We start from the raw sequence: 55,199 nt of genomic DNA, 5'->3' as shown, positions 1-55,199 counted from the left end.
TGCACCAGGGCGGGCGAGACGGTGTTGATGACACCCAGCGCCAGGGAGCCCCACAGCACGGCCTCCCACGACTCGAAGCCGTTGGCCATCAGGATCACCGCGATCATCGCGGCCATGTACAGCGCCACATGGCCGGACATGTAGATGTACTTCAGCCGGGTGAAGCGCGCCAGCAGCACGTTCACCACCATGCCGAAGAAGAAGATCAGCGCGGCCTGGGTGCCGAAGTCGGTGAGGACCGTACCCACGATGGCCTCGTTGTTGGGCACCACGCCCTGCACGTCGAAGGCGTGCTGGAACATGTCGCCGAACGGGGTCAGCGCCCCGGAGACCACGCCGGCGCCGGCCGCCAGCACCAGGAACCCGACGAAAGCCTTGATCGTTCCCTTGAGGGTGTCGGAGACCGACTTGCGCTGGAGGACCAGACCGAGCAGAGCGATCAGGCCGATGATGACCGAGGGCTCGCGGAATATGTCCACGAGGGTGTTGAGGAAGCCGTTCACGGTTGGCGCCTTTCTACGGCACGACGATGGGCTCAGGTCGCGATGCAGGTGACGTCAGCAGTGGACAGACGTTCCTTGCTGTGGATGGGGAGTGAGCGGGGGGACAGCGAAGTGGGGGCAGGGGCAGGGGTTACAGCAGGCCCTTGCGCACGGCGGCCGACTTGACCGCCTCGCGCAGTTCCTCCTTGTCGATGATGCTTTCCAGCACCACCACGTCACCGAGGCCGGCGGCGGTGTCCGCCAGGTCCTTGGCCACGAAGAACACATCGGCGCTCTCCGGTCCGGCGGAGCCGATGTCGGTGTGGTCGACCTCGACGCCACTGATGCCGAGTTCGCCGAGCACCTCTTCGATGTTCAGGTGGACCATGAAGCTGGAGCCGAGGCCCGAGCTGCACATCGCCAGGAACTTCATTTCTTCTCCTCGAATTCGCTGATGAGCTGGGTGACATCGGCCGCCGAGCGGGCGGCGCGCAGCGCCTCCCGGGTGTCGGTGTCCGACAGGATGCGGGCCAGGGAGGACATCGCCTGGGTGTGCGCGGTGGCGTCGACGGCCGCGAAGCAGAAGTAGAGATCGACGGCGTGCTCGGGCTGGTCGAGCAGCGGGGCCGGCTGCTCCAGCCGCAGCATGGAGATCGAGGTGCGCACCGCGCCCTTCTCGGGACGGGTGTGGGCCAGCGCGATGCCGAAGCCGAGATCGATGTACGTGCCGCCCGCCTCGATGGAGGCGATCATGGCGTCCACGTAGGCCGGGGTGATGTCACCGGCGGTCAGCAGAGGTTCGGCGACCTGGGTCACCGCCTCCCGCCAGCTGAGGCGGTCGGCGGAGAAACGTATCTTCTCCTCGGTCAGCAGTTCGCTGAGCATGGCACTCACTCCGTGATCTCTCGTGCTCGTCGTGCTCGTCGTGCTCGTCGTGCTCGTCGTGCTAGTCGGCGTCGGCGATGATGTCGAAGGACAGCTCGGCGCTCTCGGGCAGGAATTTCGACGTCCCGTGGACCACCGGCCGCCGCTCCAGGTCGAAGACCGTGGAGGTGGCCAGCAGCAGCGGTGATCCGTCCAGCACATCCAGCAGATAGGCCTCGCGGCCGTCGCAGGTGTGCAGGCCGACGACGATCTCGTTGCGCGTGAGCACCACGTCGTGGTGCGCGCGCAGGTGGGCGTACAGGGAGGTGGCGGTGAAGTCCGCCCCCAGCACATCGGGGAACCGCTCCTCCGCCACGAATGACTCGGCGAGGTGGTGGGTGGCCCCGTTCACCCGGCGCAGCCGCTCCAGCCGTATGACCGTCGCGGCCGGCGAGATGTCGAGCGCGGCGGCCAGCCTGGTGCCCGCCCGCATCCGCTTCTGGGCCAGCACCTCGGAGGTGACGGTGTGGCCCTGCCTGGTCATCTGGGTGAAGAAGCCGGTGACCTCGCTGACGAACCTCTCGCGGTGCTTGAGGGCGTAGCGGGGCCGGCTGACGAAGGTGCCCCTGCCGTGCTGGCGGATCAGATATCCGTCGTTGACCAACTCGTCGACGGCCCGCCGCAGTGTGATGCGGCTCACTGCGTACTCCTCGCAGAGCGCCGCCTCGGGCGGCAGCTGTCCGCCGACCGGGAGATCGTTCACCCGGTTCAGCAGATGGTCGCGCACCTGGGCGTACTTGTGCTCGGCCACCGCCGCCTCCTCACTGAGAACGTGTCGTCGAGACGTCATGATGACTAGAAACCCAGAGGACGTCAATAGGTCAATTCGTTGTAACCGTACTGCTTCCCGGAAGCTTCCGGAATGGGACAGATCCCCTCAACCAACTCCGTACAAAAGGGACAAATCACTCCCTAGCGACGGCGAAGACCCATGAGTTACGTTGTCTCAAGTCATCATGACGACATGATCTCGTAGCTCACAGAGGAGCCCGCCGTGACCGGAACCGGATCCATACTCGGCCCAGCCGACCGCCAGGCGGTCGCGGTAGCCCGCGCCCTGGCCATGGACGCCGTCGAGGCAGCCGGCTCCGGTCACCCCGGTACGGCGATGGCCCTGGCCCCGGTCGCGCACCTGCTCTACCAGCGGCACCTGCGGCACGACCCGGCCAACCCCGCCTGGGAGGGCCGGGACCGGTTCATCCTGTCCTGCGGCCACGCCAGCATCCTCCAGTACACCCAGCTGTATCTGACCGGCTACGGACTGGAGCTGACCGACCTGCGGCGCTTCCGGCAGCTCGACTCCCTCACCCCGGGACACCCCGAACTCGGCCACACCGCCGGGGTGGAGATGACCACCGGACCGCTCGGCCAGGGCGTCGCCACGGCGGTCGGCATGGCCATGGCCCTCAAGCGCGACCAGCACCGGCTGGCCGGCGCCGCCGAGGCCGGCCTCCCGGACCGTACGGTGTGGGTGCTCGCCTCGGACGGCGACCTCCAGGAAGGCATCTCCTACGAGGCCGGCGCGCTCGCCGGCCGGCACAAGCTCGACAACCTCGTCGTCATCTGGGACGACAACAGCATCCAGATCGAGGGCGGCACCGACCTCGCCACCCACGAGGACACCGGCGCCCGGTTCGCCGCCCAGGGCTGGGCGGTCCGGCTGGTCGGCCTCGGCGCGGACGGCGACATCGACACCGGCGCCCTGGACGCCGCCCTGACCCAGGCCAGGGCCGAGCGGCACCGGCCCTCGCTGATCATCCTCAAGTCCCAGATCGCCTGGCCCGCCCCCAACGCCATCAACACCCCCGCCGCGCACGGCGCCCCGCTCGGCGCCGCCGAGGTCGCCGCCACCAAGCAGCGCCTGGGGGTCGCCGCCGAGCCGTTCACCGTACCGGCCGACGTCCTCGCCCACACCCGCACCGCCCTGGCGCGCGGCGCCGAACTGCGCCGGGCCTGGGACGAGTCGCTGGCCGGCTGGGCCACCGCCCACCCCGAGCGCGCCGCCGCCCGCACGCACGCCATCACGCTGCCCGGCACCGCCGACCTCGCCGCCGCCCTCCCCGACTTCACCCCCGGCACCTCCATCGCCCCGCGCGACGCCTCCGGCACCGTCATCCAGGCGCTGTCCGCCGCGCTCCCCCGGCTGTGGGGCGGCTCCGCCGACCTCGGCGACTCCAACCGCACCACCGTCAAGGGCGGCGGGTCCTTCCTCCCCGAGACCCCGGACGGCCGCAACATCCACTGGGGAGTCCGCGAGCACGCCATGGCCGCCGCCCTCAACGGCATCGCCATCGTCGGCTACGACAGCCCGTTCGCCGGCACCTTCCTGGTCTTCAGCGACTACCAGCGCCCCTCGCTGCGGCTGGCCGCCCTCATGCGGCTGCCGGTGATCCACGTCTGGTCCCACGACTCCGTCGCGCTGGGCGCGGACGGCCCCACCCACCAGCCGATCGAGCACCTGGCCGCGCTGCGCGCCATGCCGGGACTGGCCGTGGTACGCCCCGCCGACGCCACCGAGACCGCCGCCGCCTGGCTGGCCGCGCTCGGCCAGGACCGCCCGGTCGGCCTGGTCCTGGCCCGGCAGGGCCTGCCGGTGCTGCCCACCCCGGCGCAGGCCGTACGGGAGGGGGTGGCGCGCGGCGGGTACGTGGTCGCCGACGGCACCGACGGCACCGACGTCCTGCTGCTGGCCAGCGGCAGCGAGGTCGCCCTCGCCCTCACCGCCCGCGAACTGCTCGCCGCACAGGGCGTCTTCGCCCGCGTCGTCTCGGTGCCGAGCAAGGACTGGTTCCTCGCCCAGGACCGCGACTACCGTGAGACGGTGCTGCCGCCCGCCGTACGGGCCCGGGTCGTCGTCGAGGCCGCCTCGCCGTTCGGCTGGCACGACCTGCTGGGCGAGGCCGGCACCACCGTCACCATCGACGACTTCGGCCTGTCCGCCTCGGCCGGCGACGCGCTGGCGGCCAAGGGCATGACCGCCGAAGCCGTCGTCACCGCCGCCCTCGACTCGATCAAGGCGGCCCGGTCTTGATCAACGACACCGTGGATCTGGTGATCTTCGACTGCGACGGGGTCCTGGTGGACACCGAGACCATCGGCCCCGCCGTGGTCGCCGAGATGGCCACCGAGTCCGGCTGGCCACTCACCCCGCAGGAGGTGCGGACACGCTTCCTGGGACGGCCCGAGTCGTACCTCTACGACCAGCTGCGTACCCATGCCACCGCGCCCATCGGCCCCGACTGGCTGGCCACCTACCACGCCCGGGTCAGCGAGGCGTTCGCCGCCGCCCCGCACACCATGCCAGGCGTCGCAGAGCTGCTGGACGCCCTGGACGCGCGCGCCCTGCCGTACTGCGTCGCCTCCAGCGGCAACCACGCCAGGATCCGGCACTCCCTCACCCACTCCGGGCTGTGGCCGCGCTTCGCGGGCCGGATCTTCAGCGCGCAGGACGTGGCCCGTGGCAAACCCGACCCGGACCTGTTTCTGCACGCCGCCCGGGAGATGGGCGTCAAACCGGACCGCTGCCTGGTGATCGAGGACAGCCCGGCCGGCGTGGACGCGGCACTGGCGGCCGGCATGCCGGTCATCGGCTACACCGGCGGCCCCACCACCGCGCCCGAAGTCGCCCACGCGACCCACGGCGTGGTGGCCGACCTGCGGCGGATCGCTACCCTCTGACGGACAGCGCGGTGGCGCGGCCGGGCGGACCCCGGGCCGCGCCACCCGCCCCCCCGCAGCGGAGGAGCCGGCCATGGCATGGGACCCGACGACTTACGCCGAACGCGCCCGGCGCGGACCCTGCTTCATCTGCGCCTTTCTCGCCGGCGACCCCGGCTACCGGCACGAGACCGTGTACGAGGACGACGACCACATCGCCTTCCTCGACCGCTACCCCACCCTGCCCGGCAAGCTGCTCGTCGCCCCCAAGGCCCATCTCGAACACGCGGTACGGGACTTCGACGAGGCCGGCTATCTGCGGATGATGGCGGTGGTGCGGCGGGCGGCGCTCGCCGTCGAGGAGGTGCTGGCCCCGGAGCGCACCTATCTGCTGTCGCTGGGCAGCCAGCAGGGCAACTCCCACCTCCACTGGCACGTCGCCGGCCTGCCGCCCGATGTCCCCTACCAGCGGCAGCAGTTCCACGCCCTCATGGCGGAGAACGGCGTCCTCGCCCCGCCCGCCGCCGAGACCGCCGCCCTCGCCGACCGGCTGCGGGCCGTACTCGGGCACTCCTGACCGCGCGGCGAGGACGGCCGGGCGCAGGACCCCGCCCTCCCGTGGATCACCGCCGGACGGTCACCAGGTCCTCAGCTCCCAGACGCCCGGGATGCCCTCCGTACAGCTGAAGCCGATGATCTTCCCCTGCTGTGCCAGCCGGTTGCCCTGGGTCTGGCACAAGAGGTACGAGGAGTAGAAATCGCCGGCGGCGGCCTCCACGCCGGTGGGGTGCGCCGAGGCGGCACCGGCCGTGGCGACGGTGGCCCCCGAGAGCAGGACCAGGCCGACCGTGACAGCGGCTGCCCGGGACGTGAGCGTGCGCATCTGCGTCCTTTCCATCAACTGGCGGAGCGTGACGGGGCGTTCCCCCACTCCACGCACCGGCCCGGGGAAAGGTTCAGTACGCGGCCGGCGGAGACGGCCGGGCGGGCGGCCCCGCTGGGCCACTGCGTCGCCCGTGGTCTGACCTCCCGACCGCCGAGTTGTACTTCTGAGTGGCGTCGGCCGGGGCGGACCCGGCCAGGGCCGCGACCCGTGATCCGAGCGTGCGGGTCCTCGTCCTTTCGGTCATTCGGCGGGAGCCGCCCCCCGCCGTCCGAGCGCATCATGGTCCAGGTGGTGCGCTGTCCGCCGGCCCCGCCCCGCGACGACATGGGAGAACATCATGGAACGAGCCCCGCATGCGTGACCTGATCCGGACCCTGACCGATCCCGGCACCTTCACCGAACTCCCCGTCGAGCGGCGCGCCCAGCCGCTCGACGGGCCGATCGGCTGGCCCGGCTACGACGCGGTGCGCGCCCGTGCCGCCGAACGCACCGGCGAGGACGAGTCGGTGCTGGTCGGCACGGCGGAACTCGGCGGGGTACGGGTGGTGGTGCTGTCGTTCGTCTTCGGCTACCTCGGCGGCTCGCTCGGCGAACGCACCGGGGACCGGCTGGAGGCGGCGTACGCGGCGGCGCTGGCCGAACGGGTGCCGCTCGTCTCGCTGATCGCCACCGGCGGCAGCCGGATGCAGGAAGGCATGCGGGCGCTCACCCAGTTGCAGCGGGTCGCGCGCCGCTCGGCGGCGCTGCGGGGCGCCGGGCTGCCGCAGTTGGCGGTGCTGTGCGACCCGACCACCGGCGGCGGCTGGGCGGTGCTGGGCGGCGGCGCCGATGTGGTGATCGGACTGCCGGGCGCCCAGGTCGGGTTCGCCGGGTCACGCGTCAGGCCGGCCGGCGCCGACCCGGCCGCGTACACCGCCGAGAGCCAGCTGGCGACCGGCCAGATCGACGCCATCGTCGCACCGGGCGACCTGCGCGCCACGCTCACCGGCTATGTGACGGCGCTGACCCGCCCGTACGACGGCACCCCGCCGCCCCCCGCGCCGCTGACCGACACCCCACTGCCCGCCACCGGCTGGGCGGCGGTCCAGTCGGCCCGCGACCCGGGACGCCCGCGCGCCGACGCCTACCTGGACGCGTACTTCGGGTCCCGGCTGCCGCTCAGCGGCGACCGGACCGGCGGTGCCGACCCCGGGCTGCGCTGCGGCATCGGCATGCGTGACGGGCGGGCCATCGCCTATGTGGCGCAGTGCGGTACGGCCACCACGCCCGCCGGATTCCGCACCGCGAGCCGGGTGATCCGGCTCGCCGGGCGACTGGGGCTGCCGATCCTCACCCTCATCGACACCCCGGGCGCCGCCAACGACGCCGCCGCCGAACGGGCCGGGGCCGGCCCGGCCATCGCGGACGCGTTCATGGCGGTGGCCACCGCCCCCGTGCCGCTCACCTCGCTGCTGATCGGCGAGGGCGGCTCGGGCGGGGCGATGGCCCTGGCGGCGGCCGGCAACACCTGGGCCACCCCCGACAGTTACTTCTCGGTCATCGCCCCCGAACTGGCCGCCGCCATCCTGAAGTTGCCACCCGATCAAGTTCCGGCCCTGTCGGACACCCTGCACCTGCGCCCCCAGGACCTCGCGGCCCTGGGGGTGGCCCGTATCGCCGGCCCACGGGGGCGGGGGCGGGGGCGGCAGCCGGACGAACCCTGACCGACAACCGCGCGGAACCCCCGGGGCGAAGCGCCCCGTCGACGGACAACGACACACCACCGGACGCCGAGGCCGCCGCACCATGACGGCGCGGCGTCGTGCTGCGCCGTCATGGTGCGGCGCAGCCCGACGCTGACGGGGCGATGCGCCGGCGCCGGCGCTGGACGCCGACGCCTGTCCGGTCGGCCTGCGGCGGGCCCACGCCTCCCCCGGCCTGCGGCGGGACATGGCCGGGGCCCGGGGCGCATTACCTGCTGCACCCCGCGCCCCGGAAGACACCGCGCGTGCGGCGCGGGAACGGCGAGCACCGGCGCGGTCGGACACCAGACACCGACGAGGGAAACCAACGCCCGTTCGACGGGGGCCACTTGGGCACTGGCCGGAGGCCAGGTCCGGGCCCGAGACCGGGACCCGAGACCGGGACCGGGGGCCGGGGCCGGGGCCGGGGCCCGAGGCCGGGGACCGGGGCCCGAGGCCAGGGGCCGGGGGCCGGGGCCCGAGGCCAGGGGCCCGAGGCCAGGGGCCCGAGGCCAGGGGCCGGGGCCCGGGACCAGGGCCGGGGACCGGGACCCGGGACCAGGACCCGGGACCAGGGCCCGGGACCAGGACCCGGGACCAGGGCCCGGGACCAGGGCCGGGGACCGGGACCCGGGACCAGGGCCGGGGACCGGGACCCGAGGCCAGAGGCCCGAGGCCCGAGGCCCGAGGCCAGAGGCCGGGACCGAGGCCAGAGGCCCGAGGCCAGAGGCCGGGACCGAGGCCAGAGGCCGGGACCGAGGCCAGAGGCCTCGCCGTACCGGCCTCCGGCCCCCCGGGCCGGTCGGCCGACCCGCCGACCCGCCGGCCGGCCTGGCCAAGGCCCGGGCACCGCCGGCAGCCCCTACCGCCGCGAGCCGTCCAGCGCCCCGATCACCGATCGGCCCGTGCCGGCCCGGTTCAGCGGGCTGCGCTGCGTGGGACGGAGGAAGTCGCCGTGCTGCGGCGTCCCGTCCCGCCCGCGCGCGTACCGCTCCGGCAGGTCCAGCGACCGGAAGTCGGCGGCCGTCGCCACCGTCGTACCGTCCGCGTTGCCGGCCCGCTCCCCGTCCCACAGCACATTGGTGCGGTCGACGTCCCCGGAGATGAAGTCCGTCTCCGGCTCGGCGCCGCCCCGGCCGCCCGCCGTGCGGAAGGACAGATTGTCGCGGTAGACGCCCTGCTCCTCCGGGGTGACGTAGGGGTTGAAGCGGATCAGATAGTTGAACCGCTTGTTGTCGAAGGCGGTGTTGTTGGTGAGGGTCAGCCGCCCCGGATTGAAGTTGTCCGAGAAGCCGTCCATGTTGTTGTCGTACGCGATGTTCCCGCGCACCACATGGTCGACCGGCAGGCCCTCGCCGCCGAGCTTGAAACCGTTGCCGGTGTTGCCGTCCTCGTTGTAGCCGTTGGAGAGCCGGCCGTTGGCATAGGCGACGTTGTTCTCCAGGGTGATGGGCAGATTGGCGCCCTCGTTGGTGCGGTTGTACAGGTCCCAGCCGTCATCGATGTTGTGGTGCGCGATGTTCCCCCGGAACACATTGCCCGCGCCCACCCCCAGCTTGGCCGCGAAACCGTCCGCGTTGATGTCGCTGGCGTCCCGGTTGTCGTGCGACTCACAGCCGGTGATGAGATTGTGCGAGGGCCAGTACGCCGGGTCGTCGCCACTGCCGGTCATCTGAAAGCCGGTGTCGCTGTTGTAGTTGAACGTCATCGCGCTGATCGTGTTGTGACTGCCGCTCATCCGCAGCGCGTTGCTGGCCGCCCGGGTGATCCGGAACCCCTCGATCCGCCAGTGGTCGGCGTCCAGCCGCAGCACCACCGGAAGCGCGCCGCGCCCGTCGACGACGACCTGCTCGCCACGGTACGGCTTCACCGTCTTCGGCTTGTTGGGCAGCCCGCTGTAGGCGGCGCCGATGCTGAGCGAGCCGGCTGGCTCGTACGTACCGCCGTGCAGCAGCACTTGGCCGCCGGGGGCGACGAAGCGCAGCGCGGTGGCGAGGTCCACGGGACGGGCGGCGGTGCCGGGATCGGCGGCCGTGCCGGTGGGCGCGGCGTGGATGACGGCGCCGTCGCCGCGTTCACCGTACGCGCTGCGGGTGACGGTGAGTGGCTGGGTGAGCGGCGAACCGCCCCCGTCCGGGGCGAAGCCGAAGGTGAACGCGGTCCGGTCGGCGTGCAGCCGCACCGGATGCGAGAAGACCTCGCCCGCCTCGACCCGCTTCCGCGCGACCTTCTTCCCGTCGGCGTCGGTCACGGTGAGCGTCCCGCCGACCGTGGGCCGGGCCCGCAGCGTGTAGGTGCTGGTGCTGGTGTCGGGCGGGGAGAGCAGGGCGAGGGCCGGCGGTACGGGGGTGGTCTCGGTGGGCGGGCGCGGCTGGGTGTGCGCGTCGCTCAGTTCGAGGCGGGCGTTCTCGAAGGACACCTTGGCGTTACGGGCGGCGTAGAAGCCGACGTACATGTGGTCGGGGTCGATGTCCTGGACCCAGTCGGCGCCGGTGACCCGCTGTTCGAAGGTGGCGGGCTCCCCGGCATGGGTGAAGGTCGCGGACATCACGAACTCGGTGTCGGTGCGTTCCAGGCGCAGCGCGACCGGGGTTCCGGTGGGCAGCGTGTAGCGGGAGTCGGTGGTGAGGGCGGTGGCCGCGAGGGCGCTGCCCGGGTTGCCCCACGGCTCGGTGACCCCGGTGCGTCTGAGGCCGCTGATGCCCTGGCGCATCATGCCGACGCCGAAGATGTTGGAGGCGGCGGGGACTTCCTCGAAGCCGGCGACCATCGGGTCCTGGCGGGGCGCGCCGTTGACGTCGCGGACCATGATGCCCGCGCTGTCCTGCGAGTTGGGGGCGGCGCCGGTCTCGGGCCCGAACTGCTCGACGGTCATGTCGGCGGTGAGCACGAAGTTGGTGGTGTGGGCGTCGAGGGCGGTCTGATAGAAGGTCAGACCGTCGTGTCCGGGGGCGATTTTGCCGCCCCGGCTCTCGACGACGATCTTCCCGTCGATGGTGCCGGGGTGCTCGGGCGCCGCGTAGTTGGTGCCGACCTTCTCGGGCAGCACATTGGAGGCGAAGTTGAGGTCGGTGGACTGGCCGAAGGTGATGGCCTGCCAGACCTGTTCGGCGTTCGGCTCCGGTACGGGTTCCGCGGCGACCGCCGCCCCCGCACCACCGGTCAGCAACGCGACGGTCAGGCCGCCCGCGCAGCCCCGTATCCACCATGCCCGGGATCTCATGACCCATCCACTCCCTCTCGCTCGGCCGCGCACAGTCAAAGCGAGCGCGCAGGCCGGGGTCAACAGGTAGGAAGCGCTTTCTTTCCCCGACTTGAGGACAGAAAGTGTCCTCAAACCTCCCTACCGTCTCCCTCATGACGACGATCCACCCCTTCCGTATCGACATCCCGCAGGCCCACCTCGACGACCTGTCCGCCCGGCTGGCGAACACCCGCTGGCCCGCCGAACTCCCCGGCGTCGGCCGGTCCCGGGGCGTACCCCTGGCGCGGCTGAAGGAACTGGCCGAGTACTGGCGCACCGGCTTCGACTGGCGGGCGCGGGAGGCCGGGCTGAACCGGCACCCGCAGTTCCGTACCACCGTCGACGGCCAGCAGCTCCACTTCCTGCACCTCCCCTCCGCCGACCCGGACGCCACCCCGCTGCTGCTGCTGCACGGCTGGCCGGGCGGGGTGACGGACTTCCTGGACCTGATCGGCCCGCTGGCCGGCTTCCACCTGGTCATCCCCTCCCTCCCCGGCTTCGGCTTCTCCACCCCGCTGGCCGGCCCCGGCATGAACGCGGCACGGATGGCGGGCGTCCTGCTGGAGCTGATGTCCCGCCTGGGGTACGGGCGGTTCGGCGTGCACGGGTACGACACCGGTGCGTGGGTGGCCCCCGCGATCGGCAGGCAGGCCCCTGAGCGGGTGCTGGGCATCCATCTCAACGCCCTGCTGACCTTCCCGGCCGGCGAGGACGGCGAACTGGACGGCCTCACCGAGACCGAGCGGCGCCGCTGGGAGTCGATGCGGAACGTCAACGACGGCTATCTCCAGTGCAATTCCAAGCGCCCGCAGACCGTGGGGTACGCGCTGCACGACTCACCGGTGGGCCAGCTGGCGTGGATCGCGGAGAAGTTCGACGAGCTGTCCGAGCTGCCGATCGACCGCGACCGGCTGTTGACGAATGTCTCGCTGTACTGGCTGACCGGAACCGCCGGTTCGGCGGCGCAGATCTACTACGAGGAGATGTCGGCGGCCGACTGGTCGCGGGAGCCGGCCCGCGGCACCGTACCCACCGGCGTGCTGGTGTCGGCCCGTGATGTGACGATCCGCCGCTGGGCCGACCGCGACCACCACGTGGTGCACTGGCGCGAACTCGACCGAGGCGGTCACTTCCTCTCCCAGGAGGCCCCCGGCGTCCTCGCCGAGGACCTGCGCGCCTTCTTCGCGGCCCGCACCTCCTAGATCCCGCACGCCTGTCGCCGCCGGTCCCGGGCCGTCCCGGGCCGGCCGGGCGTGCGACCCGCGGGCCGGCGTCACCCGACTGCCCCGCAGCGGCAGGCATCACCCCATTCCAGGCGAGACCATACCTATGGCCTGCTCTCGGACATCCAGGGGTGTGAGCACATGGCAGCTGCGGACGGCCGGGATCGGGACGCGGAAGTCTCTGTCACCGTGGTCATGCCCACCTACAACGAGGCCGAGGGCCTGCCCGGCATCGCCGCCGAGCTGCTCGACCTGCCGCTGCCCGGACTGCGGCTGCTGGTGGTCGACGACGCCAGCCCCGACGGCACCGGCCGGATCGCCGACGAACTGACCCGGCGGCACCCCGGCCGGATCCAGGTGCTGCACCGCGCCGCCAAGGACGGTCTCGGGCGCGCGTACGCCGCCGGGATGGCCGCCGCCGTGGCCCGCGGCGCCCACTACGTACTCCAGATGGACGCCGACGGCAGCCACCCGCCCCGGCACATCCCGCAACTGCTCGGCAGCGCCCGGGCCACCGGCGCCGACCTCGTCATCGGCAGCCGCTACGTACCCGGCGGGCAGCTCACCGGCGACTGGCCCGTACACCGCCGGCTGCTGTCCCGCTGGGCCAACCGCTACGCCGGGGCCGTACTGCGCACCGGGCTGCGCGACCTCACGGCCGGCTTCGTGCTGTGGCGGGCCGGCGCCCTCACCTCACTGCGCCTGGACCACACCCGCAGCGCCGGCTACAGCTTCCAGATCGAGCTCAAGCACGCCGCCGTCCGGGCCGGCTGCTCCGCCGTCGAGGTGCCCATCCGCTTCGAGGAGCGCCGGCACGGCACCTCCAAGATGTCGGCCGCCGTGCAGCTGGAGGCCGCCCTGCTGCCCTGGCGGCTGCTGCTGCGGCGGACCGGGCCCACCGGCCCGTGACCGCCGCCGACCGCACCACCACCACCGGGCCCGCCGTCCGCCCCGCGCGCGCCCGGGCCCGTACCGCCCTGTCCGCCGCCGCCCCGGCGCTGCTCGCCTACGCGGCGGTACGCGCCGTCGGGCTGCTGATCCTGGCGATCTGGACGGCCGCCGAGGGCAAGAGCATCCACCACATGCTCGCCGAACGCTGGGACTCCCTGTGGTACGCCCGGATCGCCGGCGACGGCTACGGGCACACCGAGTACATCGGTGGCCGCGCCGAACACGACCTCGCGTTCTTCCCGCTCTTCCCCGCCCTGGAACGCCTGGTCGGCGCCGTCCTCCCCCTCCAGGCCCACGACGCCGGACTCGTCGTCGGCTGGACCGCCTCCCTCGCCGCGGCCTGGGGCATCTACGCCGTCGCCCTCCACCTGACGGACGGGCGGCGGGCCGTGGGCATCGTGCTGGTCGTGCTGTGGGCCGCCGTGCCGCCCGCGTTCGTACAGTCCATGTCGTACACCGAGACCCTGTTCACCGCGCTGGCCGCCTGGGCGCTGTACGCCGTGCTCACCGGACGCTGGTGGGCGGCCGGCGCCCTCGCGGTGGCCGCCGGGCTCACCCGGCCGTCCGGCGTCGCGGTGGCCGCCGCCGTGCTGGCGGGCGGCGCGCTCGAACTGTGGCGGCGCCGCCGGGTACGGCCCCGGGTGCTGGCCGCCATGGCGCTGGCCCCCCTCGGCTGGCTCGGCTATGTGGCGTACGTGGGGCTGCGCCGGGGCAGCCCCACCGGCTACTTCGACGTCCAGAAGGACTGGGGCAACGGCTTCGACGGCGGCGCCGGGTTCCTGCGCTTCGTCACCGAACGGCTGCGCACCGACCCCGGCCACGGCCTGCTGCTGACCGCGGTGGTGGCGGCCGTCGCCGTACTGCTGATCCAGTGCGTACGGCAGCGGCAGCCGCTGCCCGTCCTCGTGTACACCCTGGTGATCGTCGCCACCGCCCTGGTCAGCGAGAGCTACTTCTCCTCCCGCCCCCGGCTGCTGATGCCGGCCTTCGCGCTGCTGCTCCCCCTGGCCGGCTGGCTGGCCCGGCTCCCCCGCCCGGCCACCGCCGGCGTGCTGACGGCCGCCGCGCTGTCCTCGGGCGCGTACGGCACCTGGTTCCTGCTCACCCAGTCCCCGCCGTGAACGGCCGACGCGCTCGGTTGACAGCCTCCCCCGCCCCGCCAACACTGCCCGCAACCCCCACAAGGAGGAAGCATGCACGAGGACAACTCCAGCGACGCCGCGTTAGCCGCCGGCCGCCTCAGCCGCAGAGGTTTCTTCACCCGGGCCGGCGCCCTCACCCTGGCCGGCTCGGCGGCCACCCTGCTGCTGCCGGGCACCGCCCACGCGCAGACCATCACCCAGAACCAGACCGGCACGCACAATGGCTTCTACTACTCGTTCTGGACGGACGCCCAGGGCACCGTGTCCATGACCCTGGGCAACGGCGGCAACTACAGCACCTCCTGGAGCAACACCGGCAACTTCGTGTGCGGCAAGGGCTGGCCCAACGGCAGCCGCCGGAACGTCAACTACTCCGGCAGCTTCAACCCGTCCGGCAACGGCTATCTGTGTCTGTACGGCTGGACGGCCAACCCGCTCGTCGAGTACTACATCGTCGACAGCTGGGGCACCTACCGGCCCACCGGCACCTACCAGGGCACCGTGAGCAGTGACGGCGGTACGTACGACGTGTACCGCACCATGCGCTACAACGCGCCATCCGTCGAAGGCACTCGCACCTTCCCCCAGTACTGGAGCGTCCGCCAGTCCAAGCGCGTCGGCGGCACCATCACCACGGGCAACCACTTCGACGCCTGGGCCCGGTACGGCATGAACCTCGGCGCCTTCAACTACTACATGATCATGGCGACCGAGGGCTACCAGAGCAGCGGCAACTCCAACATCAACGTCAGCGGCTGAACCCCGCCCCGGCGGGCGTCACGATCCGCGCCGCGGGTGCGGCGTCAGGAGCTGGTCCACCGGGGCGAAGTCGTCCGTCAGGACCTGAGCGCCGCCGACCCACCCCGCCAGCTCGGCGCCGTCGATGGCCCGCCAGTCGGTGCCGCGTTCCGCGATGCGCTCGTTCCATGCCGTCGGGTCGAGGGCGGCGTCCGAGGCCGCCGCCACGAAGTTGCCGCCGCCCGTGCCGTCGAAGGCGGTCGGCTCGGCCGCCACCGCGACGTGATCGTACTCCGCCAGCAGCGTACGGACGGCGGCCCGGGCGAACGCCGCGTCGCCGTAGTCGATCATGTTGACGACGTAGTGGCCGCCGGGGCGCAGTACCCGCCGCGTGTCGGCGACCGCCTCCCGGGTGGTGAGGTGCCACGGCACGCTCACGCCACCGAAGGCGTCGCCGACCACCAGATCGCGCGAGCCGGTGGCGATCCGCCGCAGGCCGAGCCGGCCGTCCTCCACCCGCACCTCCAGCGTGTCGCCCGGCTCCACCCCCAGCCACGTCCGGTCGACCTCGATCACCCCCGCGTCGATCTCCGACACCACACTGGTGGAGCCGGGGCGCACCGCCTCCAGGTAGCCGGGGATGGTCAGCCCGCCCGCCCCGAGGTGGTACGCGTCCAGCGCCTCGCCCGCCGGGTAGGCGGTGTCGACGAGGGAGGCGATCGCCCGGGTGTAGGGGTACTCGATGTGTTCGGGGTCATCGAGGTCGACGTACGAGTGCCGCAGCCCGTCGAGGACCAGGGTCCGGCCGCTCTCCCGGTCCGGGTCCGGCAGGATCGCCGCGCAGTGGTAGCGGGTCTCCGCGTCGCAGCCGCTGGGGACGGCCACGCCCGCCCCGACGCTGCCGGCCACGACGACCCCCGCCACCACCACCCGCCGGGCGCGCCACCGCTCCCGTACCGAGCGCACCGAGGCGTCGACGAGCACCCCGGCCACCAGCAGGATCGCCCCGAGGGCGAGCAGGATGACGCTGACCGGGATGACGGAGATGAGGACGAAGCCGGTGAGCACCGTACCCGCGATGCCGCCCGCCGTGCCGATCCCGGACAGCCGCCCCACCACCGTGCCGGTCGCCTCCAGATCGACCAGCAGCAGCTTGGTGACCATGGGCGTCACGGCGGTGAGCAGCGCGGCCGGCAGAAACAGGCAGAACCCGCCGACCAGCAGCGCCGCCGAGCCCTCGGCCGCGCCGACCAGGCGTACGAGGGTGGGGGTCAGCGCCACGACGACCCCCGACAGCGCCAGCAGCGGGCCGAGCGCGCGGCGCGGCGGCATCATGTCGGCGGCGCGCCCGCCGGCCCAGGAGCCCAGGGCGATCGCCGACAGGGCGATGCCGATCACCATGGTGTTCATCTCCAGGGTGAGCCCGACATAGGGCGCCAGCAGCCGCAGCGCGACCAGTTCGACGACGAGCACCGCCGCCGAGGAGCCGAAGACGAGGGCGGCGCCGGTACGGGGCCCGATTTCCGGCGCCTGCACGGCTTCCGCGTCGGCGGCGTCCGCGTCGCGGGCGTCCGCGTCGCGGGGCGGCTGAGGCTGAGTCGCGGTCACGATCGGTTTCCTCTCCCAGGGTCCGTCAGGACATGTGGGTGGCGAACCAGTCGAGCATAGGCCGCGGCCTGCGCTGGAACTCCAGGTAGCCGTCCCACCTGGCCTTCGTCCCCTCGATCCACTGGAGTTGCTTCTGCGCGACGGGGATGTTGTCGAACATCGCCTGGACATCGCCGGGGTGGGTGAGCACGTCATCGCGCACTTGATAGAGGTACGTCGGGACGCTGACGTGCTTCGCTCACTCCTGCGGGCTGCGGGCGGCGAAGTCGATGCCGGTGCGCAGGACGATCCGCCGTTCCAGGTCGTCGATGCGGCCGGGGAGGCCGAGGGCCGCCAGCCGCCGCCCCATGATGGTGCGCGCGGTCACCGGCTGCGGGGCGACCAGGCAGCGCACCCCTTCGAACGCCTCGGGGAACCGACTCATCGCGGCGAACGTCGAACTGGCCCCGAGGCACCGGCTGAACAGGCCGATCGCCGCGCCGTCGGTGTCAGGGCGCTCCCGCACGTACTCGATGGCGCCGACGACGTCGCGGGCCTCGAAGATCCCGCTGGAGCTGATGCCGCCGTTGGCGGCGCCGCTGAGGCCGTGGTTGCGCAGGTCGTAGGCGAGAACGTGGTACCCGGCCCGGTGCAGGATCGCGTAGTCGGGGACGAGATCCACCTCGAACCCGTTGCCGCTCGGTGCCCAGACCGAGTGCCACGGTTCGAGATGCGTGGGCAGTCCGGACCGGGTGAAGCCCATCGGATGGTTGGCGATGACGAGCTTGTCCGAGCCGGGCGCGGGGATGAACCAGCCTTCCAGGGGCGTCCCGTCGCGCGAGGGGAAGGTGACCTCCTGGAAGTCCAGGCCGTGTTCGGCCGGCGAGTGCAGCACCGGGGAACGGGCCTGGTGGCTGAACGCGTCCGCGATCCCGTCCAGCAACCGCTCCTCGTTCTCATCGGTCATGGTGGTGGGTTCCCTTCTCCATGGGGTCACTGTCATCCCCCGGCCGACAGCCGGTCGCGCAGCGCGCCGAGGGCGGCGGCCATGGCGCCCGGCGGGCGGTCGAAGGTCGAGGTGGGTACGGCGGCGGGGCCGGTGCGTACGGTGATGGCGTGCGGGTAGCCGAACTCCAGCAGCCCCTCGTCGCCGTGCTTGCGGCCGTGGCCGCTGTCGCCGCGCCCGCCGAACGGCAGGCCGGGGATCGCCGAGAAGGCGAGGGCGTCGTTGACGCTGGTCATGCCGACCCGCAGGCGGCGGGCGATGGACTCGCCGTGCTCCCGGCTGAACACGGCGCTGCCGAGACCGTACGGGCCGGCGTTGACGCGGGTGATCGCCTCCTCGGTGTCGCGGACCCGCACGATCGACAGCACGGGGCCGAAGGTCTCCTCGGTGACGGCCGGCGCGTCGGCGGGGACGTCGACGAGGATGGTGGGCTGTACGTACCGGTCGGTGATCTCCTGCGGGCCGCCCACCAGCGCGGTCGCGCCCCGGCTGATGGCGTCCTCGATGTGGCGGCGGATCACCGCGAGCCGGCCGGGCAGCGGGACCGGCCCGATCTGGTCGCCGTCCGCGCTGCCGGCCCGTACGTGCCGGGCCCGTTCGGCGATCGCCGCGGCCAGCGCGTCGTGCACCGGGTCGGCGACATAGGCCACTTCGAGGCTGATGCAGCCCAGGCCGGCGTTCTGCAACGCCCCCCAGGTGATGTGGGCGGCGGCCAGCTCCAGATCGGCGTCCTCGGCGACGATGACGCCGTCGCTGCCGCCCAGTTCGAGCAGCACCGGGGTCAGCCTCGGCGCGCAGTCGGCGGCGACGGCCCGGCCGGACCGGACGCTCCCGGTGAAGGCGATCTTGTCCACCCCGGCGGCGACGAGGGCGCGGCCGGTGGCGGCGTACCCGATGAGGTTCTGGAAGACCCGGGGCTGGTCGGGCACCGCCCGCGCCCAGGAGCGGGCCAGCCACTGGCCCACCCCGGGGGTGAGTTCGCTCGGCTTCAGGATGACGGCGTTGCCGGCGGCCAGCGCGTGGACGACGATCGCGCCCGGTGTGCCGAGCGGGAAGTTCCACGGGCCGATGACGCCGACGACGCCGTACGGGAGCTGTTCGACCCAGGCCCGCTGGTGGGTCATCGTGGGCGGTACGGGGACCTCCCGGCGGCCGAGTACGCGTTCGGCGTGGTCGATCGCGAAGGTGAGGTGCCCGACGATGGCGAGCACTTCGGCGCGGCCGTCCTCGACGGACTTGCCGTTCTCGGCGTGGATGAGCGCCGCCAGTTCTTCCCCGCCGCGCGCGATGGCCCGGCGCCAGGCGCGCAGCCGGGTGGCGCGGCCGTCGAAGCCGAGGTCCCACCACGGTCCGGCGGCCGACGCGGCGGCGGCGACCGCGGTGGCCACTTCGCCGGGTCCGGCGACGGGGTAGCGGGCCAGTTTCTCGCCGGTGGCCTGGTCGAGGGTGACCACTTCCTCCAGCGCGTCCGTGCCCGTACCCATGCCCGTACCCATGCCCGTGTCCGTGTCCTTGTTCATCGATCACCCTCCGTCGTTCGGTCGTGGCCGGTCAGCCGCGCGGACGCACCGGGGGCCGCCCGGATCAGCCCCATCACCCGGGCCCGCAACTCGGCGAACCCGGCGAGGCTTTTGGTGGCGACCTGATCCCGCGGCCGGGGCAGATCGACCGCCACCGTCCCGACCACCACACTGGGCCGGGCGGACATGACCACGACCCGGTCGGCCAGGTAGACGGCCTCGTCGATGTCGTGGGTGACGAGCAGCATGGTGACGCCGGTGGTCTCCCGTACCCGCAGGATCAGGTCTTCCAGACCGGCCCGGGTCTGGGCGTCCACGGAGGCGAACGGCTCGTCCAGCAGCAGGATTTCCGGCTCGTACGCCAGGCCGCGGGCGATCGCCACCCGCTGCTGCATGCCACCGGACAGCTCCCAGGGGTAGCGCGCGCCGAACCCCTCCAGGCCGACGGCGCTCAGCGCCCCGGCGATCCGGGCGGCCCGCTCGGTGGCGGAGCGGTGCTTGTTCCGCAGCGGCAGCCCGATGTTGCGCTCGACCGAGAGCCAGGGCATGAGCGATCGGCTGTAGTCCTGGAAGACGGACGCCATGGCCTTCGGCGGCCCGGTGACCGGCCGGCCGTCCAGGAGCACGGTGCCCGCCGAGGGAGTGAGCAGGCCGCACAGGCATTTCAGCAGCGTCGTCTTGCCCGCGCCCGAGGGTCCGACGATGCAGACGAACTCGCCTTTCTCCACCGTCAGTGTCAGATCGCGGATGGCCTCCACGGCCTGCTCGCCGACGCCGTACGTCTTGCGCACGCTGGTGACCGACAACATGTCATTTCCTTCCGGTCATGCCGATGTGCCAGTGCAGGACGCGCCGTTGGAGCGCGAGGAAGAGCGCGGTCAGCGCCGCGCCGAGCAGGCCGAGCAGCAGGGTGCCGGCCCACATCTGCGGGATGTCGAAGGAGTTCCGGGCGCTGACCGTGACAAAACCGACGCCGTTGGTGGCCGCGTACAGCTCGGTGACGACCATCATGATGAAGGCCATGCCGAGGGCGGTGCGGATCCCGGCGAAGATCTGCGGTGCGGCGGCGGGCAGCAGCACCGAGGTGAGCCGCTGGGTGCGGGTGAGCCGGTACGTACGGGCCACGTCCTCCAGTTGCGGGTCGATCCCGCGCACCGCGTCGGCGGTGTTCAGCAGCACCGGGAACGCGCAGACGAAGGCGATGACGCCGATCTTCGCGCCGTCGCCGATGCCGAGCAGCACCACGCTGACCGGGATGAGGGCGGTGCCCGGCAGGGAGCGGCAGAACTGGAGGGCGGGGTTCAGCGCCCGGGCCAGCGGTCTGCTCCGCCCCAGCGCGACGCCGGCGGCGACCCCGGCGGCCGAGGCGATCAGCAGCCCGGCGAGCAGGCGGGTGAGGCTCGGCAGCACGTCCGAGCCCAGCCGGGCGAACAGCCAGGTCTCCTGGAAGGAGGCCAGCACCGCGCTCAGCGGCGGGTAGAAGGGGGACGTGCTGCGGGCGGAGGTGGTCCACCACAGCAGCACCAGCAGGGCGGGGAGCACCAGCCGGAGAGCGATTCGGGTCGCGCCTGTTGTCACGGTTGCCCTCCTCATGCGGTCCGGGCCCGGTGGGAGGGGTGCCAGCGCAAGGCCCACCGTTCGAGCCGTTCGAAGCCGGCGTTGAGCAGCACCCCGAGCAGTCCGGTCAGCACGATGACGCCGTACATCGCGTCGTAGACGCCATTGGTGGCATAGGCGCCCAGCGTGGCGCCCAGCCCGGGGACCGCGCCGATGAGTTCCATGGCGATCGCCACCAGGAGGGTGATGGTGGACGCGATCCGTATGCCGGTGGAGAGGTAGGGGGCGATGGCGGGCGCGGTCACCCACACCAGCCGCTGCGTTCCGGTCAGCCCGTAGACGCGCGCGGTGTCCCGGGTGAGTGGGTCCACGGCCCGTACCCCGTAGAACGTCTGCGACAGCATCGGCCACACCGCGGCCACCGCGGCGAGCACGACCACCACCTGGGAGGTGGCGCCCAGCAGCAGGAGCATGACCGGCAGATAGACCACGACGGGGATGGGCCGGAAGAACTCGACCACGCCCGCCAGCAGTTCGTTCAGCACCGGGACGGCTGCCATCGCGCCGCCGAGCGCGGCGCCGATCGTCACCCCGGTGAGCAGCGCGAGGCCCCAGTGGCCCAGGGTCTGTCCGACGGCCGTCCACAGCTCGGCGGCGCCGAGGTTGCCGGCCAGCCATCCGCCGACGGTGGAGGCCGGGGGGATCTCGGCCGGGAGCGTGCCGGTGGTGGACAGCGTTTCCCAGAAGGCGAGCAGCGCGGCGGTGGTGAGCGCCGGGAGCGCGAACGCGAGCCTGTCGCGCCTCACCCGGAGACCTCAAGGCCGCGCGGCGGCGTGCTGAGATCGGTGGCGTCCGGCGCCTGCGGCCAGGCGTACTCCTCCAGCGCGGGCGCCGAATCCAGCCGGCCGTACTCGACCATCAGCGCGGCGATGCGCTCGGCGGAGTCGCGGTCGATGCCGCTCACGTACCAGGGCAGGGGCAGTGCGGCCACGGTGTCCGGGGGCGCGCCGGTGGTCTCCGCGATGGTCGCGCGGATCTCGTCGGGGTGGTCGTTGGCGTACGCGGTGGTCTCGTCCCAGGCGGCGAGGAAGCGCCGCATGACGTCCTCGTTCTCGGTGACGAACTGCCGTGCCGCCATCATGACGCCGGCGCTGCTGCGCGGGCCGAGGGCGGCGGTGGCGGGGTTGCCGATGGAGCGGAAGCCGTCGGTGGTCAGCTGCCCGGCGAACGGCTCGATGGTGCTGACCGCGTCCACCCTGCCCTGCCGCAGCGCCGCGAGCTGGTCCTCGAACGGTACGGCGATGACGCCGACCTCGTCGGGGTCGCCGCCCGCCTGCCGGACGGCCTCGCGCACCGTGAGGTCGAAGAAGCTTTCCAGGCCGTTGACGGCGACGGTCCGGCCGGCGAGGTCGGCGAAGGTCCGGATGGGGCTGCCGTCCGGCACGACGAGGGAGAACGCGTCGCCCTGCGGGGACTCGTAGTCGGTGACCAGGGAGGTGACGATCTGTACGGGGAAGCCGGCGGCGACGGCGGCGGGCAAGGCGGTGATCTCGGTGACGGCGAGATCGATCTGGCCGTTGAGCAGCAGGGCGACGCTGTTGGCGCTGGCGCCGGAGCCGGGCACCTGGGCGATCTCGATGCCGTGCCGTGCGAAGATTCCGCGCTCCACGCCGAGCGACAGCTGGGCGTTGTTGGCGGTCGGGCTGTAGTCGATGACCAGCCGGGTCAGTTCCGGGCCGGTCGTGGTCGCCGTGGCCCCGCCGCCGCCACCACCGTCCGCTCCGCACGCGGCGGTCAGGGCGAGGGCGGCCAGGAGGCCGAGCACCGTCCCGGCCCTTCGCGGTAACGCACGCGTACCGGCGATCACACTCCTCACTCGGCCGTTCCGGAGCCGGGCGGCCCGAGCGCGCGGCGCGCGGTGCGGTGGGCGATCGAGTTCGCGTACCGCGCGCCCCGGCCCAGGGACGGCGGACGCCTCCTCGGGGGCGACATACCTCGTGGCTGTCATGCCGAGCAATGTATCAAGTTCTTGATAGACAACAAGACCTGTATGAATGTGAAGGTGTTGTAAGCTCAGCGATCGTGACCGAACCACCCGGGACCACCCGCAACGCGGAGGTACTCAGCCGCGCCGTATCCCTGCTGCGGCGCGCCGACTTGGCCCTGCAAAGCACCAAAGAACCCCCGCTGCGCAAGCTCGGCGTCTCCGGGTCCCTGTACTCCGTCCTGATCAACCTTGAGGTGGAACCAGGACTGACCGGCGCCGAACTGGCGCGCCTGGTCGGCGTGACCCCGCAGGCGATCACGCCACTGGTCGGCAAACTCGTCGACCGCGGCTGGATCGAACGCCACCCGCACCCCAGGCACGCCAACGTCCAGGAGCTCTACCTCACCGACACCGGCCGCCGGGAACTCACCGGCGCCGACCGGCTGCTGGTACACCTCGACGGCCATCTGCGGGACTCACTCGGCGAGGACGACTACCAGCGGCTGTGCACCCTGCTCGGCGAGGTCATGAAGCACCTCCCCACCTGGACCCCGCCGACCGACACCCCGGCCTGACGCCCCGGCCGGGGCGAAGAAACCGGTGGGTTCGCGAATCACCGCATCCGGCCGCTCTTCGGAGATGCAGTGCCCGCCGCCCCGCACCTCCACCACCCTGATGCCGGTGCCCTCGTCCGGCCCCATCGGTTCACGGAGCGCGGCGTGGAACAACTCGCCGGCCATCGTCAGGACGGGAACCGTCACACCGGCGCGCGGGTGGCGAGATCCGCGACGTCCTGACGCATCGTCCGATACCAGTCGTTGCTGGCCCGGATCGCGGCGGGGGAGTCGTACGCATGGGCGCAGATCGCCCGCGCCTCCTCCTCGACGGACGCCCGGTCGACCAGCAGGTGGCCGTACAGCCGGTCGATCACGAGCCGGAACCGGCCCGCGAGCACCTGCGCTGTCTGTACCTGGCGTACGGGTTCCGTGAGGGGGCGGCCGGAGCTGAATCCCGAGGCCACAGAGACGTACGCGATGCACGTCCGCCGCTGCATCACGCCCGGCCTCGGGGCGCAACGGCTCGACAAGCTCACGGTCCGGGGTGCTGTGCCCAGGGCCGGGACGCCAAGCGTCCGGAGCGCCACCGCGACCCCCGCCGGCGGGTGCCCTCCCGGCGGACGGTGCAGGACGCTCGGACGGCGCTGCGGTCGGCGCTCGCACGCCACAACCGAGAAAATAATCGGCAAGAACGTGGCGGGCCAGGTCAAGGCGCGGCCCGTACGGCGGAAGAAGCCGCGGCTGGTCGGTCGACGAGGCGCGGACCCTCCGCGATCCGCTCCACTACCCGGCGTACGTCCTCACCCTCGTGCTCGGCCCCCGATAGCGAACTCAGAACGTCGTTGTTGTACTTCGCTGCTTGCACGCACGCGAAAGCCCCCGTCGATTGACTCGACGGGGGCTTTCGCCGGTCCGTTCCACCTGGTCTTGGGAACGGCCCTTGTTGTGGACCTGAGGGGATTTGAACCCCTGACCCCCTCGTTGCGAACGAGATGCGCTACCAGGCTGCGCTACAGGCCCTTGCAACGAGGGAAACTCTAGCATCCGTCGTGGGGCGGGCCGAAATCCGCTGTTACTCGCCGGCGGCGCGGGGGTGGTCGTCCTCTTCGAACTGGTCGAACAGCGGGGTGCGCTGCGGGCCCGGCTGGCCGCCGCCCGCCGCCGGGGGCTGCTGGCCGTGCTGGCCGTGCGGCTGCGGCGGCTGCTGGGCGGGGGTGGAGCGGGCCGCGCTCCAGGTGCCGGGGGCGTCCAGGTCCACGCCGCGGGTGGTGCGCGGGGCGACCGGGGCGCTCACGTAGGTGGGCAGCGGCACCGGGGCGGGCTCCCAGCCGTTCGGCTCGTCCTCGGCCGCCGGGCCCCGGCGGCGCTGCTGGTCGATCCATTCGGCGTGGTCGGTCTGCTCGACCACGGCCCGCGAGGGCTGTTCGGGGCGGGCCGCCGGGCCGGCCTGGGTGCGTTCGCGCAGCCGCCGGGCGGCGTCCTCCGCGCGGCGGCGGTCCATGGTGACCGCGTACCGGCGGCGCTCCTGGGCCCGTACGTTGATGATGTAGGCGCTCAGCAGCACGCCCGGGACGGCCGGGATCCACAGGGCGCCGCCCCCGGCGCTCAGCGCGAAGATGCCGCCCCCGGCGAAGGCCACGAACAACACCATCGTGGTACGCCGCCGGCGGGCCAGGACCTTCGCGCGGGCGGCGGTCACCGGTTCTGGCTCGGGTTCGGGGACGGCTTCGGGCTCCGGCTCGGGGTCGGGTGCGGCGAGCGCGGTCACCGGTTCGGCGTAGGCGCGCACGTCGGCGTCGCGGTCGCCTGGTGACGCGTCCCCCTCCGCGGCCCGCCGGGCGGCGCGCCGTTCCAGTGCCGCGCGGCCGGACAGCAGCCGGATCGCGGTGCTGAAGCGTTCCGTGGGACGGGCCTCGTTGAGCTCGTCCTGTCTGCGCAGCCACATGGGCACGAGGTACGCGGCCCAGGCCCCGACGATCATTGCGAAGATGAGACCACTGCCGCTCACGCTCACACGGTAGAGGGGTTTGCATGAGTCCATCTGCCAAATAGCGCGGTGTGTCGCACGATCCGGAGCGCATACCGGGCATTTCTTCGGATTTTATGGATCAGTTAAGGATTATCCGAATACGCGTTCTATTTGTTGTGTTGCTGGTGACTGCTCCGCCGGTGCCAGCGCTCCCCCAGCCCCTCCGGCACCTCATCCGCCGTCAACGCGAAGATCAGATGATCCCGCCAGGCGCCATCGATGTGCAGATAGCGTGGCCGCAGCCCCTCCTCCCGGAACCCCAGCTTCTCCACCACCCGCCGCGACGGCGCGTTCTCCGGCCGGATGCAGATCTCCACCCGGTGCAGCCCCACCGACCGGAAACAGTGATCCGTCGCCAGCGCCACCGCCGCCGGCATCACCCCGCGCCCCGCCACCTCCTGATCGATCCAGTAGCCCAGGTGCGCCGAACACATCGACCCCCACGTGATGCCCGCCACCGTCAACTGCCCCGCGAGACGCCCCCGGTACGTCACCACGAACGGCAGCATCCGCCCCGCCTGCGCCTCCGCCCGCACATGCCGCACCATCTGCCGGTACGACGGCCGGTGCCCCGGCAACTGCCCCGGCGGCGGGGGCGGAATCGTCGCCTCCCACGGCCGCAGCCAGTCCCGGTTGCGCTGATTGACCTCACGCCAGGCACGCTGATCACGCTGTCTGATGGGGCGCAGCCCCACCTCGCCGTCCCGCAGCTCCACGGGCCAGGGAATGTTCACGGCCGGTGATCGCCGCCGCGCAGCTGGTCCACCGCGTGCCGCGCCAGCGGCTCCAGCACGGCCAGCCCGTCCCGTACCCCACCCGTCGAACCCGGCAGATTCACGATCAGCGTCCGCCCCCCGGCCACCCCGGCCAGCCCGCGCGACAGCGCCGCCGTGGGCACCTTCGCCAACCCGGCCGCCCGGATCGCCTCCGCGATGCCCGGCACCTCGTAGTCGATCACCGCGCGCGTCGCCTCCGGCGTACGGTCCCTGGGCGTCAGCCCCGTCCCGCCCGTCGTCAGCACCAGGTCGTACCCGGCCGCCACCGCCGCCCGCAGCGCCGCCGCCACCGGCTCGCCGTCCGGCACCACCTGCGGCCCCTGGGCCACGAACCCCCACCCGCGCAGCGCCGCCACCAGCAGCGGCCCGCCCCGGTCCGGGTACACGCCGGCCGAGGCCCGGTTCGACGCCGTCACCGCCAGCGCCCGGTACTCCCGCTCACCGCTCATTCGGCGCGACTCCAACGCCCGGACTTGCCACCCGTCTTCTCCGCCACCCACACATCGGAGATCACCGCGCCCGGGTCCACGGCCTTCACCATGTCCACCACGGTCAGCGCCGCCACCGACACCGCCGTCAGCGCCTCCATCTCCACCCCCGTACGGTCCGTGGTGCGCACCGTCGCCGCGATCTCCACCGCGTCGTCCGCCACCGTCAGCTCCACCGTCACCCCCGACAGCGCCAGCGGATGACACAGCGGGATCAGCTCCGGGGTGCGCTTGGCGCCCATGATGCCCGCGATCCTGGCCACCGCCAGCGCATCCCCCTTGGGCACCCCCGCGCCGCGCAGCAGCGCCACCACCTCGGGCGACACCCGTACCCGGCCGGTGGCCCGCGCCGTGCGGGCGGTGATCTCTTTGGCGCTGACGTCCACCATCCGGGCCGCGCCCGACGCGTCCAGATGGGTCAGATGAGGGCTGCTCATGAGGAGCTACCGTACTCCTGCGCCTCCCCGCCCAGCGGCACCACCGTCAGCTCCGCCCCACACGCCGCGGCCGTGGCCGCCTCCGGGATCTCGATCAGCGCGTCGGCGCGGGCCAGCGCCGCCAGCAGATGCGAGCCCGCGCCGCCCACCGGCCGCACCGTGCCCAGCCGTTCGCCGGGCACCGGCGGCGTGTAGGCGCCGCGCAGATACTGCCGCCGGCCGGCCGGCGAGGTCAGCGGCGCCGCGCACTCCAGCCGCGCCCGCACCCGGGGCCGCTCCACCCGCGCGTGCCCGGCCAGCGCCCGCAGCGCCGGGCGCACGAACAGCTCGAACGACACGTACGAGCTGACCGGATTGCCGGGCAGCGCCAGCAGCGGCACCCGCTGCCTGCCGACCAGCCCGAAGCCCTGCGGCTTGCCCGGCTGCATCGCCAGGCGCCGGAACTCCACGCTGCCGCGCAGCGCCTCCTTCACCACGTCGTACGCGCCCACGCTCACCCCGCCGCTGGTGATCACCAGATCGGCGCGCGAGAGCTGGTCCTCCAGGGCGGCCCGCAGCCGCTCCGGCTCGTCCGCGACGGTGGCCGCCCGGTACGCGGCGGCCCCGGCGGCGCGGGCGGCGGCGGTGAGGGTGAAGCTGTTGGAGTCGTGGATCTGCCCGGGGCGCAGCGCACTGCCGGGGGGTACGAGTTCGCTGCCGGTGGACAGCACCACGACGCGCGGGCGCGGCCGTACCTCCACCGTGGCCCGGCCGACAGCCGCCAGCAGCCCCAGCTGCGGCGGCCCCAGCACGGTGCCGGCCGCCAGCGCGAGGGTGCCGGCCGCCGCGTCCGAGCCGCGCGCGCGGATGTGCGCCCCGCGCTCGGCGGGCCGGTGCACCCGTACCCGCGCCCCCTCCGCCACCCGCCCGGCCGGCATCGCCGCCACCGGGCCGCCGCCGAGCCCGCCGTCCGTCCACTCCACCGGGACCACCGCCTCGGCGCCCGGCGGCAGCGGCGCGCCGGTCATGATCCGGGCGGCCTGCCCCGGCTGGAGCGCCGGAAGTTCCGCGCCGCCGCCCGCCGCGATGTCGGCGACCACCGCGAGGCGGGCCGGCCGCTCGGCGGTGGCGGCGGCGATGTCGGCGCAGCGCACCGCGTACCCGTCCATCGAGCTGTTGTCGAACGGCGGCAGCGCGGTGGGGACGGTCACGTCCTCGGTCAGCACGCAGCCGTCCGCCTCCAGCAGCGGCAGGGCGATCGGGTCCAGCGGGCGGACCGCCCGCAGAATGTCGGCAAGGTGGTCATCGACCGACCACAGGTCACTCAAGTGCCCGCATCTCCTCGTTGACATAGGTCTTCAGCCAGGTCCGGAACTCGGGCCCGAGGTCCTCACGTTCGCACGCGAGCCGGACGATGGTGCGCAGATAGTCGGCGCGGTCGCCCGTGTCGTAGCGGCGGCCCTTGAACACCACCCCGTACACCGGGCCGCCGGTCACCTCCGAGGTGGCCATCGTCTGGAGCGCGTCGGTCAGCTGGATCTCGCCGCCCCGCCCCGGCGGGGTCTTGCGCAGCACCTCGAAGACGCCGGGGTCGAGGACGTAGCGGCCGATGACGGCGAGGTTGCTGGGGGCGTCCGCCTGGTCGGGCTTCTCCACCAGGTCGGTGACCCGGTGCACCCCGTCCTGCCCGGTGGATTCGACGGCGGCGCAGCCGTAGAGGTGGATCTGGGACGGGTCGACCTCCATGAGCGCGATGACGGAGCCGCCGCGCTCCTCCTGGACGGCCGTCATCCGGGTGAGCAGCGGGTCGCGCGGGTCGATGAGGTCATCGCCCAGCAGCACGGCGAACGGCTGGTCGCCGACGTGCGGGGCGGCGCACAGCACGGCGTGGCCCAGGCCCTTGGGGTCGCCCTGCCGCACGTAGTGGATGGCGGCCAGGGCGGTGGACTCCTGCACCCGGGAGAGCCGGTCGAGGTCGCCCTTGCGGCGCAGCGCGTCCTCCAGCTCGTAGTTGCGGTCGAAGTGGTCTTCGAGGGGACGCTTGTTGCGCCCGGTGATCATGAGGACGTCGGTGAGGCCGGCGCTGGTGGCCTCCTCCACGACGTACTGGATCGCCGGCTGGTCGACCACCGGCAGCATTTCCTTCGGGGTGGCCTTGGTCGCGGGGAGAAACCGGGTCCCGAGCCCGGCGGCGGCGATGACAGCCTTGCTGATCCGGGGGCGAGGTGATGTCATGCCCGTCACTTTATCCAGCTAGTGTGCTTGGACCCTTTACGCGAGGATGACGAAATGGATCATGTCGCAGGGACCGCACGGACCGCGCGGGACGGCAAGCGGGTGGTGCGCCGCGATCTGCTCGCGGTACGCGCCGCGCTCGGCGCCGACGAGGTGACCCAGGCCGCCGCGGAGCTGGCCGCCCAGGCGCTGGGCCTGCCGGAGCTGGCGGCGGCCCGCACGGTCGCCGCGTACGTGTCGGTCGGCCACGAGCCGGGCACCGGCGCGCTGCTGGACGCGCTGCGCGAGCGCGGCGTACGGGTGCTGCTGCCGGTGCTGCGGGAGGACGACGACCTGGACTGGGGCGCGTACGAGGGCCCCGGGTCACTGGTGGAGACGGAGCGCGGCGGCCGGATGCGGCTGCGCGAGCCGGGCGGGGCACGGCTGGGCCGGGAGGCGGTGCTGGCGGCGGACGTGGTGCTGCTGCCCGGGCTCGCGGTGGACGCGCGCGGGGTACGGATGGGGCGCGGCGGCGGCAGCTACGACCGGGTGCTGGCGCGGCTGGCCGGCGCGGGGGCCGATCCGGCGCTGGTGGTGCTGCTGTACGGGCACGAGGTGGTCGGCGAGCTGCCGGTGGAACCGCACGACCGGCCGGTACGGGTGGCGGTCACCCCCGAGGGCGTACACCGCTTCCCGCCGCGCTGAGCGGCGGCCGGGCGGCAACGACGGCGGGGCGGGGCGAGCCGGGGCGGCAACGACGGCGGGGCGGGACCGGCTCGTACCGGTACCGCCCCGCCCGCCGCGTTCAGTACGGCCTCACTCCCCGCTTTGGCCGCCACCCGCCGCCGGGGTCAGGGTGAGCGTGTCCCGGGTACGTTCGGCCACCGCCTCCGCCGTCGACGGCCACGGCAGGAACTCGCCGCGCGCCCACATCCCCGTCTGGTCGGTGTAGTTCTCGTGGTACGCGTGCCCCGAGGCGCCCGACAGGTTGATCCACAGCGAATCGTCGAAGTCCGCCAGCGACACGATCATCCGCATGGACGGCACCCACGTCGTCTCGTAGCCGCCCGCCGCGTTCCAGCCGGTGGCGTTGACCGCGTCCGCGCCGCCCGACAGGTTCCACGGCCCGCGGTTGAGCATCCAGCGCAGCGGGCCCGGGCCCTCCTCGCCGAGGGTCTGGTTGGTGAGCGTCAGCTGGTGCAGCCGCCCCCAGCTCCAGGTGTCGATGTCCTTGCCCAGCTTCGCGGTCAGCTCCCAGCGGGCATCGCGCAGGGCACGCGCCAGCAGCTCGTCGCGGTCGGTGGCGGCCGGCTCCGTACGGGTGGCCGGGGTCGTCCACCAGTCGCTGTCGGGCTCCTCGATCAGGTTGCCCACCACCTCGAACCAGCGGTCACCGCCGTCCGGCCACGCCGAGTCCGGGGAGCGCTCGCCGCACTCGGTCTGGAACAGCGTGTCGCCGTTGGCGTCCTCCAGCGGCGCCGAATCGTCGGCCGGGCGCACCCGCAGGCACTGGCCCTCCACCCGCAGCTCCTTGGGGAGCTTGTGGCCGAAGGCGAGCTGGAGCATGTTCGCCCACACCGCGTTGTAGTAGGCGGCTGCCGCCGAGTCGGAGTCCTGGCTGTAGTCCCAGCCCTCCAGCAGCTGCTGCGCCTCGCGGACGTAGGGGTCGGAGATGTCGATGTCCAGCAGGTAGGGCACCAGGACCCGCGCCATCTCGTTGCTGTTGTCCAGCTGGATGGACTGCATGTCGCCCATCGAGATCTTCCCGCCGTCCTCGATCTTCGACACCAGCAGATCCTCGATGCGCTGGCTGCGGGTGCCGTAGCTCCAGTCCTCGGTGAGGAAGTGGTCGTAGCCGGCCGGGTCGATGACGGCCTGGTTGGCGGTGACGATGTAGCCGCGCTCGGGGTTCAGCTCCCAGGGCAGCTCGTCGGCCGGGATGTAGCCGGTCCAGTCGTAGGCCGAGTCCCAGCCGGGCGCGGGGTAGCGGCCGTCGCCCTTGCCGCGTACCGGGATCTTGCCGGGCGCCTGATAGCCGATGTTGCCGGCGGTGTCGGCGTAGATCATGTTCTGCGCCGGGACGGCGAAGTCGGCGGCGGCGGCCCGGAAGTCGTCGAAGGTCGCGGCGGTGTTGAGGCCGAAGACGGCGTCCATGGTGTTGGACGGCTCCAGCGCGGTCCAGGTGAGGGAGACGGCGTAGCCGTTGCCGCGGTCCGGGGCGCCCGACTCCACGGGCGCGGTCTGGCCGGTCTCGGCGAACTCGTCGTGCCGGTCGGAGACGATCGGGCCGTTCTCGGTGGACCGTACGGTGATCTCCCGGTCCTCGCCGCCCGCGACCTTGATGATCTCGGTACGGGTCTCGTACGGCTTCTGCTCACCGTCGCGCAGATAGTTGCCGTCGCTGAGCTTTTCCAGCCGCAGATCGGTCACATCCGCGCCCAGGTTGGTGAAGCCCCACGCGATGTCCTCGTTGTGGCCGATCACCACGCCCGGCATCCCGGAGAAGGTGAACCCGGACACCTCGAACGGGCACTCCTCGCTCACCTCGTTGCAGTACAGCCCCATCTGGTACCACACGGACGGCAGCGCCGGCCCCAGGTGCGGGTCGTTCGCCAGCAGCGGCAGCCCCGTCGTCGTGTACTGCCCCGACACCACCCACGAGTTCGAACCGATGCCACTGCCCGCCGGACCCAGCAGCGCCGGGATCGCGTCCAGGGTCGCCGACAGCGCGCCCAGCTGCGTGGTGACCCCGTCCACCGCGTCATCGGCGGACGACCCGCCGTCCGGCGATGTGGAGCCGGAACCGTCCGCACCGTCACCGATCGTCTCGACGATCGGGTTGTGCCGGTCGTACGGGTACTCCGGGTACAGCTCCTCGATCTGCTCCGGGCTCAGCCGCCCCGCCAGCAGCGACCGGTCGACCTCGTCCTCCATGTTGCCGCGCAGATCCCAGGCCATGGCCTTCAGCCACGCCACCGAGTCCACCGGGTCCCACGGCTCGGGCGTGTAGTCGTTGAGGAAGCCGAGCGCCGCGTACTCCACCGACAGATCCGCGCCGGAACGCGACCCCAGATACGCGTTCACGCCCTCCGCGTACGCCTCCAGGTACGCCTTGGTCTGCGGCGCCAGCTCCTCGTCGTACTCCTGCTGGGCCACCTGCCGCCACCCCAGGGTGCGCAGGAACGCGTCCGTCTCCACCTGCCCGTCGCCGAACATCTCCGAGAGCCGGCCCGAGGTCAGATGCCGGCGGACATCCATCTCCCAGAACCGGTCCTGGGCATGCACGAAGCCCTGGGCGCGGAAGAGGTCATCAGCGGTGTCGGCGTACAGGCGCGGGATGCCGTTCGCGTCCCGCTGCACGGTGACCGGGCCACTGAGCCCGTCGATTTCTATCTCCCCGGACACCTGCGGGTAGGACGCCCGCACGGTGCTCACGGTCCAGAACGCGCCGTACCCCAATCCGGACAGGACGATCAGTACGACAGCGATCACGAACACGCGGAGGCGCCGCGAGGGCTTCTTGGCGGGCATCTGTGTCCTTCACAGGCCAGGTAAGCGGATGGAAGCAACCATAGACATACGGCCACTGGGGTGAGCCTACGGGGAGTCACCCGCCGCGATGGTCTGCGTCATAAGGGGGCGAAGCGCGCTCGGCGGGCGCTGCCGGGTGCCGGTGGCGCCGGTCGGCGGGGGTCGGCAGTGGACTTCCGTACCCGGAATGTTGCACGATGGACCGTCGTTAGCACTCGGTGGAGAAGAGTGCCAGGAGGATCACGTGCCGACGTATCAGTATCAGTGCACCGCATGCCAAGAGGGCCTTGAGGTGGTGCAGAAGTTCACCGATGACGCCCTGACCGAGTGCCCGAGCTGCCAGGGGCGGCTGAAGAAGGTGTTCTCGGCGGTCGGCATTGTCTTCAAGGGCTCCGGCTTCTACCGCAACGACAGCCGCAACAGCTCCTCCAGCAGCAGCCCGGCGGCGTCCTCGGCGCAGAAGGCGGACGGCGGCGGCAAGACGGAGAAGAAGGCGGGCTCCGACGCGGGCAGCGGCAGCACCCCGGCCGCCACCTCGTCGTCCTCGTCGTCGTCCTCATCGCCGTCGTCGACCACGTCGACCGCCGCGTCCTCGTCGTCGTCATCCGCCGGCAGCTCCGCCGCATGAGCGCCGCCGCCGCGGAGATCGGCGTCATCGGAGGGTCCGGCTTCTACTCCTTCCTGGACGATGTGACCGAAGTCACCGTCGAGACGCCGTACGGGGCGCCAAGCGACTCCCTTTTCCTCGGCGACATCGCCGGCCGCCGGGTGGCGTTCCTCCCCCGGCACGGCCGCAAACACGGCCTGCCCCCGCACCGGATCAACTACCGGGCGAACCTGTGGGCACTGCGCTCACTGGGCGTACGCCAGGTCCTCGGCCCGTGCGCGGTCGGCGGACTGCGCCCCGAGTACGGGCCCGGCACGCTGCTGGTCCCCGACCAGTTGGTGGACCGCACCAAGAGCCGGCGGCAGACCTACTACGACGGCGAGCAGCGACCGGACGGCCGAGTGCCGAACGTCGTGCATCTGACGTTCGCCGACCCCTACTGCTCCACCGGCCGCCGGGCGGCGCTGGCCGCCGCCCGAGGGCGCGGCTGGGAGCCGGTGGACGGCGGCACGCTGTGCGTGATCGAGGGGCCGCGCTTCTCCACCCGCGCCGAATCGCGCTGGCACGCGGCGCAGGGCTGGTCGGTGGTGGGCATGACCGGCCACCCGGAGGCGGTGCTCGCCCGGGAGCTGGAGCTCTGCTACACCTCGCTGACCCTGGTCACGGACCTGGACGCGGGCGCGGAGAGCGGCGAGGGCGTCTCGCACGCGGAGGTGCTCGAAGTCTTCGGCCAGAACATCGGCCGGCTGCGCGAGGTGCTCTTCGACGCGGTGGCGGCGCTGCCGGCGGAGCGCGACTGCGGGTGCGGGACGGCGCTGCTGGGACAGGATCCGGGCATCGAGCTGCCCTGACTCACTCCTGTGGGTGACGAAGTTATCCACAGCCCCGGAGTTGTCCACAGCCCGCGGCAGGTTCTTGCGAAGGCGGCCAGAGTGGCCGCATGACACGGACGACACCCACACCCCCCTCTCGCACTTCCCACACTCCCTTCGCTGCCCCCACCGCGACCGCCCCCACCCCGACTGTCCCCACCGCGACTGTCCCTGCCACGGCCGCCACCGGCACCTCGACCCGCCCGGTGGTGCCGGAGTTCGCCCCACTGCGCCCGCGCGCCCGGCGGTTCGGGCTGCGGCGGATCGTACGGGGCCGGGGCCGCGCGCTGGCGGCGGCGCTCGCGGTGGCAGCGGCCACGCTGGCGATGGCGCTGCCCGGCGATGGACCTTCGGGCCGCCGGGCCGATCCGCTGACGGTGCCGGTCGCCGACGCCCGGGAGGGCCCGGGGACGCCGGCGGCGGAGCCCCGTACCGAGCGGCTCGTCTCGGCGGCGGTCCGGATCGCCGACGCGGAGGTCGTACGCCTGCTGGAGCCGGGCGACGAGGTGGACGTCCTGGCCGCCGACCCCGGTACGACGGACCCGGCCCGGGTGGTCGCCCATCGGGCCCGGGTGTCCGAGATCCCGGCCGCCGCCGACCCGGAGACCCGCCCGGCCCGCCCGTCCCCGTCCCTGTCCCCGCCCCTGTCCGGCGAGGGCGCGCTGCTGGTGCTGTCGGTCTCCCCCGGCACGGCGGCCGAACTGGCCGGTGCGGCGGCTGGATCACAACTGGCGGTATCCCGATGGTAGTTCGAACCGATTGGACACGGAATGCCATTGTGGTGCACCGTGCGGGGTCCGACGCGGATCTCACCCCAGAAGGACAGTGCAGTGAGCGAGACCAAGGGAATCCTGAGCGGATTCAAAGAATTCCTGATGCGCGGGAATGTCATCGAGCTGGCGGTGGCGGTCGTCGTCGGCGCCGCGTTCACCGGGATCGTCAACTCGGTGGTCGACGGAGTGATCAATCCGCTGATCGGCGCGTTCGGGACGCAGGACCTGGACCAGTACGTGCTGTGCCTGACGGGGGACTGCGACACGGCCGGCGGGGCCGCGATCCGCTGGGGGTCGGTGCTGACGGCCTCGCTCACCTTCCTGATGACCGCCGCCGTCGTCTACTTCCTGATGATCATGCCGATGAACCGGTTCAATGCCCGCCGGGCGGCGAAGACCCCGGTGAGCGAGGTGCCGGCCGCCAAGACCGAGCTGGACATCCTCATGGAGATCCGCGACGAGCTGATCGCCCAGCGCACCGCCGGGAACCCGTTGGGGGCGCCTGCGCTGGTCGGCCAGCGCGCCGCCCCCAACGGCTCGGACCCGGGCGCGGATCCGCAGCGGCCCTCGGACGGCCCCGGCACCCGCTGACCCGGGGCGGGCCCGCCGCCCGCCTACTCCACGACGAGCTGGACCTCGATGTTGCCCCGGGTGGCCCGGGAGTACGGGCACACCTGGTGCGCCTGGGCCACCAGCTTCTCGCCCCGCTCGCCGGAGAGCGCGTCGGGCAGTTCGACGCGCAGCACCACGGCGAGCCCGAACCCGCCGCTGCCGTCGTCGGACTTGCCGATGCCGACCTCGGCGGTGACGGACACCTCGCTGGTGTCGACCTTCTCCTGGCGGCCCACCGCGCCCAGCGCGCTGGCGAAGCAGGCGGCGTAGCCGGCGGCGAACAGCTGCTCGGGGTTGGTGCCCTTGCCGCTGCCGCCCAGCGCGGGCGGCGGGGCCAGGGTGAGGTCGAGCTGACCGTCGGAGCTGACGGCCCGCCCCTCACGTCCGTTGGCGGTCGCGATCGCGGTGTACAGCGGTTCCATGACGGTCTCCCTCATCCATGTCACTGTCGGCCGACTCTCTTCTCTCCCCAACCTAAGCACACAACTAAGTTGTGCACAACTAAAACGCGGACGAGGCACCCCCGGTATGGTGGAGAACATGACCACCGAGCCCACCACCACATCACCCAGCCGGCCGCAGCGGCCACCGGGCGAGGGCGAATTCCTGCGACTGCACCACCAGATCTGCTTCTCCCTGCACGCCGCGTCACGCGCCTACGGCCGCGTTTACCGGATTGTGCTCAAGGATCTGGGGCTGACCTACCCGCAGTACCTGGTGATGCTCGTGCTCTGGGAACACGGCGAACTGCCCGTGAAACGGATCGGCGAACTGCTCCGCCTGGAATCCGGCACCCTGTCCCCACTGCTCAAACGGCTGGACACGGCCGGCCTGGTACACCGGGAACGCAGCCCAGAGGACGAGCGCTCGGTGACCGTACGCCTCACCGAGCAGGGCACCGCCCTGCGCGAGCCGGCGCTACGGGTGCCACAGCGGATCGCCACGGCCACCGGCCTGGCTCCGACGGAGATCTCCGAACTGCGCGAGCGGCTGAACCGGCTCACCGACGCCCTGGACAACGCCCGCTTCGACGACTGATCCACCCCCGCGCCACGCCGCACCGCCTCACAGGTGGTGCGGGGGCCGCTCGTCCAGGAAACGGAGCAGATCGCCCGCGGCGCCCTCCTCCACGGGACGCTCGCCCCAGCCCTGATCACTGTCATCGGCGGAGCGGCGCTCCAGCGGGTCGTCGAAGATCAACAACGCCGGCACGGCCGACGACGGCGACGGGGTGGCGGACTGCTCGGGGGCGCTGCTCATGACTCCAGCGTACGGTCCGCCCGGGACCGGCCCGGCGGCCAGCGCCTCGTGCCACCACAGATCACGCCCGGGGGTCCAGGGCAGCGGCCTGGCCAGCTGCTGCACCACCAGGACGGAGTGCACGTCCGGACAGGCCCATAAGGCACGGTCGAGACCCGACTTGATGTCCCAGACGGTGCCGTCGACGGCGCAACTCCCGGCGGTGATCACCACTTTGGCACCCGAGGTACGGATGCGATGGCGGATGAACCCCAGATGGTCCCCGACCGGGAGGGTGAGGCGCTGGGCCTCCAGCCGGATGCACGCGAGGGTCGCCACCACGGACTCCAGGGACATGGGCAGCAGAACGGCGACCTGGTCGCCGGGGCGCACACCGAGCCGCGCCAGGGCCACGGCCGCCCGCTCACCCTGGTCGAGAAGCTGAGCGTGATTGAGCACATCGACCGGGCCATGTTGATCCACCATCATGACCGGCAGCCTGAAGGGAGGCGATTGACGTCGGATAAACGTGCGCTGTACGCCTGGCCCACCCATCGCAAGGCGTGATAGCCCTGATCATATGAGTTATCTGGGTTGGGTTCCGGGTCCTGCCGACGCGCTGACAGACGTACCCGGTATCCGGGTCGGTCATGCCCAGCGGATCGGGGACGGCCGGCTGACGGGGGTGACGGTGGTGCTTGCCCCGGAGGGCGGGGCGGTCGCCGCGGTCGATGTCCGCGGCGGCGGCCCCGGCACCCGGGAGACCGATGTGCTGGACCCGCGCAATCTCGTGGAACGGGTGGACGCCATCGTCCTGACCGGCGGCAGCGCCTTCGGGCTCGACTCGGCGTCGGGCGTCGTCGGCTGGCTGGAGGAACAGGGCCGGGGGTTCCGGATCGGCCCGGAGGCCGGCCAGGTTGTGCCGATCGTGCCGGCGGCGGTGCTGTTCGACCTGGGCCGGGGCGGCGACTGGCGCGCCCGCCCGGACGCGGCCCTGGGCCGCGCCGCGGTCCAGGACGCCGCCGCCCACGACACCGGCCCCGGCACGCCCGTCGCCATGGGCACCATCGGCGCGGGCACCGGAGCCACCACCGGCGCAGGACAAGAACGGTGGGAGGGGGAGGGGGGTGGGTCCCCCGAAGGGCCGCCGAAACTCAAAGGCGGCATCGGCACCGCCAGCGCGGTACTGCCCAACGGCATCACCGTCGCCGCACTCGCCGCCGTCAACGCCGCCGGTTCGCCGATCGACCCCGACACCGGAGCGTTCTACGGCGACGACCCCGCCCTCCCGCCACCCACCCCCGACCGGCACGCCCGGGCCCGCCGCCTGCTGGCCGACGCCCAGCGCGCCAACGCCCGCCGCTCCCCCACCGCCAACCGCCCCCCGCTGAACACCACCCTCGCCGTCATCGCCACCGACGCCGTCCTCTCCCCCGCCCAGGCCCAGAAACTCGCCGGCTCCGCACACGACGGCCTCGCCCGCGCCATCCGCCCCGCCCACCTCATGACCGACGGCGACACGATCTTCACCCTCGCCACCGCCACCCGCCCCCTCACCCACTCCCACCCACACCCACACCCACACCCGATGGAAGCCGCCCTGCTGCTCAGCGACCTGCTCACCGCCGGCGCCGACGTCCTGACCCGCGCCATCGTCAAGGGCATCCGCGCAGCAGAAGGCACCGACACCCCCGGCGGCCGCTTCCCCTCCTACCGCGAGCTGTACGAAACCTGACCACCCACCAGCCCCTCGGAACCCCCACACATGCCACCCCAGCTCCCGCCGCCCCACGTCCGAGATGCTGCGAGAATGACCGTCAGCCGAAGAACTCTTGAGACAACTGATCCCCAACCCAATCCCGTTGATCGCCAAGACCAGAAACCGGCGAACCAAATGTCCCCTAAGCCCGACTCTCCACAACTAAGTAAAAACCCCACCCCCTCCAACTAAAACCCCAGGCCACCCCCTCTGCCCCCGCGCATGCGGGGCTGTTCCCTCGGCGCCACCGTCCGCCCGCTGGAGGCGTGGCTGCCCCCCGCGCATGCGGGGCTGTTCCCCGCTGGTGCGGGCTCACCGGGACCGCTGCGGCCCAATCCCCGCGCACGCCGCGCTGCTCCACGGACGGGGCCTACATGCACGCGAGTGAGCCGCTGATTCCCGTGCAAGGGCGGCGGGTTCGCCGTGGGGTGGTTGGGTGGGGGGTGGGGGTCTCGTAGGGTTTGGGGGTCGGGTTTTTGGCGGTTGACTTCGGGATGTTGCGTGCGTGATCAGACGGTCTCCGAGTACCTGTCTCAGCTTGCCGACCGGGTGCCCGCGCCCGGTGGAGGGGCTGCTGCTGCGTTGCATGTCGCTCAGGCGGGTGCGTTGCTGGGGATGGTGGGGCGTTATTCCACCGGGGCGAAGTACGCGGACCACCGTGATGCCGTCGAGCGGATCATCGGTGAGGCGGATACGCTGCGGGCCGCCGCCGTCCGGCTCGGTGAGGAGGATGCTGCCGCGTTCACCGCCGTGACCGATGCCTATCGCCTTCCCAAGGACACCGATGCCGCCAAGGCCGAGCGCTCCGCCGCGATCGCGCGGGCGCTGGCCGGTGCCGCCCGTCCGCCGGCCGAGGTGATCGGCCTGGCCCGGGCCGCCGTCGAGCTCGCCGGTGAGTTGCTGCCCATCGGTAATCGGAACGTCATCACCGACGTCGCCGCCGCCACCGAGGCCGCCCGGGCCGCCGCCACTACCGCGCGGGTCAATGTCGAGATCAATCTCGGCGGCGTCAAGGACGACGCCCTGCGCGCCGAGTTGGCCGCCGTGATCGGCGCTGTCGATGACATCGCCGCCCGTGCCGCCCGTATCACCGAAGCCGTCCGCGAGGAGATCGCCCCGTGACCGACACCGCGCCCCTGTCCGGCCGCGAGCACGCCGCCCGCCTCCGCGAACGGACCACGGCGGAGGCCGCCCGCCTCGCCGAGGACGGTACGCCGCCCCGTCTCGCCGTCGTCACCGCCACCGCGGACGAGTCCAGCGCCTGGTACGTGCGGTCCATCGCCAAGGCCGCCGAGAAGGCCGGCATCCACTGCCACATCGCCGACCTGGGTCCGGACGCCAACCCCGCCGCCCTCCGTACCACCCTCACCGAGCTCAGCGCCGACCCCGCCGTGCACGGCATCATCCTCCAGACCCCGCTGCCACCCGGCGCCAACGCCCAGGAGCTGGCCGGCGCCATCGCCGTCGCCAAGGACGTGGACGGCGCCAACCCGCTCTCCCTCGGCAGGCTCGCCGCCGGGCTGCCCGCCTTCGCCCCGGCCACCGCCGAAGCGGTCGTGTCGGTCCTCGACGCGCACGGCATCGACGTCGCGGGACGTCATGTCGTTGTCGTCGGACGCTCCACCGTGGTCGGCAAGCCGGCCGCCCACCTTCTCCTCGACCGGGACGCGACCGTCACCGTCGCCCACTCCCGTACGAAGGGTCTCGCCGCGCTCACCGCCACCGCCGACATCGTGGTGGCCGCCGCCGGCCGCCCCGGGCTGATCACCGCCGGCCACATCCGTACCGGCGCCATCCTCATCGACGTGGGCACCAACCCCACCCCCGACGGCGGGCTCACCGGCGATGTGGACGCCGCCTCCGTCTCCGGCAAGGCTGCGGCCCTCACCCCCGTACCGGGCGGCGTCGGCCCGGTGACCACTGCGCTCCTGCTCCAGCACACGGTACGAGCGGCGGCGGCGACCACCCGCCCCTGATCACCGCGTCACTCGAAGCGGCGCCGCGCCGCCTCGATCTCCCCACGGTGCCGGCGGGTCCACGCGCACAGGCCGAACACCGTCTCGCGCAGCTCGCGCCCCGCCTCGGTGAGCCGGTACTCGACGCTCGGCGGCGCCGTCGGGTGCACGGTCCGCCGCACCACCGCGTCGCGCTCCAGCGCGCGCAGCGTCTGCGCCAGCATCTTGTGGCTGATGTCCGGGACATTCCGTTTCAGCTCGCTGAACCGCAGGGTCCGGTCCGCCAGCTTTTCGAGGATCAGCAGCGCCCATTTACCGGCCACGCCGGTAAAGATCTCCCGCGCCAGGGCGGGTACGGGATCGGGGCCGTCGGCAGCAGCACCGGAGGTGGTTTCCATCGGGTGACCTTCTCACGGAGAAGTGCGTTCTTCCAGGTCAGAGGATACTTCCCTAAAGTTACCGAGGAACGAACGGAAACCCTCACCACCCACGGAGCACCCGCACATGGCCATCCTGAAGACGTACGCCCGGCTGTGGTCCGACAGTCTCGATCAGGCCCTCCCCCTCCTGGAGCGGCTGACCGGCGCCACCCCCGATCTGCGGGTCGGCTTCGAGTCCGTCGAGCTGGCCGCCATCGGCGACCTCCTGGTGATCGCCGGGCCGCCGCAGGAGCGGGCGAAGTACGCGCACGCCTCCGCCACCGTGGTGGTCGACGACCTCGATGCCGTGATGGTCGCGCTCGCCGAGGCGGGTGCGGACATCACCACGGCGGTCGCCCCGGCCCCCACCGGCCGCTTCCTGTACGCGCGGCACGCGGACGGGGCGGAGGTCGAGTACGTCGAATGGGTTCCGGAGCTGGTGCGACGCATCATCGGTCGCCCCGCTTGACCTCAGGCCGACCGAAACCGTCCTGAACGCCGCCGTGTCCCCGACAGCGACCCGTACCCCCGGCTGCTCAGCCACTCCGGCTGAGCAGCCGGGCCGCGACCTCAGGCCGCCGTCGTGGTGGTCAGCGCGGTGGCGGTGGTCTCCGGCGCCGTCGCCCGCTCCCCCGCTGTCTTCCTGGCGTGGGCGCTCTTGAGCACGATCACCAGACCCGCGCTCACCGCCGTGCCCGCCGCGATCGCGATCAGGTACAGGAACGGGCTGCCGATCAGCGGTACGACGAACACCCCGCCGTGCGGCGCCCGCAGCGTGTTGTCGAACGCCATGGTCAGCGCCCCGGTGACCGCCCCGCCCGCCATCGCGGACGGGATGACCCGCAGCGGGTCGGCCGCGGCGAACGGGATCGCGCCCTCGCTGATGAAGGACGCGCCAAGCACCCACGCCGCCTTGCCGTTCTCCTTCTCCGTCTTGGTGAACAGCTTGCCGCGCACCGTCGTGGCCAGCGCCATCGCCAGCGGCGGGACCATGCCGGCCGCCATCACGGTGGCCATGATCTTGAGGCTGGTCTCGCTGGGGTCGGCGACGGCGATGCCGCCGGTGGCGAACGCGTACGCCACCTTGTTGACCGGCCCGCCGAGGTCGAAGCACATCATCAGGCCGAGCAGCACGCCCAGCAGGATGGCGTTGCTGCCGCTGAGCCCTTCCAGCCAGTTGGTGAGGCCGGACTGGGCGGAGGCGATGGGCTTGCCGATGACGATGAACATCAGGAAGCCGACGACGGCCGAGGAGAGCAGCGGGATGACGACCACCGGCATGATGCCGCGCAGTGGCGCGGGCACGTTCACCCGCTGGATCGCCATCACCACCGCACCGGCGATGAGGCCGGCCGCGAGGCCGCCGAGGAACCCGGCGTCGATGGTGACGGCGATGGCGCCGCCGACGAAGCCGGGGACGAGTCCTGGCCGGTCGGCCATGCCGTACGCGATGTAGCCGGCGAGGACCGGGATGAGGAAGCCGAACGCGGCGCCGCCGATCTGGAAGAGCAGTGCGGCCCAGCTGTGTGCCTCGGTCCACACGAAGTGGTCGGCTACGGACGGGGCGCCGGCGATCTCGTAGCCGCCGAGCGCGAAGCCGAGGGCGATCATGAGGCCGCCGGCGGCGACGAACGGCACCATGTAGCTGACGCCGGTCATCAGCCACTTGCGCAGCCGGGTTGCGTAGCCGTCGCCGCTCTCGGCGGGGTCGCTCGCCCGGTCCATGGGGGCCGCGGCGGTGCCGGCCGGGGTTTCGGCCGCACGGCGTCTGGCCTCGGCGATGAGTTCGGCGGGGCGGTTGATGCCGGCCTTGACGCCGACGTCGACGGTGGGTTTGCCGGCGAACCGGTCGCGTTCCCGTACTTCGACGTCGTGCGCGAAGATCACCGCGTCGGCGGCGGCGATGACGGCGGGGTCGAGGCGTTCGAAGCCGGCCGAGCCCTGCGTTTCGACGCTGATCTCCACGCCCTCCGCCTGGGCGGCGCGGTCGAGGGATTCGGCGGCCATGTAGGTGTGGGCGATGCCGGTGGGGCAGGAGGTGACGGCGACGATCCGGAACGGGGCCGGTTCGCCGGCGTCCGGCGTGTCGTCGGCGGGTTCCGGTGTGGCCGGTGTGGCCGGCGTGGTCGGCGTGGCCGGCGTGGCCGGCGGTGCCTGCGGTGCCGGGTCCTCGCCGCGGATCAGGGCCGCGGCCCGCTCGGCGGAGGTTTCGGCGCGCAGCGCGTCCGTGAACTCGGCGCGCATCAGTTCGCGGGCCAGGGTGGACAGGATGCTGAGGTGGTCCTGGTCGGCGCCGGCCGGGGCGGCGATCAGGAAGATGAGCGTGGCCGGTCCGTCCGCCGCGCCGAAGTCGATGCCGTCGGTGCTGCGTCCGAAGGCGAGGGTGGGTTCGGTGACGTGTTCGCTGCGGCAGTGGGGTATGCCGATGCCGCCCTCCAGGCCGGTCGGCATCTGGGCCTCGCGGGCGGCGACGTCCGCGAGGAAGCCGTCGAGGTCGGTGACCCGTCCGGCGGCGACCATGCGCCGGGCCAGGGCCCGGGCGGCGTCGTCCTTGGTCGCGGCGGTCAGGTCGAGGTCCACCAAATCAGCGGTGATCAGGGGAGTGTTCATCTCGTGGCTCCATCGAGGGGGCGGTCAAGCGGTACGTCGGTGGTGACGGTCACCGTCTCGGGGCGCAGGTCGTGCGGGGTGGGCATGACGGACCCCGGGAGTTGTACGGCGGCGGCGCCGTGGGCGAGTGCGGCGGCGAGGGCGGCCGGGCCGCTGCCGCCGGCGGTGAGGAAGCCGGCCAGGGAGGCGTCTCCGGCGCCGACGTCGCTGCGGACCCCCGCGACCCGCGCGCTGCCGAAGTGGACGCCGTGTTCGTCGACGAGCAGTTGTCCGGTGGCGCCGAGGCTGGCGAGGACGGCGCGGGCGCCGGCGGTGCGGAGTTCCTCGGCGGCTTTGACGGCGTCGCCGATGGTGCCGATGGCGTGCCCGACGGCTTCGGCGAGTTCTTCGGCGTTCGGTTTGATGACGTCGGGGCGTTCGCGCAGTGCGGCCAGGAGTGCGGGGCCCGAGGTGTCGAGGGCGATGCGGGCGCCGGCGCGGTGGGTGCGGGCGACGAGTTCGGCGTACCAGTCGGTGCTGACGCCGCCGGGCAGGCTGCCGCAGCACACGGTCCATTCGGCCGCCGCCGCGCGTTCCCTGGCGGTCTCCAGGAGGGTCTCGGTCTCTTCCGCGCTGAGCCGGGGCCCGGCGGCGTTGAGTTTGGTGAGGGTGCCGTCGGGTTCGGCGATGGAGACGTTGACGCGGGTGTTGCCTGCCACGGGTACGCCGATGACCTCGACGCCGAGGCCGGTGAGCAGTTCGGTGAGGAGGGCGCCCTCGGCGCCGCCGAGGGGCAGGACGGCGGTGGTACGTACGCCGGCCGCCGCGACGGCGCGGGAGACGTTGACGCCTTTGCCGCCGGGGTCGACGCGGTCGGTGCCGGCGCGCAGGACGGCGCCGCGCTCCAGTGCGGGGATCTCGTAGGTGCGGTCGAGGCTGGGGTTGGGGGTGATGGTGAGGATCATGCGCGGATCACCTCGGGGCCTTTCTCTTCGATGGCGTGCACGGCGTCCGCGCTCAGGTCGGTGTCGGTGATGAGCAGGTCGACCTGTTCCAGGGTGCCAAACCGGGCGAAATGCTCTTCGCCGTATTTGCGGGAGTCGGCGAGCAGGATGACGCGGCGGGCGGCGGCGATCTGGGCGCGTTTGACGGCGGCCTCGGCGAGGTCGACGGTGGTGAGCCCGGTTTCGGTGCCGAAGCCGTTGGTGGCGAGGAAGAGGACGTCGGCGGTGATCTCGCTGTAGGCGCGCAGGGCCCAGGCGTCGACGGCGGCGCGGGTGCGGTGGCGGACCCGGCCGCCGGCGATGTGCAGTTCGATGCCGGGGTGGTCGGCGAGGCGGGCGGCGAGTGGCAGTGCGTGGGTGACGACGGTGAGCGCGGCGTCCAGGGGGAGGGCGGCGGCGAGGGCGGCGGTGGTGGTGCCGGCGTCCAGGATGACGCTGCCGTCCTGCGGGAGGTGCTGGAGGGCGGCGGCGGCGATGCGTTCCTTCTCGCCGACGGCGGTGGTCTCGCGTTCGGTGAGGTCGGGTTCGAAGTCGAGGCGGCCGACGGGGATGGCGCCGCCGTGCACGCGGCGCAGGAGTCCGGCGCGGCCGAGCGCGTTGAGGTCGCGGCGGATGGTTTCGGCCGTGACCTGGAATTCGTCGGCGAGTGCGAGGACCTCGACCCGGCCGCGTTCGCGGGCCAGGCGGAGGATGGCCTGCTGCCTCTCCGGTGCATACATCTTTGTTTGCGTCCGTTCTACGCCCGAACATGTGGTTTCGCCGCCACGTTACGTCCGTACTGCCGGAAAGTAAACACATCCGGAAACGGATGGGCCCCCGCAGCCGGTATCGGCTGCGGGGGCCCTCGCCCGGGAGCAGGCAGGGATCAGTGCGCGAGCACCGGCACCGGCTCCCCCTCCCGGCCGTCACCGGCGCCGGCCTCCTGGCCGCGCGCCGCCGCCGCGCCCTTTCCGTTGATCAGCACGGCCGCGATCGCCGCCGCCAGCAGCAGGATGCCGAACGCCCACCAGATGCCCCGGGCGAAGCCGTGCACCTGGCCCTCCAGCGCCAGCAGCCCCTGCGCCTGGTCGCTCATCCCCACCTGCGTCCGCGCCGCGATGTACGTGGTCGTGGCGGAGGCGGCGATGGTGTTCAGCAGCGCCGTGCCGATGGCGCCGCCGACCTGCTGCGAGGTGTTGACCATGGCGGAGGCGATCCCGGCGTCGGCCGGCTGCACCCCACCGGTGGCCAGCTGCATCGCCGGCATCATCGCGGTGCCCAGGCCGAGGCCGATCAGCACCATGGCGGGCAGGATCAGCAGCGGGTACGAGGTGTCCATCCCGATCTGGGTCAGCATCAGCATGCCGACGGCCGCGGTCAGGTAGCCGGGCACCATCAGCCGGCGCGGCGGCACCCGCAGCATCAGCCGGGTGGCGATCTGCGTCGAGCCGGTGATCATGCCCGCCACCATCGGCAGGAAGGCGACGCCGGTGATCACCGGTGAGTAGCCCTGGATCAGCTGCATGTAGAAGGTGAGGAACAGGAACAGGCCGAACATCCCGATCACCGCGATGCCGGTGGCCGCGTACGCGCCGCCCCGGTTGCGGTCCAGGACCACCCGCAGCGGCAGCAGCGGGTGCGCCACCCGGGCCTCGACGGCCACGAACGAGGCGAGCAGGACGGCCGCCGCGACGAACATGCCGACGGTCATGGCGTCGCCCCAGCCGGATTCCTCGGCGCGGCTGAAGCCGTACACGAGGGCGACCAGGCCGGTGGTGGCCAGGAGCACGCCGGGCAGGTCGAGCGGGGAGCGGTTGCGCGCCCCTTCCGGCTCCTTGATGAAGGAGACCGCGCCGACGATGGCGACGATGGCGAACGGGATGTTGACGTAGAAGGTCCAGCGCCAGTCGAGGTACTCGGTGAGCACCCCGCCCAGCAGCAGGCCGACCGCGCCGCCGGCGCCGGCGATGGCGCCGAAGATGCCGAACGCCTTGGCACGCTCCTTGGCCTCGGTGAACATCACCGTGAGCAGGGACAGCGCGGCCGGGGCCAGCAGTGCGGCGAAGACGCCCTGGAGGGCGCGGGAGGCGAACAGCAGTCCGGCGTTCTGGGCCGCGCCGCCGAGTGCGGAGGCCAGCGCGAAGCCGGTCAGGCCGGTGATGAAGGCGTTCCGCCGGCCCCACAGGTCGGCGATCCGGCCGCCGAAGAGCAGCAGTCCGCCGAAGGCGAGGGCGTAGGCGGTGATGACCCACTGGCGGTTGCCGTCCGACAGGCCGAGGTCCTCCTGGGCGGAGGGCAGCGCGATGTTCACGATGGTGGCGTCGAGGACGACCATCAGCTGCGCTATGGCGATGAAGGCGAGGACGCGCCAGCGGCGCGGATCGAGTGCGCCGGGGGCGGGGGCCGGGGTCACAGAGGTGTCCGGTGGCATGGGAGCAGTAACCTCACGTTGAGTTTCTTGGTAAAAACTGAGCAAAGTTGAACAAAGGGGACTCGATGGGGCGCACCGAGCCCCGGTGTGTCGGGGTGGGGGTGGGTCAGCTGAACTCGCCTTCGAGGTCTTCCACCTGTGCCGCGTTCCCTGGGAGTTCGGACCGCGCCGGAGCGCGGAGTCCGTCCAGGAAGATCTGGAGATGCCGGCGGGCGAGCAGTTCGCCGCCGGAGCAGCGGGTGCCGGGCAGTGGCCGGGTGAGCCGGCTGACGGCGATCAGCAGATCGCCGGGGCCCACATCATGCCGCAGCTGTCCCGCTTCCTGGGCCCGTTCCAGCAGCCTTCCGCAGACATCGAGCAGTCGGTCGCGGCTGGCGGTCAGTTCCGGGTCGTCCGGGTCGATGCTGACGCCGAGGACGGGACAGAGCGCGCCGATGCGCTCGTCGGCCGAGCCGAGGACGGTCCGGCGCAGCGCCTCGAAGGGGTCGCTCTCCTCCTCCAGTGCCTGCTGTGCGCGCTCGGTGATCCGGTCGTTCACATAGAGCACCACGTGGTAGAGGAGCGATTCCCGGTCCGGGAAGTGCCGGTACAGGGTGGCATTGCCGACGCCGGCCTGTCGAGCGATTTCGTCGAGGGGGGCGTCCTTGCCGTCCGCGACGAACGCCTCGCGCGCGGCGGCCAGGATCCGCTCCCGGTTGCGTACGGCGTCGGCGCGCAGCCGGGGCCGTGCTGTCGCCGTGGCGCAGTCGCTCATCATTCCGCCGCCTTCTCCTGCCGTCCGACCGTCGGGCCCTCAAGTGGGGAGTGGCTCCCCGCTTGGACATACGGAAGACAAAACGGGGAAGCCATCCCCGGTTATTTCGGCCGCCGCTGTGCCGTGGGTCACATCGGGGAGGCATCGCCCGGCCCATCCGAGGGATAATGGGCCACATCAGACGATATGCATACAAAGCATCCCTCGGAGGTGTGCCATGACCCTCCTTCCCGTCACGGCGGGGGTGGACGGCTCGGCGGAGTCCTCGGCCGCCGCCCGCTGGGCGGCCGAAGAGGCGGTACGGCGCGGGCTGCGGCTGCGGCTGGTGCACGGCTGGGGGCTGGCGTCACCCATGGAGCCGCTGGTGGACCGGGCCGGCGAAGAGCAGCGGCGGGCGCAGCGGATGCTGCGGGACGTCCAGGACGTGCTGCTGACCCGGCACCCGCGGCTGAACGTATCCCTGGAGGCGATGGCGGACGGCCCGCAGGCGGCGCTGCTGGACGTGTCGCACGACTCGGAGCTGCTGGCGCTCGGCTCGCGCGGGCTCGGCCCGATGTCCGGGTTCCTGCTCGGGTCGGTGAGCGGCCACATCGTCAGGCACACCGGCTGCCCGGTGGTCGTGGTGCGCTCGGCATCGCCCCCGGACGCGAGCGACGAGAGCGCCGGCGACGGTGGCGAGGACGAGGGCACCGGCGACGGGGGCGACGACGGCGAGGTGGTGGTGGGGCTGAAACGGCTGACGGAGCCGGACGCCGCGCTGCTGGAGTTCGCGTTCACGGCCGCCGCCGGCCGCCGGGTGCCGCTGCGGATCGTGCACGCGGGCGAGGAGCACGACACGGCGGTGGGGGCGGCCGTCGCCCGCTGGCGGGCGGCCCATCCGCAGGTGGTGGTGGTCGAGACGGCGGTGGCGGGCAGTGCCTCACCGGTGCTGCTGGCGGCGGCGGCCGATGCCGCGCTGGTCGTGGTGGGGCGCGGGCCCGGCCGGGTGGGCCCGGTCGTCCACGGACTGCTGCATCACGCGCACAGCCCGGTGGCGGTCGTACCGCGCGCCTGACCGCGCCCGCACATCACTGAAGCCAAGGGCCCCCACCCGGCTTCCTGCTCTCCGGGCCCTTGATGTGGTGCACCTTCTCCACTCCATCAAGGTGGTCCTTGGCTCCAGTTCCAGCATGCCACCGAAAACGGCGAAACGCTACAGAAGCGGCAAAATGCTCACGCCCCGGCCGCCGCCTCCAGCCGCCGCAGCGCCAGCTCCGCGTACAGCGCCGCACCGTCCGGCAGCACCGACTCGTCGAACTCCGCCAGCGGCGAGTGATTGCTGGGCGCCGTCTCCGGGTCGCGGCCCAGCGGCGTCGCCCCCACGAAGACCATCGCCCCGGGCACCGCGTCGATCACCCGCGAGAAGTCCTCCGCACCCAGGCTCGGATTGTCCATCGGCGCGAACCGCTCCTCCCCCAGCAGTTCCCGCACCGCGTGCGCCGCGAAGTCCGTCTCGGCGTGGTCGTTGACGGTCACCGGGTACTGCTCGGAGAAGTCCGCCTCCACCTCCACCCCGTACGCCGCCGCGATCCCCCGGCACACCGCCACCGTGCCGGCCCGCAGCCGCTCCAGGTTCGCCGCCGAGAAGCAGCGGATCGTCGCCGAGAACTCGGCCGTGTCCGGGATGATGTTGGTGGCCGTACCGGCGTGGAAGGTGCCCACCGTCAGCACCACCGGGTCGAACACGTCGAAGGTCCGGGTGACCCAGGTCTGGAGCGCGCCCACCATCTCGGCGGCCGGCGGGATCGGGTCCTTCCCCTTGTGCGGGGAGCTGCCGTGCGCACCCGCGCCCCGTACCGTCACCTTCAGCACATTGGACGACGCCATCTGCGGGCCGCCGCGCGCCGTGAACACCCCGGCCGGCCAGCTGTGCGACATCACATGCAGCGCGTACGCGGCCACCGGGCGCTCCCCGGTGCCCGCCGCGTCCAGCACGCCCTCGGCCAGCATCTGCCCGGCGCCGTCGTAGCCCTCCTCGCCCGGCTGGAACATGAAGATCACATTCCCCGCCAGCCGCTCCCGCCGGGTACTCAGCAGCTGGGCGGCGCCCGCCAGCATCGTGGTGTGCAGATCGTGCCCGCAGGCGTGCATCCGGTCCACCGGGGCGGTGAAGTCCAAGCCGGTGCGCTCGGCCAGCGGCAGCGCGTCCATGTCACCGCGCAGCAGTACGGTCGGCCCGGGCCGCGCGCCGCGCAGCACACCGGTGACCGAGCTGAGCCCCTGCCCGGTGGTGATCTCCAGCGGCAGGCCGTCCAAAGCGGTCAGCACCGCCTCCTGGGTACGGGGCAGGTCGAGCCCCACCTCGGGCAGGGCGTGGAGCTTGCGGCGCAGCCGGGTGAGGTCCCCGGCGAGCGCGCCGGCGTCGTCGGTGAGGGAGGCACTGTTCGTGGTGGTGGTCATCGTTCGCGGGGCTCCTTCGGTACTGCGGACGGTGCTGGGGAAGCGGGGTCGTCGTCGACCCGGATCACGGGGGTGAGGATGGTCGCGTTGCCCGCGGGCTCGGTGGACGCCTTCCCCGCGCTGTCGCTGATTCTGATCAGCAGCGCGACCAGCAGGAAGTTCGCCACCGTCGAGGAGCCGCCCTGCGCCAGGAACGGCAGGGCCTTGCCGGTCAGCGGGATCAGCCCGGTGACGCCGCCCGCGACCACGAAGACCTGGAGCGCGATGACCGTGCCGAGCCCGGCCGCCAGCAGCTTCCCGAACGGGTCGGTCACCGACATGGCGGTACGCAGCGCCCGCTCGATCAGCAGCACGTACAGGAGGATCACCGCGGTGACCCCGGCCAGGCCCAGCTCCTCGCCGACCGTGGTGAGGATGAAGTCGGAGCGCCCCGCGAACCCGATCAGATCCGGGTGCCCCTGCCCCAGACCGGTCCCGGTGAGCCCGCCGGTGCCGAAGCTGAACAGGGCCTGTGCCGACTGGTCGGAGATCAGCCCCGGCGGGCGCTGCTCGGGCGGCAGATAGATCGCCATCGGGTCGAGCCACGCCTGGACGCGGCCCTTGACGTGCGGCTGGGTGGCGGCCACCAGCAGGGTGCCGCCGATCGCCATCAGCCCGCCCAGCACCACCCAGCTGGTGCGTTCGGTGGCGATGTACAGCATCACGATGAACACGCCGAAGAAGATCAGCGAGGTGCCCAGGTCGCGCTCGTAGAAGAGCACCACCAGCGAGACGCCCCACACCAGCAGGACCGGTCCCGCGTTGCGTCCGCGCGGCAGGGCCAGGCCCAGGAAGCGGCGGCCGACGAGGGCGAGCGCGTCGCGGTTGGCCATCAGATAGCTGGCGAAGAACACCACGATCATGACCTTGACGAACTCGCCCGGCTGGACGGAGAGCGGGCCAAGGTTGATCCACCGCTTGGCGCCGTACATGTCGGCGCCGAAGAACGCGGGGGCCATCAGCAGGAGCAGCGAGATCGCCATGCCGACGTAGGTGTAGCGGGCCAGCAGCCGGTGGTGGCGCAGCACGATCAGGAGGCCGATGAGGAGGCCGACGCCGATGACGGTCCACATGACCTGGTTGGCGGCGACCGGGTCGGAGCCGTACCGCTGCGCGTAGGAGTGGTCGAGGCGGTCCATGAGGATCAGGCCGATCCCGGAGAGCATGACGGTGACCGGCAGGATCAGCGGGTCGGCGTGCCGGGCGAAGCGGCGTACCGCCAGATGGGCGGCGAGGGCGGTGCCGCCGAGCAGGGCGGCGTACCCGGGGAGGCCGGACGGTATCGACCCGGTGAGGGCGAGTCCCGCGCCGGCGTGGCCGGCGGCGCATATGAGGACGGCGAACGCGATGAGCAGCAGTTCGGTGTTGCGGCGGTGGGAGATCCACCGCCTGACGTCGTCCGCGCCGCGCGTCTTGCGCCCCATGCCGTGTACCGCCCCGCCCCTGTTGGCCGTGTCCGCCGGTTGCCCGCCGCTTGCCCGTTTCGCCTGCTCGCCGAACTTACCCCGGGTGGTGCCCCCGGGTCATCACCAGCGGGTGACGCGTACCTGGTGGGAGCCGTCGGGGTGGGCGGCCAGGACCTCGATACGGATCCGGGCGGCGTCGTCGGTGAAGGTCTCGCCGGGGATGAAGGGGGCGTCGGTCAGCTCGGCGGTCACCTGGGGGTCGGGGCGGTCCTGGCAGCCGGCGGATCCGGGGGTGGCGTCCACCACCCGGACCGGGCCGCGGCCGGTGGGGACGGCGGCGTCCACCCGGGAGACGAGGACGCCGGGGCGGCACACGACGCGGTCGAGTTCGCCGCGGGTGCGTACCTCGACGGCGATCGCCTCGCTGGCGCCCGTGCGCAGGGCGAGCAGCTTGACGCCGGGGGTGGGGTCGGCGAGGGGCCGCAGCAGGTAGTCGGTGGTGCTTCCGTCGCCGGGGACGCACACCACCTCGTCGGGCAGCAGCCAGCCCAGCTTCCACTTGTGCCAGGCGAGGAAGTCGTTGGTGGGGCCCCAGTCCTGTTCCATCACGTCCCAGTGGCCGGCCAGCAGCGGGGCGGTGTCCTGGCCGGTCCAGTACAGGTCGGGGAGGCCGAAGGCGTGGCCGTTCTCGTGCACCAGGACCCGGTAGGGGCTCTCGCCCGGCTGGCGGCTCCAGATGAAGCTCACGTTGGCGAGCGGCCCGGTGGGGGTCCCCGCGAGCGGGCGGCCGGGGAAGGAGACGGACAGCACCTTCTCGGTGGCGGGCGGCCCGGCGTTGGGGGCGGCCAGCACATTGACGAGGTCGTACCCGGAGAAGTCGAGACCGTCCTGGTCGAGGGCGGCGACGATCTCCTTCAGCAGCCGGTTGTAGCCCTGCGGATCGTCCGGGTGCCAGCCGGCGCCGCGGTCTATGCCGTACTCCTCGAACGGCTGGGACATCCGCAGCCAGCGGTGTACGGGCTCGGCCCGGTAGCTGAGCCGCCCGTAGGAGCTGGTGGCGAAGTAGTCGCTGGTGGCGGGGAAGAACTCGGCGTACCGCTGCTGGGTGGTGCCGCGCGCCTCGGCGCCGGGGAAGTCGATGAAGACGGTGAGCGCGGTGATGTCCCCGGTGGTGGGGGTGAACCCGGGCGAGGTGGGCATGCCGACGCTGAGCCCTTCGTGCTCGGCGGGTGCGCAGGAGCCGTCCACGGCGGCGGCGGCGCGCAGCACGTGGTGCGGGAGTACGGAGGCCGTGCCCGGCGTTGAGCCGAGTACCAGGGTCAGGGCCCCGCCGATGGCGGTGCAGGCTCGCCGGGGGCGGCCGGGTATGTGGGGCATCTCGCTTCTCGCCCTTCTCCGCCGCCGCGGCCTCCCGGGGTGCGGGGGGTGGCGGTGGCGGTCCGGTCGGGGTGGAGGCCGGTTGGGAATCCACCCTCGATCGGCGAAAGGGGGGCCGCGCGCCGAGTGACGCATCCGGGTGGTGGGCACTCGCGCAACCATCGGAGGACGCCGTTCGTCTTCACAGGCGTGGGGGTGAGGTTCGAGTGGGGTACGAGTGGGCGCGGCGGCTTGGCGTGGGCGGGCAGGATACTGCATCGCCAGAAAAAGATGCGCCGCTTGGGAATTCTGTCCGGATTCCCGTCGTTGATTCGTTACGGACGCGGGAGGCGAGGGGGCATCCCAGGCGTCCGGGTTGACCAGCGCGTCAATCGAACAGCATTCGATCACTCGCAAGGGAGCACGTATGGCAACCCGTGCCGTCGCCCGACGTAAGGACACCGTGGAGGGTGCCGAATCGACGGGCAGTGTCCGGTCCAGTGCAGGCGGCGATGTCACCGAGCGCGACCTCGTGGGCATGTACCTCGATGAGATAGCCCGCACCCCGCTGCTCGACGCGGCGAAGGAGGTCGAGCTGTCCCTCGCGATCGAAGCGGGGCTGTTCGCCGAGCACCTGCTGAACGGCGACGAACCGCCGGTGACCAAGGGTCCGGTCGCGGACATCACCCGTGAGGAGCTGGCGGCGATCGTGGCCGCCGGCGAACGCGCCAAGGACGTCTTCATCCGCTCCAACCTGCGCCTGGTGGTCGCCGTCGCACGGCGCTACCCGCGCAGCGGGCTGCCGCTGCTCGACCTGATCCAGGAGGGCAACGCCGGCCTGGTGCGGGCGGTGGAGAAGTTCGACTACAGCAAGGGCTTCAAGTTCTCCACCTACGCGACCTGGTGGATCCGGCAGGCCATCACCCGCTCCATCGCCGACCAGTCGCGCACCATCCGGCTGCCCGTCCACCTGGTGGAGGAGCTGGGCCGGATCCGGCGCGTCCAGCGGGAGTTCAACCGCGAACAGGGCCGCGAGCCGGAGCCGCAGGAGGTGGCGGCCGAGCTGGGCTCCACCCCGGAGCGGGTCCAGGACGTCCTGGACTGGGCGCGCGACCCGGTCTCGCTGAACATGTCGGTCGACGACGAGGGCGAGACCCAGTTCGGCGACCTGCTGGAGGACACCTCGGCGGCCTCGCCGGAGCAGTCCGTGCTGGTGATGCTGCGCCGCGAGGGCCTGGAGGACCTGATCGGCCGCCTGGACCAGCGCACCGCGGCCATCATCCGGGCCCGCTACGGGATCGAGGACGGCCGCGAACGCACCCTGACGGAGGTCGGCAAGCAGCACGGCCTCACCCGCGAGCGCATCCGCCAGATAGAGAAGCACGCGCTGCTGGAGCTGAAGAAGATGGCCAGCGACTCGGGCTTCGACGCGGCGGCGTAACTCGGGTTCGAAACGGTACGAGGCCCCCGGCGGCAGCACCGCCGGGGGCCTCGCCGTACCGCCGTTCGTCAGTGGAGGTCGCCGGCCCGGTGGAGGTGGTCGAAGATCAGCCGCACCGCCGGGGAGACCCGCTCGCGGTCGGCGTAGCCGAGCCAGAGCAGTTCCTCGATCTCGCTGCTCGGGGCGAGGGTGCCCCGGTAGTCGGCGGTGTAGCAGGTCAACCGGACCGTGACCCCGGAGTCCTTGCCGTGCGCCCGCGCCTCGAACGTACCGGCGTGCGCCGCGCTGCCCGGGTCGATGTCCACCGTCAGCTCCTCCCGGATCTCCCGCACCAGCGTCTCGATGTCGCTCTCCCCCGGCTCACGCTTGCCGCCCGGGACATAACAGGTGTCCTTGCCCCGGGACCGGGCCGCCAGAATCTTCCCGTCCGCCAGCCGCAGCCAGGCGACCTTGTCGATCAGGGTCATCACGTTCCAACTCTCATGCGTTTCAGCGGGGCGGGGGACGACAGCGATGATGTCAGGGCCACAGCGGCGAACCCCCGGCCGGGCCGTCCGCGGCCGGCCCGTGGCCGCCCTGGACGGCTGGACGGGAGCCACCACACGCCGGGGCGACCTGCGCTTCGCGGCCTCGGGCGAGTGGCATGCCGGTGCGCCGGCGGCCTTCGCGGCGGACCTGCACTACGCGTGGCAGCCGCCCCAGGGAGTGGTGCGGATCTCGCCCGGGGCCGTTGGTCTGCACGAGGTGGCGGACGAAGAGGTCGCCGTTCGGCGGTGGGTCGCGTTCCGGATCTCGCTGGTGACGGGGGCGGATCCGTCGGTCCTTGCGGCTCGGGACGAGGTGGCGAGAAGGGTGGACGTCCGTCTCGAAGACCTCTCCGCCGACGCGC

General features: G+C 72.4%; 56 protein-coding genes and 1 tRNA gene (2 of these 57 running past the window's edge). 22 read left to right on the top strand and 35 right to left on the bottom strand.

All coding sequences use genetic code 11. From position 1 onward, the window contains the following. The 4 genes from ulaA to AC5WRL_RS21645 all read right to left on the bottom strand — a co-directional run. A protein-coding gene (gene ulaA, locus AC5WRL_RS21660) for a PTS ascorbate transporter subunit IIC (protein ID WP_496090281.1) crosses the window boundary here: on the bottom strand, nt 1-503 show its 5' end (the start). The gene continues 913 nt to the left of window position 1, outside the view; only the first 503 of its 1,416 coding nucleotides appear in the window; it begins with the start codon at nt 501-503; its stop codon lies off the left edge, out of view. Between the two features lie 130 nt (nt 504-633). Continuing rightward, nucleotides 634-915 carry a PTS sugar transporter subunit IIB gene (locus AC5WRL_RS21655; RefSeq protein WP_496090280.1) on the bottom strand — a complete coding sequence of 94 codons (282 nt, stop codon included), beginning with the start codon at nt 913-915 and terminating at the stop codon, nt 634-636. Further along, nucleotides 912-1,367, bottom strand: coding sequence for a PTS sugar transporter subunit IIA (locus AC5WRL_RS21650; protein ID WP_496090279.1), 456 nt, complete (start codon nt 1,365-1,367; stop codon nt 912-914). The genes AC5WRL_RS21655 and AC5WRL_RS21650 overlap by 4 nt, the downstream gene beginning before the upstream one ends. A gap of 61 nt (nt 1,368-1,428) precedes the next feature. After that, complete coding sequence (locus tag AC5WRL_RS21645; protein ID WP_496090278.1) at nt 1,429-2,157, bottom strand: GntR family transcriptional regulator; 729 nt, start codon at nt 2,155-2,157, stop codon at nt 1,429-1,431. Between the two features lie 243 nt (nt 2,158-2,400). Here AC5WRL_RS21645 and tkt point away from each other — a divergent pair, with 243 nt between their 5' ends. The 3 genes from tkt (at nt 2,401) to AC5WRL_RS21630 (ending at nt 5,640) form a co-directional block, all read left to right on the top strand. Then, nucleotides 2,401-4,437, top strand: a complete 2,037-nt coding sequence (gene tkt, locus AC5WRL_RS21640; protein WP_496090277.1) for a transketolase — start codon at nt 2,401-2,403, stop codon at nt 4,435-4,437. Beyond that, complete coding sequence (locus AC5WRL_RS21635; protein ID WP_496090276.1) at nt 4,434-5,084, top strand: HAD family hydrolase; 651 nt, start codon at nt 4,434-4,436, stop codon at nt 5,082-5,084. Before tkt ends, AC5WRL_RS21635 begins: the two co-directional genes overlap by 4 nt. A gap of 73 nt (nt 5,085-5,157) precedes the next feature. Further along, nucleotides 5,158-5,640, top strand: a complete 483-nt coding sequence (locus tag AC5WRL_RS21630) for an HIT family protein (protein WP_496090275.1) — start codon at nt 5,158-5,160, stop codon at nt 5,638-5,640. 60 nt (nt 5,641-5,700) lie between these two features. Here the strand turns inward: AC5WRL_RS21630 and AC5WRL_RS21625 are convergent, their stop codons facing one another. After that, complete coding sequence (locus tag AC5WRL_RS21625) at nt 5,701-5,946, bottom strand: hypothetical protein (RefSeq protein ID WP_496090274.1); 246 nt, start codon at nt 5,944-5,946, stop codon at nt 5,701-5,703. Between the two features lie 356 nt (nt 5,947-6,302). Between AC5WRL_RS21625 and AC5WRL_RS21620 the strand changes: the two genes are divergently transcribed. Then, the gene (locus AC5WRL_RS21620) at nt 6,303-7,652 is read left to right on the top strand and encodes a carboxyl transferase domain-containing protein (protein WP_496090273.1); all 1,350 of its coding nucleotides are present in this window, start codon (nt 6,303-6,305) and stop codon (nt 7,650-7,652) included. Nucleotides 7,653-8,532: 880 nt separating this feature from the next. Here the strand turns inward: AC5WRL_RS21620 and AC5WRL_RS21615 are convergent. Beyond that, on the bottom strand, nt 8,533-10,893 hold the full coding sequence (locus tag AC5WRL_RS21615; protein ID WP_496090272.1) for a right-handed parallel beta-helix repeat-containing protein: 2,361 nt from the start codon (nt 10,891-10,893) through the stop codon (nt 8,533-8,535). A 134-nt stretch (nt 10,894-11,027) separates the two neighbouring features. Here AC5WRL_RS21615 and AC5WRL_RS21610 point away from each other — a divergent pair, with 134 nt between their 5' ends. The 4 genes from AC5WRL_RS21610 to AC5WRL_RS21595 all read left to right on the top strand — a co-directional run bounded on the left by AC5WRL_RS21610 (nt 11,028) and on the right by AC5WRL_RS21595 (nt 14,989). Further along, nucleotides 11,028-12,116, top strand: coding sequence for an epoxide hydrolase family protein (locus AC5WRL_RS21610; RefSeq protein ID WP_496090271.1), 1,089 nt, complete (start codon nt 11,028-11,030; stop codon nt 12,114-12,116). A gap of 162 nt (nt 12,117-12,278) precedes the next feature. After that, nucleotides 12,279-13,046, top strand: a complete 768-nt coding sequence (locus AC5WRL_RS21605; RefSeq protein ID WP_496090270.1) for a polyprenol monophosphomannose synthase — start codon at nt 12,279-12,281, stop codon at nt 13,044-13,046. Beyond that, the gene (locus tag AC5WRL_RS21600) at nt 13,043-14,209 is read left to right on the top strand and encodes a putative hexosyltransferase (RefSeq protein ID WP_496090269.1); all 1,167 of its coding nucleotides are present in this window, start codon (nt 13,043-13,045) and stop codon (nt 14,207-14,209) included. The genes AC5WRL_RS21605 and AC5WRL_RS21600 overlap by 4 nt, the downstream gene beginning before the upstream one ends. A 72-nt stretch (nt 14,210-14,281) precedes the next feature. Beyond that, complete coding sequence (locus tag AC5WRL_RS21595) at nt 14,282-14,989, top strand: glycoside hydrolase family 11 protein (protein ID WP_496090268.1); 708 nt, start codon at nt 14,282-14,284, stop codon at nt 14,987-14,989. A gap of 18 nt (nt 14,990-15,007) precedes the next feature. On the opposite strand, the gene AC5WRL_RS21590 is transcribed toward AC5WRL_RS21595, so the two are convergent. From AC5WRL_RS21590 to AC5WRL_RS21555, 8 genes are read right to left on the bottom strand one after another with little or no spacing between them, the layout of a single operon-like run. Continuing rightward, complete coding sequence (locus AC5WRL_RS21590; RefSeq protein ID WP_496090267.1) at nt 15,008-16,576, bottom strand: fused MFS/spermidine synthase; 1,569 nt, start codon at nt 16,574-16,576, stop codon at nt 15,008-15,010. A 25-nt stretch (nt 16,577-16,601) separates the two neighbouring features. Next, a complete protein-coding gene (locus AC5WRL_RS21585; RefSeq protein WP_496090266.1) occupies nt 16,602-16,778 on the bottom strand; it encodes a hypothetical protein in 177 nt (58 codons plus the stop codon). A 36-nt stretch (nt 16,779-16,814) separates the two neighbouring features. After that, complete coding sequence (locus AC5WRL_RS21580; protein WP_496090265.1) at nt 16,815-17,522, bottom strand: alpha/beta hydrolase; 708 nt, start codon at nt 17,520-17,522, stop codon at nt 16,815-16,817. A gap of 32 nt (nt 17,523-17,554) precedes the next feature. After that, nucleotides 17,555-19,081, bottom strand: coding sequence for an aldehyde dehydrogenase family protein (locus AC5WRL_RS21575; RefSeq protein ID WP_496090264.1), 1,527 nt, complete (start codon nt 19,079-19,081; stop codon nt 17,555-17,557). Next, a complete protein-coding gene (locus AC5WRL_RS21570) occupies nt 19,078-19,890 on the bottom strand; it encodes an ABC transporter ATP-binding protein (RefSeq protein WP_496090263.1) in 813 nt (270 codons plus the stop codon). The genes AC5WRL_RS21575 and AC5WRL_RS21570 overlap by 4 nt, the downstream gene beginning before the upstream one ends. A 1-nt stretch (nt 19,891) precedes the next feature. Next, nucleotides 19,892-20,659 (bottom strand): ABC transporter permease, encoded by a 768-nt coding sequence (locus tag AC5WRL_RS21565; protein ID WP_496090262.1) that lies wholly within the window; start codon nt 20,657-20,659, stop codon nt 19,892-19,894. A gap of 11 nt (nt 20,660-20,670) precedes the next feature. Further along, nucleotides 20,671-21,444 carry an ABC transporter permease gene (locus tag AC5WRL_RS21560; protein ID WP_496090261.1) on the bottom strand — a complete coding sequence of 258 codons (774 nt, stop codon included), beginning with the start codon at nt 21,442-21,444 and terminating at the stop codon, nt 20,671-20,673. After that, entirely contained in the window at nt 21,441-22,463 is a 1,023-nt protein-coding gene (locus AC5WRL_RS21555; protein ID WP_496090260.1) for an ABC transporter substrate-binding protein, read from the bottom strand. The genes AC5WRL_RS21560 and AC5WRL_RS21555 overlap by 4 nt, the downstream gene beginning before the upstream one ends. Nucleotides 22,464-22,720: 257 nt before the next feature. On the opposite strand from AC5WRL_RS21555, the gene AC5WRL_RS21550 reads away from it, so the two are divergent. Then, on the top strand, nt 22,721-23,200 hold the full coding sequence (locus AC5WRL_RS21550) for a MarR family winged helix-turn-helix transcriptional regulator (protein ID WP_496090259.1): 480 nt from the start codon (nt 22,721-22,723) through the stop codon (nt 23,198-23,200). Between the two features lie 182 nt (nt 23,201-23,382). On the opposite strand, the gene AC5WRL_RS21545 is transcribed toward AC5WRL_RS21550, so the two are convergent. The 8 genes from AC5WRL_RS21545 to galU all read right to left on the bottom strand — a co-directional run bounded on the left by AC5WRL_RS21545 (nt 23,383) and on the right by galU (nt 29,126). Continuing rightward, nucleotides 23,383-23,580, bottom strand: a complete 198-nt coding sequence (locus AC5WRL_RS21545; protein WP_496090258.1) for a hypothetical protein — start codon at nt 23,578-23,580, stop codon at nt 23,383-23,385. A gap of 548 nt (nt 23,581-24,128) precedes the next feature. Continuing rightward, nucleotides 24,129-24,202, bottom strand: a tRNA-Ala gene (locus AC5WRL_RS21540). 52 nt (nt 24,203-24,254) lie between these two features. After that, nucleotides 24,255-25,190, bottom strand: a complete 936-nt coding sequence (gene sepX / locus AC5WRL_RS21535; RefSeq protein ID WP_496090257.1) for a divisome protein SepX/GlpR — start codon at nt 25,188-25,190, stop codon at nt 24,255-24,257. A 128-nt stretch (nt 25,191-25,318) separates the two neighbouring features. Continuing rightward, nucleotides 25,319-25,945 carry a GNAT family N-acetyltransferase gene (locus AC5WRL_RS21530; protein WP_496090256.1) on the bottom strand — a complete coding sequence of 209 codons (627 nt, stop codon included), beginning with the start codon at nt 25,943-25,945 and terminating at the stop codon, nt 25,319-25,321. After that, nucleotides 25,942-26,436, bottom strand: coding sequence for a MogA/MoaB family molybdenum cofactor biosynthesis protein (locus tag AC5WRL_RS21525; protein WP_496090255.1), 495 nt, complete (start codon nt 26,434-26,436; stop codon nt 25,942-25,944). Before AC5WRL_RS21525 ends, AC5WRL_RS21530 begins: the two co-directional genes overlap by 4 nt. Next, nucleotides 26,433-26,912: a cyclic pyranopterin monophosphate synthase MoaC gene (gene moaC, locus AC5WRL_RS21520; RefSeq protein ID WP_496090254.1), complete on the bottom strand. Its 480-nt coding sequence runs from the start codon at nt 26,910-26,912 to the stop codon at nt 26,433-26,435. The genes AC5WRL_RS21525 and moaC overlap by 4 nt, the downstream gene beginning before the upstream one ends. Further along, entirely contained in the window at nt 26,909-28,219 is a 1,311-nt protein-coding gene (gene glp, locus AC5WRL_RS21515; protein ID WP_496090253.1) for a molybdotransferase-like divisome protein Glp, read from the bottom strand. The genes moaC and glp overlap by 4 nt, the downstream gene beginning before the upstream one ends. Continuing rightward, entirely contained in the window at nt 28,212-29,126 is a 915-nt protein-coding gene (gene galU, locus AC5WRL_RS21510) for a UTP--glucose-1-phosphate uridylyltransferase GalU (RefSeq protein WP_496090252.1), read from the bottom strand. Before galU ends, glp begins: the two co-directional genes overlap by 8 nt. A 54-nt stretch (nt 29,127-29,180) precedes the next feature. On the opposite strand from galU, the gene AC5WRL_RS21505 reads away from it, so the two are divergent. Continuing rightward, nucleotides 29,181-29,810 carry a 5-formyltetrahydrofolate cyclo-ligase gene (locus AC5WRL_RS21505; RefSeq protein ID WP_496090251.1) on the top strand — a complete coding sequence of 210 codons (630 nt, stop codon included), beginning with the start codon at nt 29,181-29,183 and terminating at the stop codon, nt 29,808-29,810. A gap of 111 nt (nt 29,811-29,921) precedes the next feature. Here AC5WRL_RS21505 and AC5WRL_RS21500 read toward each other — a convergent pair whose 3' ends face one another. Beyond that, nucleotides 29,922-32,636, bottom strand: coding sequence for a penicillin acylase family protein (locus AC5WRL_RS21500; RefSeq protein WP_496090250.1), 2,715 nt, complete (start codon nt 32,634-32,636; stop codon nt 29,922-29,924). A gap of 244 nt (nt 32,637-32,880) precedes the next feature. On the opposite strand from AC5WRL_RS21500, the gene AC5WRL_RS21495 reads away from it, so the two are divergent. The 4 genes from AC5WRL_RS21495 (at nt 32,881) to mscL (ending at nt 35,479) form a co-directional block, all read left to right on the top strand. Then, on the top strand, nt 32,881-33,264 hold the full coding sequence (locus AC5WRL_RS21495) for an FmdB family zinc ribbon protein (protein WP_496090249.1): 384 nt from the start codon (nt 32,881-32,883) through the stop codon (nt 33,262-33,264). Beyond that, a complete protein-coding gene (locus AC5WRL_RS21490; protein ID WP_496090248.1) occupies nt 33,261-34,094 on the top strand; it encodes an S-methyl-5'-thioadenosine phosphorylase in 834 nt (277 codons plus the stop codon). Before AC5WRL_RS21495 ends, AC5WRL_RS21490 begins: the two co-directional genes overlap by 4 nt. A 230-nt stretch (nt 34,095-34,324) precedes the next feature. Further along, on the top strand, nt 34,325-34,864 hold the full coding sequence (locus AC5WRL_RS21485) for a hypothetical protein (RefSeq protein ID WP_496090247.1): 540 nt from the start codon (nt 34,325-34,327) through the stop codon (nt 34,862-34,864). Nucleotides 34,865-34,945: 81 nt separating this feature from the next. After that, entirely contained in the window at nt 34,946-35,479 is a 534-nt protein-coding gene (gene mscL / locus AC5WRL_RS21480; protein WP_496090246.1) for a large conductance mechanosensitive channel protein MscL, read from the top strand. Between the two features lie 23 nt (nt 35,480-35,502). Here mscL and AC5WRL_RS21475 read toward each other — a convergent pair whose 3' ends face one another. Further along, nucleotides 35,503-35,922 carry an organic hydroperoxide resistance protein gene (locus tag AC5WRL_RS21475; RefSeq protein WP_496090299.1) on the bottom strand — a complete coding sequence of 140 codons (420 nt, stop codon included), beginning with the start codon at nt 35,920-35,922 and terminating at the stop codon, nt 35,503-35,505. 118 nt (nt 35,923-36,040) lie between these two features. On the opposite strand from AC5WRL_RS21475, the gene AC5WRL_RS21470 reads away from it, so the two are divergent. Continuing rightward, nucleotides 36,041-36,538, top strand: a complete 498-nt coding sequence (locus AC5WRL_RS21470) for a MarR family winged helix-turn-helix transcriptional regulator (RefSeq protein WP_496090245.1) — start codon at nt 36,041-36,043, stop codon at nt 36,536-36,538. 27 nt (nt 36,539-36,565) lie between these two features. On the opposite strand, the gene AC5WRL_RS21465 is transcribed toward AC5WRL_RS21470, so the two are convergent. Next, nucleotides 36,566-37,228 (bottom strand): AMP-binding protein, encoded by a 663-nt coding sequence (locus tag AC5WRL_RS21465; protein ID WP_496090244.1) that lies wholly within the window; start codon nt 37,226-37,228, stop codon nt 36,566-36,568. A gap of 91 nt (nt 37,229-37,319) precedes the next feature. On the opposite strand from AC5WRL_RS21465, the gene AC5WRL_RS21460 reads away from it, so the two are divergent. The 3 genes from AC5WRL_RS21460 (at nt 37,320) to AC5WRL_RS21450 (ending at nt 40,474) form a co-directional block, all read left to right on the top strand. Beyond that, nucleotides 37,320-38,474: a P1 family peptidase gene (locus tag AC5WRL_RS21460; protein WP_496090243.1), complete on the top strand. Its 1,155-nt coding sequence runs from the start codon at nt 37,320-37,322 to the stop codon at nt 38,472-38,474. Nucleotides 38,475-38,999: 525 nt separating this feature from the next. Then, nucleotides 39,000-39,620: a cyclodeaminase/cyclohydrolase family protein gene (locus tag AC5WRL_RS21455; RefSeq protein ID WP_496090242.1), complete on the top strand. Its 621-nt coding sequence runs from the start codon at nt 39,000-39,002 to the stop codon at nt 39,618-39,620. Further along, entirely contained in the window at nt 39,617-40,474 is an 858-nt protein-coding gene (locus AC5WRL_RS21450; protein WP_496090241.1) for a bifunctional 5,10-methylenetetrahydrofolate dehydrogenase/5,10-methenyltetrahydrofolate cyclohydrolase, read from the top strand. Before AC5WRL_RS21455 ends, AC5WRL_RS21450 begins: the two co-directional genes overlap by 4 nt. Nucleotides 40,475-40,482: 8 nt before the next feature. Here AC5WRL_RS21450 and AC5WRL_RS21445 read toward each other — a convergent pair whose 3' ends face one another. After that, nucleotides 40,483-40,851 carry a winged helix-turn-helix transcriptional regulator gene (locus AC5WRL_RS21445; protein WP_496090240.1) on the bottom strand — a complete coding sequence of 123 codons (369 nt, stop codon included), beginning with the start codon at nt 40,849-40,851 and terminating at the stop codon, nt 40,483-40,485. A gap of 106 nt (nt 40,852-40,957) precedes the next feature. Between AC5WRL_RS21445 and AC5WRL_RS21440 the strand changes: the two genes are divergently transcribed. Continuing rightward, nucleotides 40,958-41,341: a VOC family protein gene (locus AC5WRL_RS21440; protein ID WP_496090239.1), complete on the top strand. Its 384-nt coding sequence runs from the start codon at nt 40,958-40,960 to the stop codon at nt 41,339-41,341. 101 nt (nt 41,342-41,442) lie between these two features. On the opposite strand, the gene AC5WRL_RS21435 is transcribed toward AC5WRL_RS21440, so the two are convergent. From AC5WRL_RS21435 to AC5WRL_RS21415, 5 genes are all read right to left on the bottom strand, one after another. Continuing rightward, nucleotides 41,443-43,482 carry a PTS fructose transporter subunit IIABC gene (locus AC5WRL_RS21435; RefSeq protein ID WP_496090238.1) on the bottom strand — a complete coding sequence of 680 codons (2,040 nt, stop codon included), beginning with the start codon at nt 43,480-43,482 and terminating at the stop codon, nt 41,443-41,445. Beyond that, a complete protein-coding gene (gene pfkB / locus AC5WRL_RS21430; RefSeq protein ID WP_496090237.1) occupies nt 43,479-44,426 on the bottom strand; it encodes a 1-phosphofructokinase in 948 nt (315 codons plus the stop codon). Before pfkB ends, AC5WRL_RS21435 begins: the two co-directional genes overlap by 4 nt. Continuing rightward, complete coding sequence (locus AC5WRL_RS21425; RefSeq protein ID WP_496090236.1) at nt 44,423-45,184, bottom strand: DeoR/GlpR family DNA-binding transcription regulator; 762 nt, start codon at nt 45,182-45,184, stop codon at nt 44,423-44,425. The genes pfkB and AC5WRL_RS21425 overlap by 4 nt, the downstream gene beginning before the upstream one ends. A 146-nt stretch (nt 45,185-45,330) precedes the next feature. Next, complete coding sequence (locus tag AC5WRL_RS21420; protein ID WP_496090235.1) at nt 45,331-46,875, bottom strand: MFS transporter; 1,545 nt, start codon at nt 46,873-46,875, stop codon at nt 45,331-45,333. 106 nt (nt 46,876-46,981) lie between these two features. Next, nucleotides 46,982-47,629, bottom strand: coding sequence for a TetR/AcrR family transcriptional regulator (locus AC5WRL_RS21415; RefSeq protein ID WP_496090298.1), 648 nt, complete (start codon nt 47,627-47,629; stop codon nt 46,982-46,984). Between the two features lie 217 nt (nt 47,630-47,846). Here AC5WRL_RS21415 and AC5WRL_RS21410 point away from each other — a divergent pair, with 217 nt between their 5' ends. After that, a complete protein-coding gene (locus tag AC5WRL_RS21410; protein WP_496090234.1) occupies nt 47,847-48,683 on the top strand; it encodes a universal stress protein in 837 nt (278 codons plus the stop codon). 158 nt (nt 48,684-48,841) lie between these two features. Here the strand turns inward: AC5WRL_RS21410 and AC5WRL_RS21405 are convergent, their stop codons facing one another. The 3 genes from AC5WRL_RS21405 to AC5WRL_RS21395 all read right to left on the bottom strand — a co-directional run bounded on the left by AC5WRL_RS21405 (nt 48,842) and on the right by AC5WRL_RS21395 (nt 52,890). Continuing rightward, nucleotides 48,842-50,068 carry a M20 metallopeptidase family protein gene (locus AC5WRL_RS21405; RefSeq protein ID WP_496090233.1) on the bottom strand — a complete coding sequence of 409 codons (1,227 nt, stop codon included), beginning with the start codon at nt 50,066-50,068 and terminating at the stop codon, nt 48,842-48,844. Then, complete coding sequence (locus tag AC5WRL_RS21400; RefSeq protein WP_496090232.1) at nt 50,065-51,531, bottom strand: FtsW/RodA/SpoVE family cell cycle protein; 1,467 nt, start codon at nt 51,529-51,531, stop codon at nt 50,065-50,067. Before AC5WRL_RS21400 ends, AC5WRL_RS21405 begins: the two co-directional genes overlap by 4 nt. Before the next feature lie 102 nt (nt 51,532-51,633). Beyond that, on the bottom strand, nt 51,634-52,890 hold the full coding sequence (locus tag AC5WRL_RS21395; RefSeq protein WP_496090231.1) for a M6 family metalloprotease domain-containing protein: 1,257 nt from the start codon (nt 52,888-52,890) through the stop codon (nt 51,634-51,636). A 406-nt stretch (nt 52,891-53,296) separates the two neighbouring features. Between AC5WRL_RS21395 and AC5WRL_RS21390 the strand changes: the two genes are divergently transcribed. Next, nucleotides 53,297-54,310, top strand: coding sequence for a sigma-70 family RNA polymerase sigma factor (locus AC5WRL_RS21390; protein WP_496090230.1), 1,014 nt, complete (start codon nt 53,297-53,299; stop codon nt 54,308-54,310). 68 nt (nt 54,311-54,378) lie between these two features. Here the strand turns inward: AC5WRL_RS21390 and AC5WRL_RS21385 are convergent, their stop codons facing one another. Beyond that, nucleotides 54,379-54,777 carry an NUDIX hydrolase gene (locus AC5WRL_RS21385; protein ID WP_496090297.1) on the bottom strand — a complete coding sequence of 133 codons (399 nt, stop codon included), beginning with the start codon at nt 54,775-54,777 and terminating at the stop codon, nt 54,379-54,381. A 46-nt stretch (nt 54,778-54,823) separates the two neighbouring features. Between AC5WRL_RS21385 and AC5WRL_RS21380 the strand changes: the two genes are divergently transcribed. Then, on the top strand, nt 54,824-55,199 hold the 5' portion of the coding sequence (locus AC5WRL_RS21380) for a hypothetical protein (protein WP_496090229.1). Its footprint extends 140 nt past the window's final position; only the first 376 of its 516 coding nucleotides appear in the window; it begins with the start codon at nt 54,824-54,826; its stop codon lies beyond the right edge, outside the window.

This window comes from Streptomyces sp. NTD107 (assembly GCF_059510435.1).
The sequence above is the reverse complement of the archived record's forward strand: the minus strand, read 5'-3'. Positions and strand labels throughout refer to the sequence as shown.

What these genes read in the sequence shown, in the direction of transcription:
- AC5WRL_RS21655 (WP_496090280.1), bottom strand. Translation starts at nt 915, where the DNA reads ATGAAGTTCCTGGCGATGTGCAGCTCGGGCCTCGGCTCCAGCTTCATG.
- AC5WRL_RS21650 (WP_496090279.1), bottom strand. Translation starts at nt 1,367, where the DNA reads ATGCTCAGCGAACTGCTGACCGAGGAGAAGATACGTTTCTCCGCCGAC.
- AC5WRL_RS21630 (WP_496090275.1), top strand. Translation starts at nt 5,158, where the DNA reads ATGGCATGGGACCCGACGACTTACGCCGAACGCGCCCGGCGCGGACCC.
- AC5WRL_RS21625 (WP_496090274.1), bottom strand. Translation starts at nt 5,946, where the DNA reads ATGCGCACGCTCACGTCCCGGGCAGCCGCTGTCACGGTCGGCCTGGTC.
- AC5WRL_RS21620 (WP_496090273.1), top strand. Translation starts at nt 6,303, where the DNA reads ATGCGTGACCTGATCCGGACCCTGACCGATCCCGGCACCTTCACCGAA.
- AC5WRL_RS21615 (WP_496090272.1), bottom strand. Translation starts at nt 10,893, where the DNA reads ATGAGATCCCGGGCATGGTGGATACGGGGCTGCGCGGGCGGCCTGACC.
- AC5WRL_RS21610 (WP_496090271.1), top strand. Translation starts at nt 11,028, where the DNA reads ATGACGACGATCCACCCCTTCCGTATCGACATCCCGCAGGCCCACCTC.
- AC5WRL_RS21605 (WP_496090270.1), top strand. Translation starts at nt 12,279, where the DNA reads ATGGCAGCTGCGGACGGCCGGGATCGGGACGCGGAAGTCTCTGTCACC.
- AC5WRL_RS21595 (WP_496090268.1), top strand. Translation starts at nt 14,282, where the DNA reads ATGCACGAGGACAACTCCAGCGACGCCGCGTTAGCCGCCGGCCGCCTC.
- AC5WRL_RS21580 (WP_496090265.1), bottom strand. Translation starts at nt 17,522, where the DNA reads ATGACCGATGAGAACGAGGAGCGGTTGCTGGACGGGATCGCGGACGCG.
- AC5WRL_RS21575 (WP_496090264.1), bottom strand. Translation starts at nt 19,081, where the DNA reads ATGAACAAGGACACGGACACGGGCATGGGTACGGGCATGGGTACGGGC.
- AC5WRL_RS21570 (WP_496090263.1), bottom strand. Translation starts at nt 19,890, where the DNA reads ATGTTGTCGGTCACCAGCGTGCGCAAGACGTACGGCGTCGGCGAGCAG.
- AC5WRL_RS21525 (WP_496090255.1), bottom strand. Translation starts at nt 26,436, where the DNA reads ATGAGCGGTGAGCGGGAGTACCGGGCGCTGGCGGTGACGGCGTCGAAC.
- moaC (WP_496090254.1), bottom strand. Translation starts at nt 26,912, where the DNA reads ATGAGCAGCCCTCATCTGACCCATCTGGACGCGTCGGGCGCGGCCCGG.
- galU (WP_496090252.1), bottom strand. Translation starts at nt 29,126, where the DNA reads ATGACATCACCTCGCCCCCGGATCAGCAAGGCTGTCATCGCCGCCGCC.
- AC5WRL_RS21505 (WP_496090251.1), top strand. Translation starts at nt 29,181, where the DNA reads ATGGATCATGTCGCAGGGACCGCACGGACCGCGCGGGACGGCAAGCGG.
- AC5WRL_RS21500 (WP_496090250.1), bottom strand. Translation starts at nt 32,636, where the DNA reads ATGCCCGCCAAGAAGCCCTCGCGGCGCCTCCGCGTGTTCGTGATCGCT.
- AC5WRL_RS21490 (WP_496090248.1), top strand. Translation starts at nt 33,261, where the DNA reads ATGAGCGCCGCCGCCGCGGAGATCGGCGTCATCGGAGGGTCCGGCTTC.
- AC5WRL_RS21475 (WP_496090299.1), bottom strand. Translation starts at nt 35,922, where the DNA reads ATGGAACCGCTGTACACCGCGATCGCGACCGCCAACGGACGTGAGGGG.
- AC5WRL_RS21470 (WP_496090245.1), top strand. Translation starts at nt 36,041, where the DNA reads ATGACCACCGAGCCCACCACCACATCACCCAGCCGGCCGCAGCGGCCA.
- AC5WRL_RS21465 (WP_496090244.1), bottom strand. Translation starts at nt 37,228, where the DNA reads ATGATGGTGGATCAACATGGCCCGGTCGATGTGCTCAATCACGCTCAG.
- AC5WRL_RS21460 (WP_496090243.1), top strand. Translation starts at nt 37,320, where the DNA reads ATGAGTTATCTGGGTTGGGTTCCGGGTCCTGCCGACGCGCTGACAGAC.
- AC5WRL_RS21445 (WP_496090240.1), bottom strand. Translation starts at nt 40,851, where the DNA reads ATGGAAACCACCTCCGGTGCTGCTGCCGACGGCCCCGATCCCGTACCC.
- AC5WRL_RS21440 (WP_496090239.1), top strand. Translation starts at nt 40,958, where the DNA reads ATGGCCATCCTGAAGACGTACGCCCGGCTGTGGTCCGACAGTCTCGAT.
- AC5WRL_RS21435 (WP_496090238.1), bottom strand. Translation starts at nt 43,482, where the DNA reads ATGAACACTCCCCTGATCACCGCTGATTTGGTGGACCTCGACCTGACC.
- pfkB (WP_496090237.1), bottom strand. Translation starts at nt 44,426, where the DNA reads ATGATCCTCACCATCACCCCCAACCCCAGCCTCGACCGCACCTACGAG.
- AC5WRL_RS21425 (WP_496090236.1), bottom strand. Translation starts at nt 45,184, where the DNA reads ATGTATGCACCGGAGAGGCAGCAGGCCATCCTCCGCCTGGCCCGCGAA.
- AC5WRL_RS21420 (WP_496090235.1), bottom strand. Translation starts at nt 46,875, where the DNA reads ATGCCACCGGACACCTCTGTGACCCCGGCCCCCGCCCCCGGCGCACTC.
- AC5WRL_RS21415 (WP_496090298.1), bottom strand. Translation starts at nt 47,629, where the DNA reads ATGAGCGACTGCGCCACGGCGACAGCACGGCCCCGGCTGCGCGCCGAC.
- AC5WRL_RS21410 (WP_496090234.1), top strand. Translation starts at nt 47,847, where the DNA reads ATGACCCTCCTTCCCGTCACGGCGGGGGTGGACGGCTCGGCGGAGTCC.
- AC5WRL_RS21405 (WP_496090233.1), bottom strand. Translation starts at nt 50,068, where the DNA reads ATGACCACCACCACGAACAGTGCCTCCCTCACCGACGACGCCGGCGCG.
- AC5WRL_RS21400 (WP_496090232.1), bottom strand. Translation starts at nt 51,531, where the DNA reads ATGGGGCGCAAGACGCGCGGCGCGGACGACGTCAGGCGGTGGATCTCC.
- AC5WRL_RS21395 (WP_496090231.1), bottom strand. Translation starts at nt 52,890, where the DNA reads ATGCCCCACATACCCGGCCGCCCCCGGCGAGCCTGCACCGCCATCGGC.
- AC5WRL_RS21390 (WP_496090230.1), top strand. Translation starts at nt 53,297, where the DNA reads ATGGCAACCCGTGCCGTCGCCCGACGTAAGGACACCGTGGAGGGTGCC.
- AC5WRL_RS21385 (WP_496090297.1), bottom strand. Translation starts at nt 54,777, where the DNA reads ATGACCCTGATCGACAAGGTCGCCTGGCTGCGGCTGGCGGACGGGAAG.